This window comes from Paenarthrobacter sp. TE4293 (assembly GCF_050435325.1).
GTDB lineage: Bacteria > Actinomycetota > Actinomycetes > Actinomycetales > Micrococcaceae > Arthrobacter > Arthrobacter nitroguajacolicus_C.
Window position 1 is genome coordinate 112167 of the sequence record NZ_JBNJRY010000008.1, and the last position, 56885, is coordinate 169051.

At 63.4% G+C, this 56885-nt stretch carries 52 protein-coding genes and 1 riboswitch (1 of these 53 only partly in view); of the genes, 26 read left to right on the forward strand and 26 right to left on the reverse strand.

Features of this window, described 5'->3' with window-relative positions; all coding sequences use genetic code 11:
* Positions 1-53 precede the first annotated feature (53 nt).
* Positions 54-881, reverse strand: a complete 828-nt coding sequence (locus QF015_RS16730) for a GerMN domain-containing protein (RefSeq protein ID WP_429390215.1) — start codon at positions 879-881, stop codon at positions 54-56.
* 191 nt (positions 882-1072) lie between these two features.
* Complete coding sequence (locus QF015_RS16735) at positions 1073-1639, reverse strand: NAD(P)H-dependent oxidoreductase (RefSeq protein WP_310207434.1); 567 nt, start codon at positions 1637-1639, stop codon at positions 1073-1075.
* Between the two features lie 126 nt (positions 1640-1765).
* On the opposite strand from QF015_RS16735, the gene QF015_RS16740 reads away from it, so the two are divergent.
* From QF015_RS16740 to QF015_RS16765, 6 genes are all read left to right on the forward strand, one after another.
* On the forward strand, positions 1766-2371 hold the full coding sequence (locus QF015_RS16740) for a TetR/AcrR family transcriptional regulator (protein WP_310207432.1): 606 nt from the start codon (positions 1766-1768) through the stop codon (positions 2369-2371).
* 328 nt (positions 2372-2699) lie between these two features.
* A complete protein-coding gene (locus QF015_RS16745) occupies positions 2700-3683 on the forward strand; it encodes an ABC transporter permease (protein ID WP_310207430.1) in 984 nt (327 codons plus the stop codon).
* Positions 3683-4642 (forward strand): ABC transporter permease, encoded by a 960-nt coding sequence (locus QF015_RS16750; RefSeq protein WP_310207427.1) that lies wholly within the window; start codon positions 3683-3685, stop codon positions 4640-4642. Before QF015_RS16745 ends, QF015_RS16750 begins: the two co-directional genes overlap by 1 nt.
* Complete coding sequence (locus QF015_RS16755; RefSeq protein WP_429390216.1) at positions 4639-6798, forward strand: dipeptide ABC transporter ATP-binding protein; 2160 nt, start codon at positions 4639-4641, stop codon at positions 6796-6798. The genes QF015_RS16750 and QF015_RS16755 overlap by 4 nt, the downstream gene beginning before the upstream one ends.
* A gap of 77 nt (positions 6799-6875) precedes the next feature.
* Positions 6876-8603 (forward strand): ABC transporter family substrate-binding protein, encoded by a 1728-nt coding sequence (locus tag QF015_RS16760; RefSeq protein WP_310207421.1) that lies wholly within the window; start codon positions 6876-6878, stop codon positions 8601-8603.
* A 95-nt stretch (positions 8604-8698) separates the two neighbouring features.
* Positions 8699-9745, forward strand: coding sequence for a Gfo/Idh/MocA family protein (locus QF015_RS16765; RefSeq protein ID WP_429390217.1), 1047 nt, complete (start codon positions 8699-8701; stop codon positions 9743-9745).
* Here QF015_RS16765 and QF015_RS16770 read toward each other — a convergent pair.
* Positions 9711-10208: a hypothetical protein gene (locus tag QF015_RS16770; protein ID WP_310207414.1), complete on the reverse strand. Its 498-nt coding sequence runs from the start codon at positions 10206-10208 to the stop codon at positions 9711-9713. The two genes, QF015_RS16765 and QF015_RS16770, sit on opposite strands and share 35 nt — an antisense overlap.
* 36 nt (positions 10209-10244) lie before the next feature.
* Positions 10245-11438 carry a WXG100 family type VII secretion target gene (locus QF015_RS16775; RefSeq protein ID WP_310207411.1) on the reverse strand — a complete coding sequence of 398 codons (1194 nt, stop codon included), beginning with the start codon at positions 11436-11438 and terminating at the stop codon, positions 10245-10247.
* A gap of 282 nt (positions 11439-11720) precedes the next feature.
* Between QF015_RS16775 and QF015_RS16780 the strand changes: the two genes are divergently transcribed.
* The 3 genes from QF015_RS16780 to QF015_RS16790 all read left to right on the forward strand — a co-directional run bounded on the left by QF015_RS16780 (position 11721) and on the right by QF015_RS16790 (position 13971).
* Entirely contained in the window at positions 11721-12449 is a 729-nt protein-coding gene (locus tag QF015_RS16780) for a hypothetical protein (protein ID WP_429390218.1), read from the forward strand.
* Between the two features lie 137 nt (positions 12450-12586).
* Positions 12587-13138: an RNA polymerase sigma factor gene (locus QF015_RS16785; protein ID WP_310207406.1), complete on the forward strand. Its 552-nt coding sequence runs from the start codon at positions 12587-12589 to the stop codon at positions 13136-13138.
* Positions 13135-13971: a hypothetical protein gene (locus tag QF015_RS16790; protein WP_429390219.1), complete on the forward strand. Its 837-nt coding sequence runs from the start codon at positions 13135-13137 to the stop codon at positions 13969-13971. The genes QF015_RS16785 and QF015_RS16790 overlap by 4 nt, the downstream gene beginning before the upstream one ends.
* 120 nt (positions 13972-14091) lie before the next feature.
* Here QF015_RS16790 and ald read toward each other — a convergent pair whose 3' ends face one another.
* Complete coding sequence (gene ald, locus QF015_RS16795; protein WP_018780201.1) at positions 14092-15210, reverse strand: alanine dehydrogenase; 1119 nt, start codon at positions 15208-15210, stop codon at positions 14092-14094.
* A gap of 205 nt (positions 15211-15415) precedes the next feature.
* On the opposite strand from ald, the gene QF015_RS16800 reads away from it, so the two are divergent.
* Positions 15416-16633 carry a PucR family transcriptional regulator gene (locus QF015_RS16800; protein WP_429390287.1) on the forward strand — a complete coding sequence of 406 codons (1218 nt, stop codon included), beginning with the start codon at positions 15416-15418 and terminating at the stop codon, positions 16631-16633.
* Positions 16634-16833: 200 nt separating this feature from the next.
* On the opposite strand, the gene QF015_RS16805 is transcribed toward QF015_RS16800, so the two are convergent.
* Entirely contained in the window at positions 16834-18114 is a 1281-nt protein-coding gene (locus QF015_RS16805) for a hypothetical protein (protein WP_429390220.1), read from the reverse strand.
* A 2-nt stretch (positions 18115-18116) separates the two neighbouring features.
* Positions 18117-18263: riboswitch (cyclic di-AMP (ydaO/yuaA leader) on the reverse strand.
* 250 nt (positions 18264-18513) lie between these two features.
* Here QF015_RS16805 and QF015_RS16810 point away from each other — a divergent pair.
* A complete protein-coding gene (locus QF015_RS16810) occupies positions 18514-19578 on the forward strand; it encodes an ATP-dependent DNA ligase (RefSeq protein WP_429390221.1) in 1065 nt (354 codons plus the stop codon).
* A 9-nt stretch (positions 19579-19587) separates the two neighbouring features.
* Here QF015_RS16810 and QF015_RS16815 read toward each other — a convergent pair whose 3' ends face one another.
* The 7 genes from QF015_RS16815 to ptsP form a co-directional block, all read right to left on the reverse strand.
* On the reverse strand, positions 19588-19860 hold the full coding sequence (locus QF015_RS16815) for a DUF6480 family protein (protein WP_310207394.1): 273 nt from the start codon (positions 19858-19860) through the stop codon (positions 19588-19590).
* 113 nt (positions 19861-19973) lie between these two features.
* A complete protein-coding gene (locus QF015_RS16820) occupies positions 19974-20783 on the reverse strand; it encodes an alpha/beta fold hydrolase (RefSeq protein ID WP_429390222.1) in 810 nt (269 codons plus the stop codon).
* Positions 20783-21442 carry a maleylpyruvate isomerase family mycothiol-dependent enzyme gene (locus QF015_RS16825; protein WP_429390223.1) on the reverse strand — a complete coding sequence of 220 codons (660 nt, stop codon included), beginning with the start codon at positions 21440-21442 and terminating at the stop codon, positions 20783-20785. Before QF015_RS16825 ends, QF015_RS16820 begins: the two co-directional genes overlap by 1 nt.
* Positions 21443-21521: 79 nt before the next feature.
* A complete protein-coding gene (locus QF015_RS16830; RefSeq protein WP_310207386.1) occupies positions 21522-21773 on the reverse strand; it encodes a hypothetical protein in 252 nt (83 codons plus the stop codon).
* 77 nt (positions 21774-21850) lie between these two features.
* Positions 21851-22273 carry a helix-turn-helix domain-containing protein gene (locus QF015_RS16835; RefSeq protein WP_310207384.1) on the reverse strand — a complete coding sequence of 141 codons (423 nt, stop codon included), beginning with the start codon at positions 22271-22273 and terminating at the stop codon, positions 21851-21853.
* Between the two features lie 53 nt (positions 22274-22326).
* A complete protein-coding gene (locus QF015_RS16840; protein WP_011776464.1) occupies positions 22327-22605 on the reverse strand; it encodes an HPr family phosphocarrier protein in 279 nt (92 codons plus the stop codon).
* Between the two features lie 32 nt (positions 22606-22637).
* Positions 22638-24338: a phosphoenolpyruvate--protein phosphotransferase gene (gene ptsP / locus QF015_RS16845; protein WP_429390224.1), complete on the reverse strand. Its 1701-nt coding sequence runs from the start codon at positions 24336-24338 to the stop codon at positions 22638-22640.
* Between the two features lie 129 nt (positions 24339-24467).
* On the opposite strand from ptsP, the gene QF015_RS16850 reads away from it, so the two are divergent.
* The 3 genes from QF015_RS16850 to QF015_RS16860 all read left to right on the forward strand — a co-directional run bounded on the left by QF015_RS16850 (position 24468) and on the right by QF015_RS16860 (position 28474).
* Positions 24468-25190 carry a TetR/AcrR family transcriptional regulator gene (locus QF015_RS16850; RefSeq protein WP_211710727.1) on the forward strand — a complete coding sequence of 241 codons (723 nt, stop codon included), beginning with the start codon at positions 24468-24470 and terminating at the stop codon, positions 25188-25190.
* A 66-nt stretch (positions 25191-25256) separates the two neighbouring features.
* Positions 25257-27326: a PTS mannitol transporter subunit IICBA gene (locus QF015_RS16855; protein WP_429390225.1), complete on the forward strand. Its 2070-nt coding sequence runs from the start codon at positions 25257-25259 to the stop codon at positions 27324-27326.
* A complete protein-coding gene (locus tag QF015_RS16860; RefSeq protein ID WP_429390226.1) occupies positions 27326-28474 on the forward strand; it encodes a mannitol-1-phosphate 5-dehydrogenase in 1149 nt (382 codons plus the stop codon). The genes QF015_RS16855 and QF015_RS16860 overlap by 1 nt, the downstream gene beginning before the upstream one ends.
* A 226-nt stretch (positions 28475-28700) precedes the next feature.
* Here the strand turns inward: QF015_RS16860 and cycA are convergent, their stop codons facing one another.
* The 5 genes from cycA to QF015_RS16885 all read right to left on the reverse strand — a co-directional run bounded on the left by cycA (position 28701) and on the right by QF015_RS16885 (position 32556).
* On the reverse strand, positions 28701-30161 hold the full coding sequence (cycA, locus tag QF015_RS16865) for a D-serine/D-alanine/glycine transporter (protein ID WP_189020861.1): 1461 nt from the start codon (positions 30159-30161) through the stop codon (positions 28701-28703).
* A gap of 164 nt (positions 30162-30325) precedes the next feature.
* The gene (locus QF015_RS16870; RefSeq protein WP_310207370.1) at positions 30326-31087 is read right to left on the reverse strand and encodes an ABC transporter permease; all 762 of its coding nucleotides are present in this window, start codon (positions 31085-31087) and stop codon (positions 30326-30328) included.
* A complete protein-coding gene (locus QF015_RS16875) occupies positions 31084-31863 on the reverse strand; it encodes an ABC transporter ATP-binding protein (RefSeq protein ID WP_429390227.1) in 780 nt (259 codons plus the stop codon). Before QF015_RS16875 ends, QF015_RS16870 begins: the two co-directional genes overlap by 4 nt.
* Complete coding sequence (locus QF015_RS16880) at positions 31860-32225, reverse strand: DUF1048 domain-containing protein (protein ID WP_310207364.1); 366 nt, start codon at positions 32223-32225, stop codon at positions 31860-31862. The genes QF015_RS16875 and QF015_RS16880 overlap by 4 nt, the downstream gene beginning before the upstream one ends.
* Position 32226: 1 nt before the next feature.
* Positions 32227-32556, reverse strand: a complete 330-nt coding sequence (locus QF015_RS16885; RefSeq protein WP_310207362.1) for a PadR family transcriptional regulator — start codon at positions 32554-32556, stop codon at positions 32227-32229.
* Positions 32557-32659: 103 nt separating this feature from the next.
* Here QF015_RS16885 and QF015_RS16890 point away from each other — a divergent pair, with 103 nt between their 5' ends.
* The 4 genes from QF015_RS16890 to QF015_RS16905 all read left to right on the forward strand — a co-directional run bounded on the left by QF015_RS16890 (position 32660) and on the right by QF015_RS16905 (position 36406).
* Positions 32660-33166 (forward strand): N-acetyltransferase family protein, encoded by a 507-nt coding sequence (locus QF015_RS16890; RefSeq protein ID WP_429390228.1) that lies wholly within the window; start codon positions 32660-32662, stop codon positions 33164-33166.
* 102 nt (positions 33167-33268) lie between these two features.
* Positions 33269-34663 (forward strand): HNH endonuclease, encoded by a 1395-nt coding sequence (locus tag QF015_RS16895; RefSeq protein ID WP_429390229.1) that lies wholly within the window; start codon positions 33269-33271, stop codon positions 34661-34663.
* Positions 34664-34697: 34 nt separating this feature from the next.
* Positions 34698-35138, forward strand: a complete 441-nt coding sequence (locus tag QF015_RS16900) for a MarR family winged helix-turn-helix transcriptional regulator (protein WP_429390230.1) — start codon at positions 34698-34700, stop codon at positions 35136-35138.
* A gap of 29 nt (positions 35139-35167) precedes the next feature.
* Complete coding sequence (locus tag QF015_RS16905) at positions 35168-36406, forward strand: MFS transporter (protein ID WP_429390231.1); 1239 nt, start codon at positions 35168-35170, stop codon at positions 36404-36406.
* A 58-nt stretch (positions 36407-36464) separates the two neighbouring features.
* Here the strand turns inward: QF015_RS16905 and QF015_RS16910 are convergent, their stop codons facing one another.
* The 3 genes from QF015_RS16910 to QF015_RS16920 all read right to left on the reverse strand — a co-directional run bounded on the left by QF015_RS16910 (position 36465) and on the right by QF015_RS16920 (position 40873).
* Positions 36465-37934, reverse strand: a complete 1470-nt coding sequence (locus tag QF015_RS16910) for a sugar porter family MFS transporter (RefSeq protein ID WP_310207347.1) — start codon at positions 37932-37934, stop codon at positions 36465-36467.
* 345 nt (positions 37935-38279) lie between these two features.
* A complete protein-coding gene (locus tag QF015_RS16915) occupies positions 38280-39677 on the reverse strand; it encodes a formimidoylglutamate deiminase (protein ID WP_429390232.1) in 1398 nt (465 codons plus the stop codon).
* On the reverse strand, positions 39674-40873 hold the full coding sequence (locus QF015_RS16920) for an allantoate amidohydrolase (protein WP_429390233.1): 1200 nt from the start codon (positions 40871-40873) through the stop codon (positions 39674-39676). Before QF015_RS16920 ends, QF015_RS16915 begins: the two co-directional genes overlap by 4 nt.
* 188 nt (positions 40874-41061) lie before the next feature.
* Here QF015_RS16920 and QF015_RS16925 point away from each other — a divergent pair, with 188 nt between their 5' ends.
* The 7 genes from QF015_RS16925 (at position 41062) to QF015_RS16955 (ending at position 49036) form a co-directional block, all read left to right on the forward strand.
* Positions 41062-41793, forward strand: a complete 732-nt coding sequence (locus tag QF015_RS16925; RefSeq protein WP_429390234.1) for an IclR family transcriptional regulator — start codon at positions 41062-41064, stop codon at positions 41791-41793.
* Positions 41790-42896 (forward strand): ATP-binding cassette domain-containing protein, encoded by a 1107-nt coding sequence (locus QF015_RS16930; RefSeq protein WP_429390235.1) that lies wholly within the window; start codon positions 41790-41792, stop codon positions 42894-42896. The genes QF015_RS16925 and QF015_RS16930 overlap by 4 nt, the downstream gene beginning before the upstream one ends.
* Positions 42893-43543 (forward strand): ABC transporter permease, encoded by a 651-nt coding sequence (locus tag QF015_RS16935; RefSeq protein WP_014923069.1) that lies wholly within the window; start codon positions 42893-42895, stop codon positions 43541-43543. Before QF015_RS16930 ends, QF015_RS16935 begins: the two co-directional genes overlap by 4 nt.
* Positions 43504-44256, forward strand: coding sequence for an ABC transporter permease (locus QF015_RS16940; RefSeq protein WP_429390236.1), 753 nt, complete (start codon positions 43504-43506; stop codon positions 44254-44256). The genes QF015_RS16935 and QF015_RS16940 overlap by 40 nt, the downstream gene beginning before the upstream one ends.
* Before the next feature lie 100 nt (positions 44257-44356).
* A complete protein-coding gene (locus QF015_RS16945) occupies positions 44357-45271 on the forward strand; it encodes an ABC transporter substrate-binding protein (RefSeq protein ID WP_429390237.1) in 915 nt (304 codons plus the stop codon).
* Between the two features lie 40 nt (positions 45272-45311).
* Positions 45312-47060: a urocanate hydratase gene (locus tag QF015_RS16950; RefSeq protein ID WP_429390238.1), complete on the forward strand. Its 1749-nt coding sequence runs from the start codon at positions 45312-45314 to the stop codon at positions 47058-47060.
* 530 nt (positions 47061-47590) lie between these two features.
* Positions 47591-49036, forward strand: a complete 1446-nt coding sequence (locus QF015_RS16955) for an aromatic amino acid lyase (protein WP_310207322.1) — start codon at positions 47591-47593, stop codon at positions 49034-49036.
* Positions 49037-49185: 149 nt separating this feature from the next.
* On the opposite strand, the gene QF015_RS16960 is transcribed toward QF015_RS16955, so the two are convergent.
* Both QF015_RS16960 and rraA read right to left on the reverse strand, forming a co-directional pair.
* Complete coding sequence (locus tag QF015_RS16960; RefSeq protein WP_429390239.1) at positions 49186-50838, reverse strand: MDR family MFS transporter; 1653 nt, start codon at positions 50836-50838, stop codon at positions 49186-49188.
* A 132-nt stretch (positions 50839-50970) separates the two neighbouring features.
* Positions 50971-51444 carry a ribonuclease E activity regulator RraA gene (rraA, locus tag QF015_RS16965; protein ID WP_310207315.1) on the reverse strand — a complete coding sequence of 158 codons (474 nt, stop codon included), beginning with the start codon at positions 51442-51444 and terminating at the stop codon, positions 50971-50973.
* A 155-nt stretch (positions 51445-51599) separates the two neighbouring features.
* Between rraA and QF015_RS16970 the strand changes: the two genes are divergently transcribed.
* On the forward strand, positions 51600-52904 hold the full coding sequence (locus QF015_RS16970; protein WP_429390240.1) for an MFS transporter: 1305 nt from the start codon (positions 51600-51602) through the stop codon (positions 52902-52904).
* Between the two features lie 2 nt (positions 52905-52906).
* Here QF015_RS16970 and QF015_RS16975 read toward each other — a convergent pair whose 3' ends face one another.
* The 3 genes from QF015_RS16975 to QF015_RS16985 all read right to left on the reverse strand — a co-directional run.
* Complete coding sequence (locus QF015_RS16975) at positions 52907-53791, reverse strand: FG-GAP repeat domain-containing protein (RefSeq protein ID WP_429390241.1); 885 nt, start codon at positions 53789-53791, stop codon at positions 52907-52909.
* A 455-nt stretch (positions 53792-54246) separates the two neighbouring features.
* Entirely contained in the window at positions 54247-55500 is a 1254-nt protein-coding gene (locus tag QF015_RS16980; RefSeq protein ID WP_429390242.1) for an FG-GAP-like repeat-containing protein, read from the reverse strand.
* 35 nt (positions 55501-55535) lie between these two features.
* Positions 55536-56885, reverse strand: partial view of an FG-GAP-like repeat-containing protein gene (locus tag QF015_RS16985; RefSeq protein ID WP_429390243.1) — the 3' portion only. It continues 426 nt past the right edge of the window; only the last 1350 of its 1776 coding nucleotides appear in the window; its start codon lies off the right edge, out of view; it ends in the stop codon at positions 55536-55538.

Below are 56885 nucleotides of genomic sequence, written 5' to 3' on the forward strand. Positions count from 1 at the left end.
CTCCGCTCATCCGTTGGCAGACAACCACGGACCAGCGGTGCAGCGCCCAGGCATCAACGGACGCTGAGCGCCTCCGTCAACGTCCTGCCGTTGACATAGATTTCGGCCCTTGAGGCCCCGCTGGCCGACACGATGGTGTGTGTCAGTTGAGCTTGGATGCGTGGAATGTCGCACACACCACCGGGCCTCAGGGATCCGCTGAGGTTCACCACTACGGTGGCTCCGCTCATGTAGCCGGACAGATAGCGCAGCGATGAACCAGCCAGTGCGTCGTAGAGGGCGGCGTCGCTGTCCAGCGGCATTCCGGCATCCAGCAACCGTCCCAGGGCGATGGTCAAGGGATCGCCCGGCACCGCCACGCCGCGGACCGGCACCAGGCTGTCGTTGCAGCCGAACCGCACGCCGCGGGCGCCGCCGTCGTTGATTGCCACGTAGTAGACCGCCGGACCGGAGGCATCGACGGGAACCGCCGTGCCTGGCGTGGAAGGTTCCGGAGCGCTGGTGCCTGGTTCAGGCGACGGCTCGACGGCGGGACCTTGCTGGGTAGGGGCGGCGGAGGGAACGGGCGCGCTGGAGGCAGAAGCACTGGGAAGGGGCGAGGCCTGTCCACGCGGCGGGACGGAAGTCGCCGAGGCGGGCGGAGGCGACGCAGCGGGTACAGCAACCGAGGGAGTTCCTGCAGCGGAAGCAACAGAAGCCCCGGGCGCGGCACTGCGCGAAGCAACAGGCGAACTCATGGAGACCGTTGGCACAGGATCGTTGCCCTCATCGGTACCTGCAGGACCGGCGGGGACAGCAGTGCAGCCAACCACCCACAGGCTGAAGACAAGGCAGGCAGCCGCGATCGCCGTCGTACTTTTTGGTCCCCGTCCGGCATGCATGACAGCCCGCGCTCCTGTCCGTCCACCTGTACCTCCAACGTTAGGACGGGACGGCGGAACACAACATGCCGCTACGGTGACGGTTCGGACAAGAGTTGATCACGCTGGAGCCGCCGGCAGTCCAGCAAGCCGGCGGGAACGCGAATGCCCCGCTCCGCAGGGAGCGGAACGGGGCATTGACGGCGAAAAGACTAGGCTGCTGCTTCGTCGTCCTGGACGGCCGTCAGGGGCTCGAAGATGCCCTTGATCTGCTCGACTACCTCGGCGTCGTCCTTCGGGTGCAGTTCAGCGAAGCGGATCATGGAACCCGGAACGGCAAGCTTGACGTCTTCCAAAACCTTGGCGCCGGCGATGCCCGCGGCCTTGCGGGCTTCGTCCTGTGCCCACACGCCACCGAACTGGCCAAAGGCGGTACCGACGACGGCGGTCGGCTTGCCGGCCAGGGCACCGGCGCCGAACGGGCGGGACAGCCAGTCGATGGCGTTCTTCAGGGAGGCGGGCATGGTGCCGTTGTGCTCGGGGGTGACCAGCAGGATGGTGTCGGCGTCGGCGGCGGCGGCGCGGAGGGCGGCTGCTTCGGCGGGAACCTGGCCTTCGACGTCGATGTCCTCGTTGTAGAACGGGATGGTGCCCAGCGAGCCGTGGATCTGCACATCAACGTTCTCGGGTGCGTTCAGCTGGATGGCTTCTGCAAGCTTCTTGTTGTGGGAATCGGCGCGCAGGCTGCCGACGAGGGTAAGAACGGTGCTCTTGGACATGGTGTCTCCTTAAGTCTGGCCAGGTGCCTTGCGGAACCCGGCCTGCGGTATCTGGGCCTATGGGGCCTTCACCGATACTAAACGGACTGCGGTCCGCTTTCTATTCCCGGGGTCTAGAATATTTCTGTGAGCTCGATCCCCATTCGGCCGGACGTGCCCCCAGGTGCGCCCCACGAGCGCAGTGACGCAGCGAGAAATCGCGAGCGGTTGCTCAATGCTGCCCGCGATCTGGTGGCTGAGTCCGGTGCCGAGGCGCTGACCATGGATGCGCTCGCCTGCAAGGCCCACGTGGGGAAGGGCACGGTCTTCCGTCGCTTTGGCAGCAGGGCGGGGCTCATGATGACGCTGCTCAGTGATTCCGAGTCTGAGTTCCAGCACGGTTTCATGTTCGGGCCGCCGCCGCTGGGCCCCGGCGCGCCGCCCCTCGACCGGCTGATTGCGTTCGGAGAAGGCCGGATCTTCTTCGTCCTGGAAAACGGTGAACTCCTCAAGGCGGCAGGTGCTGCCACCCGTAACAGGTTCGACGTCCCGGCGACGAAGCTCTCGCATCGCCATATGGAGATCCTGCTTCGGGAGGCAGGAATCGTGGATCCGTGGGTCATGGCGATGTCCCTGACCTACGCACTGGACCCCGAACGGATCGTCGACGACGTCCGCGTCCGCGGCATTTCACCCACCCGCCTCACCGACTCGTGGCGCGAACTGATCACCCGCCTGCTCCGTTCAGCCTGAGCTGCGGGGCTTGGCGTCCGCCTTGTTAGCGCCCCCATTGCCGACACTCCAAGTGCTCTAGTGTCGCCAGCGTCGGTAACGTGACGCAGTCTGCACATAACAATCTGGCTGCAGGCGTGAAACAGGACGCGAGGAAGCAAAACGTGAAGCAGTTATTGTGGTAGTTTCCTCTTGAATGTGACGCATGCCATACAGGGCTGGTGATCACTGAAGGGGCGCGGGGGAGCCAACAACCCGCTGCGCCAATTCGTAGCTGACGCCGGCCACAGCCGGGAACCGCGGAAGGACGAGCATTGAGTTTTGCCACGATTCGGGGCAGCCACCCGACATGCTGAAATATCTGATGAAGCGGTCGGGCATTTACCTGATCATGATCTTCCTGACCACCAGCGCCGGGTACTTCCTGGCAGTCTCATCGCTCAAGCCCGCGGTCCTGGAGCAGGAGAAAATCCCTCGGCCAACCCCGGAACAGGTAGCAGCATCATTCCGTGGACTCGGACTTGACCCGGAGTTGAACCCCTGGGAACGGTACATTCAGTGGCTGGGCGGCATCGTCACCCGTTGGGACTGGGGCCGCAGCCCCAACGGCGCCTTCGTGAACGCCGAGTTTGCGGACCGCGTCCTGGTTTCCACCCGCTTGTTCATCGCCTCGATCATCCTCACGCTGGTGATCGGCGTCGCCCTCGGTGTCTACTCCGCCGCACGCCAGTACAAGTTCCAGGACCGGGTCATCACGTCCTACAGCTACCTGGTCCACATCCTCCCCGCCCCCATTGCCTACTTCCTGGTGCAACTCGGCGCCATCAGCATCAACGAGTCCGTTGGGGAACGCATCTTCTTCGTCACGGGAATATCGACGCCGGGAATCGACCCTGGCTGGCCGGCTTTCGTTGACATGGTGGCCCACTACGCTGTGCCCACCTTCGCGATGACCATCTTCGGATGGGCCGGTTACCAGATTGCCCAGCGGCAGTACTTGCTGGACAACGTCAATGCCGACTTTGTCCGCACCGCCCGGGCCAAGGGATTGACCCGCAACCAGGCCATCAGGAAACACGCACTCCGCGTCTCCTTCATCCCGGTGGCACAGAGCATCGCGTTCACCATCCCGGCGATCTTCACCGGCGGCTTCTTTGCCGAGGCCATCTTCGCCTGGCCCGGCATCGGCCTCTGGAGCATCCAGGCCATCAGCCTGCAGGACGTCAACGTTGCCACCGCGACGCTGGCCTACGGCTCGGTAATCTTCGCGATCGGCGCCATCCTCGCCGACTTCGCCACCACGCTGGTCGATCCACGAGTGAGGGTCCAGTAATGACCAACATCATCGATCCCATCGCGGAAATCGACGAGTCCCGGGTAGCCGACCAAGACGTTGTCATTGGCAAGTCCCGCATCATCTTCCGTCGCTTCATGCGCAACCGGACCGCCGTCGCCGGTCTGTTCATCTTCCTTGCGTTGTTCCTCTTTTCCGTCTTTGGCGGGTTCCTGACCTCATGGGACAAGGACACCATCGATCCGTTGAACATCGGCATGCCGCCGTCACCGGACCACCTGCTGGGTACAACGCAGGCCGGCATCGACCTCATGGCACTCATCGTCGATGGCACCCGGACGTCCATCCTCATCGGCCTGATTGTGGGCGGCGTCTCCGTGCTGATCTCCGCCGTGTACGGCTGCACCATGGCATTCTTCGGCGGCAAGGTGGACGCCACCATGCTGTTCATCCTGGAGGCGCTCATCATGATGCCCGCCATCCTGGTGGTGGCCGTGGCAACCAGCGGCAGCGGCGGCCTCAAGGACCTTCCCAGCTGGCTCCTGCTGGTCGTCGTGCTGCTGTTCTTCAGCTGGATGGGAACCGCCCGCCTGGTGCGCTCGCTGTCCATGTCGCTTATGCAGCGCGATTACGTCAAGGCCGCTAAATACATGGGTGTCCCGTCCCGCCGCATCGTCTGGCGCCACTTGGTCCCCAACATTGGTTCGTTGCTGGTGCTCGACTTCACCCGCGGCATCACCGGCGCCATCTTGGCTGAAGTTGCGTTCTCCTTCATCGGTATCGGCATCAAACTCCCCGACGTCAGCCTCGGTGTCCTGATCGGCCAGGCAACGGGCCAGGTGTCCTCCTTCCCATGGATGTTCTGGGTCCCGCTGACCGTCATGTTCCTGCTGACCGGCTCGCTGGCCATGATGAACGACGGCCTCCGTGACGCCTTCGACCCCAGCTCCAGTTCCATCGGACGGGCCAAGACCAAGACCGCAAAGGCTGGCAAATGAGCACCAATATCACTCCCGCTGAGCGTCTCCGGGATGCTGGACTCTACGCACCCGGCGATGCCGTCCTCAGCGTCCGCGACCTGAACGTCCGCTTCAACTCCGAGAACGGCGTGGTCCATGCGGTCCGTGGCGTCGACTTCGACCTCCTGCCCGGGAAGACACTGGGCATTGTGGGCGAGTCCGGCTCCGGCAAGTCCGTCACGTCCATGGCCATCATGGGTCTCCTGCCCGAAACCGCTGACATCACAGGCTCCGTCCGGTACAAAGGCAAGGAACTCCTGGGCCTCAGCGACAAAGCCATGTGCAAGCACCGCGGCAATGACATCGCCATGGTGTTCCAGGACCCGCTGTCCTCACTGACCCCCGTCTACACGGTGGGCAACCAGATCATCGAGGCGCTGACAGTCCACAACCCGACCATGAGCAAGCAGGCTAAAGAAGCCCGCGCCGTCGACCTTTTGCGGATGGTGGGCATCCCGAGCCCGAAGGACCGGCTGAAGGCCTTCCCGCACGAATTTTCCGGAGGCATGCGCCAGCGCGTCATGATCGCCATTGCGATCGCCAACGATCCGCGGGTACTCATCGCCGACGAACCCACGACGGCGCTCGACGTCACCATCCAGGCGCAGGTGCTGGAAGTCCTGCACACCGCTCAGGAGGAGACCGGCGCCGCCGTTGTCATGATCACGCACGACCTCGGCGTCGTCGCGGGCATGGCCGACGACATCATGGTCATGTACGCGGGCAAACCGGTGGAGACCGGCACCGTGGAGGACATCTACTACAACCCGCGGATGCCCTACACCTTGGGCCTGCTGGGCGCTGTGCCCCGCGTTGATACTGCCACCAGGCAGTCGCTGGTTCCCATTGAAGGGACGCCGCCCAACCTTGCGCTGCCGGTGACAGGGTGCTCCTTCGCGGCCCGTTGCCCCCTGGTCAGCGACGCCTGCCTGCACGGCGAGCCGGAGCTGTTCCCCGTGCCCGGTGTTGAGGGCCAGACGCTGGGACACAAGGCCGCCTGCATCAAGTCGAACGAGCTGTCCAACGACGCCGACGCGCACAAGATTTACCACGCGCCGCCCAAGCCCGTATCAAAGTTCGACGGCGTCGCCCGCGTCGAGCGCGAAAAGGTCCTGGAACTCAAGGACGTGAAGAAGCACTTCCCGCTGCTCAAGGGTGCCCTGATCAAGCGCCGTATCGGCACGGTCAAGGCCGTGGACGGGCTGAGCTTCGATATCCGCGAGGGCGAGTGCGTCTCGATCGTGGGGGAGTCCGGCTGCGGCAAGACCACCACGCTGTTGGAAATCATGGAGTTCCACCCGGACCAGGTGGGCGAGGTGGTCATCGGCGGCGTCAGCAACAAGGTAGCCACCGACCACAAGACCAAGATGGCCATGCGCAAGGAAATGCAGATGGTCTTCCAGGACCCCACGGGTGCCCTGGACCCGCGCTTCACGGTGTACGAAGTCCTGGCCGAGCCGCTCGAGAACCTGGGAATGCCCAAGGCTGCCATCAGGAAACGCATCATGGAACTCATGAAGCTGGTGGGCCTGCAACCTGACCACGTCAACCGCTTCCCCAACCAGTTCTCCGGCGGCCAGCGGCAACGCATCGGCATAGCCCGGGCGCTCGCCGTCAATCCGAAGCTCGTAGTACTGGATGAGCCCGTTTCTGCACTGGACGTGTCCGTCCAGGCCGGCGTGATCAACCTGCTGGACAAGCTGCGGGCCGAATTGGGTTTGAGCTACCTGATGGTGGCCCACGACCTCTCGGTGGTCCGACACATCTCGGACCGTGTGGCCGTGATGTATCTGGGCAAGATCGTGGAGACCGGCGACGTGGACGATGTCTTCGACAACCCGCGCCACCCCTACACGCGGGCCCTGTTGTCCGCCATCCCGGTGCCGGACCCCAACCTGGAACGCACCCGCGAACGCATCATCCTGCAGGGGGACCTCCCCAGCCCGCTTGATGCACCCAAGGGATGCAATTTCGCCACCCGTTGTCCTGTGTTCGCCGCCCTCCCTGCCGCAAAGCAGGAGAAGTGTCTTACTCTGGAGCCGCCACTGGCTTCCGAGAAGGAAAGCGCGCAGGACTTCGCCTGCTTCTTCCCGGACGGAGAGATAGATGCCGACATGCTGGTGGTGCATGCCTGACAACACATGACGCATTTGAATACATCCCTGGTCTCAACTCGCAAAGATATTTCAGTCGTAAACATGAAGGGCAAACCATGAAGAAGTACACGACGATCGGCGGCGTAGCGCTAGCAGCAACGCTCATGCTGACCGCTTGCGGCGGGGGAACGCCGTCGGGTCCGGCCTCCCAGAAGGCAGAAGAAAGTGGCGGCGACATCAGCAAGCTGATCAGCGTCAATGCCAAGGAAGCAAAGGATCTGGAGCAGGGCGGAACGGTCACCCTGGCTGTTGGCAGCATTGGTCCGGACTTCAACGGCTTCTCCAATGTGGGCAACAGCGCAGATACTTCCGCCCTTCTGACGCCGGTCAACCCGGCCGCCATCAGCAGCGGTGGCATCGGAGGCTGCTGGAAGTTGGACTTCAGCGGCAAGGCCGAGCCCAACAAGGACTTCTGCGAAGAGGTCAAGAGCGAAGTCAAGGATGGCAAGCAGACCATCACCATCAAGGTCAACGAGAAGGCCACATGGAACGACGGCACTCCCATTGATGTGAAGACCTTCGAAAACACCTGGAACATGCTGAAGGGTGAAGACAAAGCCATCGACATTGTCACTGCTGGCAACTACGCCTTTGTTGACTCCGTCAAGGCCGGCGCCAATGACAAAGAAGTCATCGTCACCACAACCCAGCCCGTCTACCCGCTGGATTCACTCTTCTTCGGGTTGATCCACCCCGCCAACAACTCCGCTGAAACCTTCAACACCGGCTTCACAGGCAACATGCACCCCGAGTGGATGGCCGGACCGTTCAAGGTGGAAAACTACGACACGACGGCCAAGACCGTCACCATGGTTCCCAACGAGAAATGGTGGGGCCAGAAGCCGGTCCTCGACAAGGTCATCTGGCGTCAGATGGAGCCCAGCGCGACCATCGCAGCCTTCAAGAACGGTGAAATCGACGCAGCCAACGGCCGTACGCTTGGCCGCTACAAGCAGCTCGAAGGCACCAACAACTCCGAAATCCGGCGTGGTCAGCGCCTGTTCGCCGGCGGCTTGAACCTGAACGCCAAGCGCCCGGCACTGACCGACGTTGCCGTACGTAAGGCGATCTTCACCGCCGTCGACCGCAAGGCCATCCGCGATGTCCGCTTCAACGGCCTGAACTGGTCCGAGGAGAGCTCGGGCTCCATGATGCTCATGCCGTTCTCCGAGTACTACCAGGACAACTACCCCGTGAAGGACACCGGCGCCGAGGCTGCCAAGAAGGTCCTGACGGACGCTGGCTACACGGCCAACGACAAGGGCATCATGGCGAAGGACGGCGTGCCCGTCTCGTTCAAGATCACCAACTTCGGTGACGACCCCACCGCAGCTGCGACCTCGCAGACCCTGCAGAAGCAGTTGCAGGCTGCCGGCATGGATGTTTCGATCGATCAGCGCGGCGACGCCGACTTCGGCAAGGTTGTTGGTTCCCGGGAGTTCGATGTGACCATCTCCGGCTACACCGTGGGGCCGGATGCGACCGATGCCGTGAAGCAGTACTACGACTCCGAGACCAACGAAAACGGACTCGGTGACGCGGAACTCGATGCGGAAATCAAGCGTCTGTCTTCGATCGCCGATAACGCAGAGCGCAACAAGGCGGCCATGGAGGTCGAAAAGAAGCACATGGAGAAGTACTTCTCCATGGGCGTCGTGATGAACGGCCCGGAGATCCAGTTCGTGCGCACGGGCCTGGCCAACTACGGCCCGTCCCTGTTCCAGAGCCTGTCCAACGTTCCGGATTGGACCACCCTCGGCTGGGAAAAGGGCGCCAAGAAGTAGCCTCCCCGCTGTCAGTTCCTGAAGGCCGGGAATCTCTCTGAACCTGTTGATCGGTTCGGGAGGCTCCCGGCCTTCGCCGTCGGTAGCCTAGGTTCATGACTTCCCAGCCGATCCGTACCGCAGTCGCAGGTTTTGGGCTTTCGGGCAGCGTGTTCCACGCGCCTTTCATCGCCTCCAACCCAGCCTTTGAACTCGCTGTCATCGCAACCTCAGACGCAGCACGCCAAGCCAAGGCCAAAGAGCGATACCCGCAGGCAAAGATCGTCAACACCCCCGAGGACATCCTTGCCCTCGCTGGCGAATTGGATCTCATCGTCCTCGGCACACCGCCCGCAACCCATTACCCGCTGACCAAAGCGGCGCTGGAAGCCGGGCTCGACGTCGTCGTTGATAAACCGTTCGTGGTTCACAGCGCCCAAGGCGAGGAACTGATCCGTCTCGCGGCACAGCTGGGCCGCGTCCTCACCGTGTACCAAAACCGGCGTTGGGATGCCGACTCACTGACCGTGCGGAAGATGCTCGACGCCGGGACGCTGGGTACGGTGACCAGGTTTGAGGTGGGCATGGAGCGCTGGGCGCCGGAGATCGCCAAGGCGTGGAAGGCCAGTGCCACGGCGGACGACGGCGGCGGTGTCCTCTTTGACCTCGGCACCCATGTCCTGGACCTGTGCCTGCAGTTCTTCGGCCCAGCCACCGTCACCTACGCGGAAATCCAGGCCCGCCGTCCCCAGGAATCAGCCGATGATGATGTCTTCCTGGCACTCAGGCACCACTCCGGTGTGGTCAGCCACGTGACCATCAACCTCAACAGCCACCTTCCCGGCCCGCGCTTCCGCATCCTTGGAACGGAGGGTGGTTTCGTGAAGTTCGGTGCCGACCCGCAGGAACCCCACCTGTCAGGTGGCGGGCTGCCCACGGACGCCGAGTACGGCGTCGAGCCTGCCGGGAACCATGGCACGCTGGAGCTGAACGGGCAGCGCACCACCATCCCCACGGAACGCGGCGCCTACCAGGAGTTCTACCGCCTCCTCGCGGAAAAGATCGACGACGGCGGCACCGGCTCCGCGCTTCCGTTGCCGGTGGATCCGGCGGACTCGGTGGCGGTCCTTATGCTGATTGAGCAGGCGCGGTCCCGGGGGTAACGTCGGCACTCGCGACCACCGAGTAGATGGCTTTGAGGTCGTCGCTTCCCTCAAGCGGCTGGCAACTTCCTGTCAGCTGGACCACGTCCGAGGCGGCGTCCTGCTGGACCACGGTGACAGCCGTGAATTGTGCCAGGGAACCTGCCTGCGGGTGAGTGTAGCGGGCTTCTCGCACATGCCATTCGCGGCCGTTGATGACCACGGGTTCTGTGCCCAGCAGGACGGCGTCCGGCAGGGAGTCCAGGAATGAGTCCACGGATGCGGCGATGTCCCGCAGCTGGTAGCCAGGCAAACGGCGGGACACGGAGATCACCACATTTGCTGTGTAACGGCCTTCCGCGGCCGGGGCCATCAGTGCTCCCACAGCATCCGGGACCACCTGTGGTGTCCAGCCGGCCGGCGGATTGAGTTTGATGGCGGGGTAGGCGGGGAAAGCCGTGGACGGGAATACCTGCTGCGACATGGGAGCCTTTCCGGCGGTGGAGGGTGGTGGCGGACGTTAGTTGTTGAGGAAGTCGACGAATCCGGTGACCGAATCCACGAACCCCTTCGGGCTGAGGGTGATTTGTCCGCCTGCGCCCAGTCCCAGTTCCGCGGTGAGCTTGGCGCCTGCGCCCAGGGTGAGTCCGTCTTCGTCCATCGAAGCCGTAAAGAAGTGTCCTTCACCCGCACCGGCGGCCACTGTTGCGTTCAGTGTGACTGTCTGGCCAAGGACTTCGACATACCGGCTCCCTGTCAGCTCCGCTCCCGCTCCTGCGCTGAAGGCGGTGCCTGTGACATCGCGGCCCTTGACGCTGACCTCGCCTTCACCGGCGCTGGCCCAGGCTCCGGCGCGCAATTCTCCACCCTGGCCCAAAGCGAACAACCCGCCAGCGAACTCGGTCTTGTCATCCACAGTGACCTTCTGACCGGCAAAGCCCTCACCACCGGCCGAAAAGAGGAAGGGGCTGCTCGCTTCAGCGTGTGCGCTAGCCTCAACTCCGGTCATGAAACGCGTGGTGGAGGTGTTGCTGACCCAGCCGTCAAAGAAGTCGGATCGTGTGGTGGTCACATTCTCCGCGCCGGCGAACGCTTCACCGTTGGCGTGGGCGTTGGGAAGTCCCAGTCCGAAGGGCACGCTGGCTTCGAACTCGCCATTGGCGCGGGCTCCGACGAACGTCTCGTTGGTGATAGTTGTCTTGACGGGCCCGTACTCCGTCTCTGCTTTCCATGTCATTCCGCCTCCGGACGAAGCTTCGCCGGAGCCCCCTACGGCGATCCCGTCCGGTCCCATCGAGCCGTGCGTTTCACCCGTTGCATCACTGTCAAACGAGCCGCTCCCTTCGACGGTGACAGGACCGTAGGTGGTGGGATCAAACGTGAACTCCAACGGCCCTGAGGGGCTCCTGCCCTTTCCGTCACCAAGACCACGTCCCGGACCGCCCAGGGAAGCCTGTTCCTGCTGGTCCGCATTGCGCTTAAGGGCCCGCGCGTTGTCCCTGAGGCAAACCGCCGCTGCGCCAAGCCGTCCATAAAGATGGCTGTGCCAAGTGCTTCGAAACTGGTCGGCGTCGTTTCCCCGCCAGTAGTTGCCATTCTGAATCAGCACATTGAGTTGCTGTTGAAGTGTGGTGATCTTCTCCGCTTCGGAGTCCATCACTGCCGAAAGCCGCCGGAGATCTCCGACGTCGGCGCCTACCAATCCCTGTCCCATTAAGTACCCAGTCCCATCACGCATCCCCTGAACGTAGCGACGTACACCTGGGGACCAGTCGTGGCACCAGGTGTCTCCCGAGCATAGTTGCCCCGGAGGAGCGCTGCCATGGGGAGAACTATCGGGGTGGATAAGTCCTTTCGGAAAAATTCGACCACCTGCGTAACCTCGCCGCGGCCGCGAACGATGTAGGGGGTGTGCGGGCCACGTCCGCACTCTGATCATCCGGCAGCGGCCCAACAGCTGCCGGGGCAATCCCAAAATAGTTTGTCGGAGGGTTTCATGTCCTTGTTCACTGTCCTTGCCACCAGCAAAGTCGCCACAGGCGTCCTGGCCGCCGGAGCCGTAGCGGCCGGCGGAACCGGCATCGCTGCCTTCAATGGCGCACTGCCCACCGAAATCCAGCAAAGCGCCCATCAGCTCGTTGGTGCTCCCGCTCCCGTGGCCGAACAGGCCGGCGAAGCAGCCGGGGCGAAAGCGGCTGATGCCAAGAGCCAGGCGACTGCCGCCCTTGGGGCCGCGAAGGCAAAGGCCGCCGAAGCCGCCGGAGCAGGCCAGGCCAAGGCTTCCGCGGCTGTGTCTGACGCCAAGTCCGCGGTGGACGCGACGTCTCCCGAGGCTTTCGGCCTCTGCACCGCCTTCCTGAAGGGTGGACTGTCGTCTGGCACCAAGGTCCCGGGCTTTGAATCCCTGGTTGTCGAGGCCGGTGGCGAAGCCAAGGTGGAGGCGCACTGCGACGCTGTGGTTGCCGCCGGCAAGGCTGCCGGACTGACGGCGGACGGTTCGGCGAAGGCAGATATCGACGCCGGTGCTTCCGTAACGTCCGAGCGCCCGGCCACGCCCGCAGTCCCGGCTACGCCCGCAGTCCCGGCGGCGCCGGCAGTCCCGGCTACGCCCGCAGTCCCGGCGGCGCCGGCAGTCCCCGCGACGCCTGCAGCCCCGGCCCTCCCGTCGCAGGTTCCCACGGAGGTTCCTTCGGCACCCGGCGCAGCCCTCGATTCTGTCCGCTAAACCAGCAGCGGCTACGGTTTAACGGCGGGGCTCCTTGGCAGATGGCAGGGAGCCCCGCCACGTAATGGACGGCAGCAGCAGCGTTCCACAACCCCGTAGGGACGGTACTGCTCTGCTCTGGATGGAGGCATCCACGGGTGCTTGACCCTTTAGCTGACGAATATGTGCAGGCGGATTCCGACGATCCCGCGCTGCTCTTCACGGCTGCCTACAACAGCTTCGCCGGGCCGGTCTTCGGCTACCTCCGGGCCCGCGGTGTGGACGATCCGGAAGCCGTCACCCAGGACGTTTTCCTGGCGTTGTATCCCAAACTGGACACCCTTCGAGGCGGATTGCACGGCGCCAAAACGTTGCTGTTCACCATCGCCCACGCCCGGATGGTGGATCACTACCGCAAACGGGAGCGGACCCCGGACACAGCCGCTTTCGACGTGGACCTGGACCCGCGCCGGGCGCCGTCGGCGGAGGACCAGGCTTTCGGCCGCGCTTCCGGTTTGGGCGTCACGGGACTTTTGGACGACCTCGCCGACGACTACCGGGAGGTCCTGGCCTTACGCGTCGTCGCCGACCTTTCACTGGAAGAAACCGCGGCCATCATGGGTAAATCGCAAGGCGCCGTGAAGCAGCTGCAGCGCAGGGCCTTGGGCGCACTGAAGAAACGTGCACAACGAACGAACGGCACATCATGAGCGAACACTTTCCGCCCCGCGGACGCCACCACGAGCAAGCAGTCGACCGCCTGCTGGCAGACTCCGGACTGGACGGCGACGACGATCTCCGCACGGAGCTGCTCGAACTCCGCGCACTGGCCGGCACCACACCCTTGCCGTCCGACGCAGTCCGTGCGCTCATGGTCAGCGGCCCGGCCGCAGTCACCCAGCAGATCACGACGGCGGACGGCCCGGCTGCGTCGTCCGGCGCTCCGACGGCGGTACTCACCACGGTTGGCCCGGCATCCCGGGTTCCCGCTGATGACCACGTCCCTGGGGGTGACCGCCCTGCCGACGAACTGGCCGTCCGGCGGCGGACAAAGCGCCGCACGGCCATTGCCGGCCTCGCAGTGGTGGTGTCACTGGCCGGGGGCGCTACTGCTGCGGCCGCCTCTGAGGGCGGCATTCCCGGGGCTTTCCAGCACCTGGGTGCAGCCATCGGCTCAGTTGTCTCGCAGCTTACGCCCGGTTCCGGAAACGTCCCGCAGCCGGACGGGCCCGCTGGCCCAGCTCCCGCGCCGACTGGCGGGGACATGCCCGCGGCCCCTCGTCAGAACGAGCCCGTGCCTGCTGCCCCGAATCACACAGGCAGCCCAGCACCTGGGCCGCGGCCGGAGCCCGGCGGCGTCGCACCGTCCCAGGCACCGAAAACCCCGTCACGCCCCGAACCCGGCAACGGTTCGATTCCCACGCCGCCCGTGATTCCCGTGGCACCGCCCGGGATCGACCCCTCGAAGGCAGACCCGACAAAGCTCCGCCCGAGCGACCTCCCCGTCCCAAACGTCCCGGTCCCCGGCATCCCCGCGAAGTGACAGTTAATGCCAATGTTTGACGGAAACACTGGCATTAAGTGTCACTTCGGCGCGGGTTAAACCCCGACGGCGGGGTGCAGCTTCGCGTGGAAGCTGCACCCCGCCGTCGGGCGTTGTTTCCTAGGCGGAAACCAGGCTGTGCCAGTCGTTCACGAGGGGCAGGTTGTGAGCCTCGGAAACGGAGTGGTGTGCCACGTGGCCGGCGGCGATGTTGAGGCCGGCAGCCAGGGCGGGGTCGCGATCGAAAGCGGCCTTGACGCCCAGGTTGGCCAGTGCCACGGCGTAGCGCAGGGTGACGTTGGTCAGTGCGTACGTGGAGGTGTTCGGAACGGCGCCAGGCATGTTGGCAACGCAGTAGAAGATCGAGTTGTGGACCTTGTACGTCGGTTCCTGGTGGGTGGTGGGGTGCGTGTCCTCGAAGCAGCCGCCCTGGTCCACGGCGATGTCCACCAGGACCGATCCCGGCTTCATGCGGGAGACGAGTTCGTTGGTGACCAGCTTGGGAGCCTTGGCACCCGGGATCAGGACGGAGCCGATCACGAGATCTGCGTCGATAACTGACTTCTCGATCTCGTAGGCGTTGGAGGCAACGGTCTTCAGGCGGCCCTGGTAAAGGGCATCGAGTTCGCGCAACCGGTTGATGTTGATGTCCATGATGGTGACATCAGCACCGAGGCCCAGCGCCATGGCGGCGGCGTTGGTTCCGGCAACGCCTGCGCCGAGCACAACAACCTTGGCCGGGCGCACGCCCGGTACGCCGCCCAGGAGGACGCCCTTGCCGCCGGCCGGGGCCATCAGCGAGGATGCGCCGACCACGACCGACAGGCGGCCCGCGACCTCGGACATCGGGGCGAGCAGCGGAAGCGTGCGGCCTTCCTGCACGGTTTCGTAGGCGATGGCCGTGACGCCGGAGTTGATGAGCTCGGCGGTGAGCTCGGGTTCTGCGGCGAGGTGCAGGTAGGTGAAGAGGATCAGGCCCTTGCGGAAGCGGTGGTACTCGGCCGCGATGGGTTCCTTGACCTTCATGACCATGTCCGCGCGGCCCCACACGTCGTCAGCTTCGTTGACGATTTCGGCGCCCGCGATCGAGTATTCCTCGTCGGTGATGCCCGAGCCGAGGCCTGCGCCGCGCTCAACCAGAACGGTGTGTCCGTGGGTGCGGAACTCGTGGACACCGGCGGCCGTGATGGCTACGCGGAATTCGTTGTTCTTGATTTCTTTGGGGACGCCGATGATCATCTGTGGGCTCCATCGTTAGCGGCCTCTTCGGCCGAAAATGTGTTGCGGGCTGTGATTCCAGAATAAATCCGGCTGTGAGGCAGGCGACATAGGTTGCGGATCCCACCGCAGGGAGAACCCCGGAAAATCAGGGATTCCGCGTAGTGCTGCTCGACATTTGTCGAGCCATGGAACGTCAGGTGTCGCCTGCTGTTGGTACGCTTTCCTGATGCAGCAGGACGTCGAACAGATCGTGGAACGCGTCGCACTGAAGCTTGGCCGCGGCCTGTCACTGGAAGACCTCGACGGTGTCCTCCTCGCCTACAGCTCCAACCAATCCCACGCCGACCGCGTGCGCGTGAACTTCCTCCTCAGCAAGCGCGTGCCCAGCGACGTCAGTGTGTGGCAGCTGTCCCACGGCATCGCCACGGCGGTGCGACCCGTCGTCGTTCCCGCCAATGAGGACCTTGGCATGCTGGGCCGCGTGTGCGTGCCGCTGCTGGTGCGTGGTTTCCGCGTGGGCTACTTATGGGTGCAGCTGGACCTTGAAGAACAAAGCGCGACGGCGATACTCGCCGAGCTGCCCGGCGTCCGTGACGAGCTGGACCTGTTGGCCGGGTTGCTCCTTGATTCCAACACCGCGGAGTCGGAGTTCCGGCGGCGGCGGGAGCAGGAGTTCCTCTCAGCCTGCGGAGGCGAATCGAACGCTGTGGCAGCGGTCGCCGGGTGGAAGGAAATCCAGGGGCGCGGTCCGTGGCAACTGGTGACCATCCTGGACCCTGAAGGTGCCAGGTCCGACGTCGATCCCATTGCGGCGACCCTGACGCACCGTTCCGCAGCGCTGCAGTCCACGATCGGCGTCAATGCTGCCCTCTTCAGCGCAGGAACGGAGACGCATTCGGTGGTCCTGTTCCGCGAATCGGGTGGCCGGGCGGACCACGCCCAGGTGCTGGTCCACTATCAGCTGGAACTCGCCAAACGCGCGGGGCGCAAGGTGGACCGGGTGATCCTGGGGATCAGCGAACCATTCCAGGTGATCCGGCAGCTTGCAGGCGCGTACCGGCAATCCAAGGTTGCGGCGCAAGCTGCGGCCGTCGACCAGCCCCTCGGAGAACTCGTGGACAGCAGGTCCGTGGGGGTCTACCAGCTCTTCGACCGCTTACTGGCACCCGGCGGCTGGGATGACACCGGTTCCGTCCACTTCCGTACCTTGGAGGACCAGGACAAGAACGGCGAACTCCTGCCCGTCCTGGAGCTCCTTTACGACAATGACGGCTCAGTTCAGGACGTCGCCGCCAAACTTCATCTCCACAGGAGCAGCATCTACAACCGCCTCGGCCGGATCCGCCAACTCATCGGTGCTGATCCGTTGAGTGGCGCGATCCGGCTTGAACTGCATGCTGCCCTGAAGGCGCGGCGCTGGGCCGGCCGGCCGCGGATCTGAACTTGTGTGCAAAAGGAGGCAGGCACCCACGGTGCCTGCCTCCTTTTAATGTGTTGCGCTAGTTAGCGTGGTGCCCTAGGACCGCTTCAAGCGCTGGCAGCTCCACCGGCCCAACCGGCGGCGGAACATGGCCGTTCGGCTGCTGCTGCAGTACCGGCCGTGCCAGCCCGCATGCGTGGTGATACGCGGCAATCGGGTGCTCATTTGAGGGCGTCCTTTGCGGCGTCGAGAATCTCGTCAAGCGCCGATTGGTTGGGCTGCGGCGTCGTGGACGCTGCGGGCTTGCCCGTGGGTCGCGGCTTGGCAGTCTGCGTTGGCGTCTGCGTAGGCGTGGGAGTGGGAGCCGGGGTGGGGGTGGCCGTCGGCGTCGGTGTGGGCGTCGTTGTTGGGGTTGGGGCCGGCGGAGTGGTGATGGTGTCCGACGGCACCTCACTCGGCGCGGGCACCGGCTGGGCGGGGACCGGGCTGGTGGTCCCCGGCGCCGCAGCGATGGTTGCCGGCACCGCGGATGGGACCCACACGGGGTCTGCCAACGAAATCCTAGGGGTGGGGACCGACGACGGCGATACTGCTGCGGGTGCTTCCGGAACCGTGGCCGGTTGGCCGGCTTCCGACGTCGCAGCGGAGGACGCGGACGGCGACGAGGCTGTCGAGTAGGAGGCGGACGGCGCGGGTGATGCGGCGCCTGAGTTCCGCCCGGCGTTGCTTCCGCTGGCCTCATGCGCGGGGGTTTCCTGGCCGAAGAACGGCAACTCGAGGGCCTGCCCCAGGGTTCCGGCCGTCAGGACGAGGCCGAGCGCGCCTGCCACCACTGCCATGCGTTGGCTCATGTGCTTGACGGACGCAGCCTTCCGCAGGACGGTGTGGGGTTCCCGGGCGAACGACGATCCTCCAAAGCCTGACTTGGCGGTGGTCGGTGGGACGGTCCGGGTCCGGGCGTCCTTGCGACTGGCCAATGATGCGGATGCCGTTGCGGCTGCGGCAACCTGCGCCGCGGACTTGCCTCGGGGGGACTCAGCGCGGGCAGGCTCGGCCACCACCGGAATGGCGGCGGTGGCCGGTTCGGGGGAGACAGGCGCCTGAGCCGCCGGGGGCACGATCGGAATGGCGGCGGTCGGCGGACCGGGTGTGGTGGACGCAGGAGCTGCAGCCTGCGCAGCCTCTACCCTCGGAATGGCGGCGGTTGCCGGCTCATCGGTTGCCGGGTCATGTGCTTCTGCGTCGACCGTGGCGGGCTCGATCACGGCTCGTGCCGCACGCTCCCGCTCGGCCGCGCGAACGGCCGCCCGCGTGGTGGGTGCCGCAACAGTGGGGATGGCCGCAGTGGCCGGGGCCGGCGTCGTGCTTGTTTCAGGCGCGCGGGCAGGGTCTGCCGGGGCGGCAATGGGGGATCCGCTGGGTTGGGCCCGACGGCGTCCGGTTGGCTTGGTGCGCTCGCGTTCAGTCTGGGTGCGGCGCGGCTGATCCATGGTTGGGGACATGGTGGTTGCCTCTCAACGCCTTCGAGGTTAGCTGTCGGGTTCGGACGAGGCCGTCCGGCCGCCGTGGCGGCTTCACCCCAAGGACTTGGAAACAAGCCCGGGAACTTTTGGGTCCCCCGCCTCTGCCGCGGGTCTGGCGGATACAGGATTGCGGCAGAGCTCGGCGTCAATCCGGTAGCGGCCCAGCGGAGATACGGGTCGCCCTACGACGGTACATGAGCCGGAAAGTAAAGTCACATTAATGTAACGGGCGGTCGGCCTCCCCGCTTGAGGGAGTCTCATCGCTTAGGCTTCGGGGCCGGCTCTGGCGCCTGGAGCTCCGAGTACTGCGGCCAACACGGCCAAGATATCCCTCGCCTAAGACTAGCTTCGGCGTGCACCGGCAGGTAGACATTGACTATGGACCTGCCTGTGATGCCGCCCGTCTCGCCCATGCTCGCCAAATCCGTCCCGGCCATCCCCGATGTTGGGCACTATGAGCCCAAGTGGGACGGCTTCAGGACCATCGTCTTCAAGGACGGGGACGAGGTCATCCTGGGCAGCCGCAACGAGAAGCCCATGACCCGCTACTTTCCCGAGTTGGTGGAAGCCCTGCGGAAGAACCTCCCGGAAAAATGCGTGATCGACGGCGAGATTGTCCTGATCGAGGGTAACCGCCTGGAGTTTGAGGTGCTGCAGCAGCGGATCCACCCGGCGGACAGCCGGGTCAAGATGCTCGCGGAGAAGACCCCGGCGTCCATGATCGCGTTCGACATCCTTGCCCTTGGTGACGAGGACCTGATGGGCCGCCCGTTCTCCGAGCGCCGCGCCCTCCTGGAACGTGCGCTCGCCAAGGCTGAGCCCCCCGTCTACGTAACCCCGGCGGTGACTGACCTTGAGCGCGCCCAGGAATGGTTCGTGCAGTTGGAGGGTGCGGGCCTGGACGGTGTGCTGTCCAAACCGTTGGACGGAACCTATCAACCCAACAAGCGGCTGATGTTCAAGACCAAGCACGAGCGCACCGCAGACTGCGTGGTGGCTGGCTTCCGCTGGCACAAGACCGCGACAGTTGTGGGGTCCATGCTGTTGGGTCTTTATAACGACGCCGGAAAACTCCAGCACGTAGGGGTTGTTGCTTCCTTCCCCATGGCCCGGAGGGAAGCCCTGGTGGCCGAGCTCGAGCCCTACCAGGTTGACCTCAGCGAGCACCCGTGGGGCGAGTGGGCCAGCCAGGGCGAAGGGGTGGCGGGTTCCAGAATGCCCGGCGCCCAAAGCCGGTGGAGCGGCGGCAAGGATTTCTCCTTTGTTCCGCTGCGCCCGGAGTTGGTGATCGAAGTCGCCTACGACTACATGGAAGGCGACCGGTTCCGCCACACCACGCAGTTCCGGCGGTGGCGCCCGGACCGGACGCCGGAGAGCTGCACGTACTCGCAGTTGGAGGAACCGGCCGACTATGACCTCGGGGAGATCCTGAGGCTGCCGTAGGGCGGAGTCCTACTCCTCGTGTCCCTGGTCGCTGCTCATGCTGCCCTCGGCCGGCGGGGTCTCCCCAGGGGGCACTCCGCCGCCGGGTTCAAGTCCTGTGACATTTCCGTCCAGGGGATCCGGGTTGGCGGAGGAGGCGGGATCGTCGTCTTCGTCCTGACGCAATTCAGGATCTGCGTTGACGTTGCCTTTGTCGTCGGCGGGGGTGGCTGCGGCGCCGTATGGTCCGGTAGCGCCGGTCACGCCGAAGCCCTGTTCGTCCTGCGGGTCTTGAGTGGTCACGATCAGCCCTTTCATAAGCAAACTTACTATTGTGCTTGCTCCGCCAGCCTAGCCCGGACGCGCGGACGCAACAAGTGGCACCCAACCCGCACGCCGACGTCGTGCCTGCCTCCTCAAAGGCGCTGCGTTGTCGCGGTGACGAAGCTCCGGATGGCATCCGCTACAGCCTGGGGGCGCATGTGTTGCGCTACATGTCCGACGCCGGGAATTTCCACCAAGCGGCCCTGTGCAACTGCCCGCGACAACCGGAGCGACCACTCGGGACCCGCTACATTGTCGCGGCTTCCCCGGAGGACCAGCACCGGAACCTTGATGCCGGCAAGCCGCTTCTCGGTGGGATACCCCATCATCACTGGCAGCTCCGTCAGGTACCAGCGCGGACCGCAACGGAAGTAATCCGACATGACGATCCAGTTGGACCCGGCACTTTCGCGGAGCAGTCCGTCAAGCGTCAGGGCGAGCGATTGGCGCCCCACGTTCTTGTGCCGTGAATCCACGACGGGCCCCATCAGAACCACCTGCCGGGCCCGTTCCGGCGCCTGCAAAGCTGCTTCGATAACGAACTGCGCACCCATGGAATGACCCACCAGGACGTAGGAATCGATCCCGTGGGAGGTCAGGGCTTCCGCAATAAACGCGCCGTAGTCCTCTACAGAAAGTTGGCGCCCGGGTTTCGTAGTCCCGGCAAAACCTGGGAGATCCAGGGAATACGTGGGTGCGCTCGCAGCGAGCACGGCATGCAGCCGCGCCAAGTACCGGTGCGAAACCCCGATGCCGTGAACCAGGATGTACGTGGGCTCCGCGCCCGTTTGTTCCCCTGAGCCAGGCGGAGGCGTGCCCTCCGCCCAGACGATCCGTCCTTTCAGGCCCAGAACTTCGACGTCGGCAGACTGCAGCGCTGCCGACTTCCCGCGCGGCGCCATCAGGACAGCCTCTGCCGGAAGACCGTGGCGCCGGGACCGCTCAATTCCTTCTCCGCTACCGGCCGGCCGGACACCGCCAGCAGCAGCGCGATGGCGGGACCCTCAACGGCGGGACCGTCGCCGTGCTCGAAGTGGGTGTCAGTTGCAACCAGGCGCCAGCCGGCGGCGATCTCCTTGCCGCCGCCCATCCTGGTGGTGGTCCGAAGTTGGTAGTCCAGGGCGGTAGCCACGTGGACGGCGGGGTAATGACGGCGGATCCCCAACGGGCGGCGGATGTCCTCGCCGTGGACAAACGCCTCAACCAGCCGGCTCGCCAGTCCGGCCGGCGGACCGGATGTCCGGGAGAATACGGCTTTCAACTGATTCAGGGTGCTCCCCGGGTCGATTGTCTTTTCGCGCTCAACACCCACGGCGTTGTCACGGTCAAAATCCATCCGGGAGGCAATCATCCGGCGGACGAAGTTAAGGCGCGTGGTTTTGGCGCTATCGATCACGTGGGCCAGGACGTCGTGGACGTCCCAGGCAGGGCACAGCGACGGCGTTGTCCATTGGGCCGGATGGAGTGGTTCCAGATCCTGAATCAGGGCACGGCGTTCCTCATGCACCACGGGCCAGACAATGGAGTGGGAAGTCGAAGCCATACCGCTATTGAACCCCATTCCGAGGCCTCGGGCGCGTTAATGCCCGGCGGTTCCACGGCCAATCCGAGTACGTGCCGTGTACTCCTGAAGGCGGGGCCTAGTCCCTGGTCGCGTCATCCGATTCGGTGGGGTCGCCTGCGGGACGTGAAGGCTCAGGCGCGGCGGCTGCCTCAGCCGCGTCCCGGCGTCGTGCGATTTTTGCTTCCGTCCACATGGCAACCGCCACGAACACTGTGCACGCGAACATGAAGGTTGCCACAAAGTTCAATCCCATGGCAGAGCCCAAGGGTGCGGCAAGGGCCATGGCGGCCAACCCGGCCACGATATGCCACCCTTTGAAATTGCCCACCGATCAAGCGTAACCCCGGCTTTAAGGGGTGCTGGCCTGTTGGATGGGATCGTTGCTTGATCCTTATCACTCCGACCCTATGAGTCGGCGTCGGCGTCACTTTCGCCGGCTTGGTCCTCCGCCGCGGCAGCCTGTTTCTTCTTCTGGGATTCCAGCCACGCCATGATGGCGGCTTGCCGGATCCGGCGATGCGTTCCGCGGTACTCCACGGGGATTTCGCCACGATCGGTCATGTTGCGCAGATAGGTGTGGGAAATGCCCGCAAGCTCCGCGGCCTGCGACGTGGTGAGCATTTCCTCCACGCTGCTGACCGTCACCGTTTCGCCCCGGCCCAGCCGCGCGAGGAGATCGACGACGGCGTCCCTCGCCTCGGCCGGCAGGCGGTGGACGGTGCCGTCGACGAACACGGTGATGTCGTTGCTGTCCTCGAGGGAACGCGCCAGGTTCCGGGCGTCATCGGCGGGGAGGCCTGCCGTGACGCGGGGAGCTATCAATGCCATGGCAGAAGCCTAGCCCAGCCGCAGAAACAAGCCAGGGACAGCCCAGCGAGAGACTACTCCGCGTCCAGGTCCGTCTCCAGCAGCTTCACCAGTGCGTCCAGCGCGGCGTCGGCACCGTCCCCCTCGGCCCGCAGCACCACGACGTCGCCCTTGGCGGCACCGAGCGTCATGAGCGAAAGGATGCTGGCGGCGTCGAGCGCGTCATCGGCAGGGTCACCCTGCATGGCGATGGTGACCTCAACCGGCTGCTCGCCCGCGGCTTCGGCAAACAAGGCGGCGGGGCGGGCATGCAGGCCGGAGCGGCTGGCGATGGTGGCTGTGCGTTCGGGCATGGGTTTCTCCTAAAGGTGTAGAGCTAAGGAAGTTAGAGGCCGAGTTCCTCGAGCACGGGCAGCTTGGCACGTACCCAGTCGCGGGCTTCGATGGCACTCGGTGCGGAAAGGGCCAGGCGCGCGAGTTCCTGCGCCTGCTCCAGGGTGACGGTTTTCAGCACAGTACCGACCGCGGCCAAGGAGCGCGCGGTCATGGACAGTGTGGTGACGCCCAACCCGGTCAGTACGACGGCGAGGGCCGGGTCCGCGGCTGCCTCACCACAGACGCCAACGGGCTTCGCGTTGCCCTCCCGGCCGGAGCCTTCCTGGGCCGCGCCTTCCACGGTGAGCTGCACGAGGCGGAGAACGGCGGGCTGCCATGGGGTGTTGAGTTCGGCGAGGGGTCCGAGTTGGCGGTCGGCGGCCATGGCGTACTGGGTGAGGTCGTTGGTGCCAAGGGAGGCGAATCCGACTTCCCGCAGGACGGTGGCAGCGGTCAGTGCGGCGGAGGGAACTTCCACCATCACGCCCGGTGTCTGGATTCCGGCGGCGGCGCAGAGGGAGGCGAAGCGGCCGGCTTCGGCGGCGGTGGAGATCATGGGTGCCATGACCCACACGTCGGCCTCGGACTCTGAAGCTGCCCGGGCGATGGCCTCCAGCTGGCGCTCCAAAACACCCGGGGTGGTGAAGTCGGTGCGGTAGCCGCGGACACCCAGTGCAGGGTTGGGTTCGGTGGCATCCGTGAGGAAGGGCAGGGGCTTGTCGGCGCCGGCATCCAGGGTGCGGAGGACCACTTTCTTGCCCGGGAACGCGTCAAACACGGCTTTGTACGCTGCTGCTTGCTCGTCCACGGAGGGCTCGGTGTCGCGTTCCAGGAAGCAGAACTCGGTCCGGAACAGTCCAACACCCTGGGCGCCCAAACCGGCAGCTGCCACAGCGTCCTTGGCTCCGCCGACGTTGGCGAGCAGCGGCACCAGGTGACCGTCCGCCGTCGTGCCGTTTCCGTCGAACGAGGCAAGTGTTGCGGAGGTTTCGGCCCAGGCCGTGGCGGCGGAACGCTGTTCATCGGTGGGGGAAACCGCGACGAAGCCGGCAGCGCCATCGACGTAGATTTCCGAGCCGTCAGCAATGTCGTCAACACCGTGTGCAGCCACGACAGCAGGCAATCCGAGGGAGCGCGCAATGATCGCCGTGTGGGACTGCGGGCCGCCGCCTGAGGTCACCAAGGCCAAAACCACCGCGGGATTCAGCGTGGCGGTATCGGCGGGGGCGAGGTCTTCGGCCACCAGGATGAAGGGCGTTTCCGAGGAAGGGATTCCCGGCGCGGGGACGCCACGGAGCTCGGCCACAATGCGGGCGCGCACATCCAGGACGTCGGTGGCGCGCTCGGCCATGTAGCCTCCGAGATTGTGCAGCATTTCGGAGACGGACGCGCCGGCTTCCCAGATAGCGCGCTCCGCCGAAGATCCGGCGTTGATCAGCTTCGCTGCCGACTTCAGGAGCATGGTGTCCTTGGCCATCAAAGCGGTGGCCTCGAGGACTGCTTTGCCGTCGCCTGAGGCTGTGTCCGCGCGGCCCTTGAGTTCATCGTGAACGGACTGGGCGGCAGCCTTCAAGCCTGCAATGGCGTCCTCGGGGGCTACGTCCGCGGCCAAACGCTCTCCCGACGGAGGTTCGCTCACCGGCTTGGGCATCTGGCGGACGGAACCGATGATGCGGCCAGGGCTAACCCCTACTCCTTGGAAATTCTGCACTGAATCCTCTGTTCCTGCTTGTTGGTTCAAGCCCGACGGCGACGGCACCGGGAGCCTCTGGAACTAGCCTACAAATTTCTGTTGTGAGCCACTTCATATAGCAACGCTATAGGTGCTAGGGTAGCGGTTATGAGTTTCGATGACCAGCTTCCGCCCAAAATTCGGTTGCTTCGCGCAGCTGCCGAATTGCTGGCGAATTCGGAGGGGTCAGCGGTCTCTACGCGCCAGATCACCAAGCTTGCCGGGGTCACGGCGCCAACGCTCTACCACCACTTTGGCGACAAAGAAGGCCTGTTCGACGCCGTCGTATCAGCCGGATTTGAAGAGTACGTGGCGGGGGAGCGGGATTTTGCACCGTCCGGGGAGCCCTTGGAAGACGTCCGGCGGATGTGGGACAACCACGTCCAGTTCGGCCTGACCCAACCCCATCTTTATCTGGTCATGTTCGGCAACATTCGCCCGGAAAGCCGCCCGGCAATCGTGGCCGATGCTGAAGCACTTCTGGAAGAAATGCTGAACAAGGCCGCCATCTCCGGTCAAATCAACGTGCCGCCCCGCGAGGCGGCGCGCAGCATCCTGGCGGCCAACGTGGGCGTCACGCTCATGCTGATCGCAGAACCGGTAGAGGAACGGAACCTCGAGCTCTCAACGATGACCCGGGATTCCATGATCTTTGCCGTCTCCACGGACACCGCCCGTGGCGCCGCAGCGGAGGACTCCGGCAAGTCCTCGGTAGTTGTTGCGGCAATCGCCCTGAATGCGGCACTGCAGGCCTCGCATTCGGACCAACTCTCCAGCTCTGAACTGAAGCTCTTCCTTGAATGGCTTCACCGTATTTCCAGCAGCTCCTAAGGCTGCACTCTCTCGATCTATATCGACTGACCCCGCGCCGCCGCGGGACACACGTTAGGAATTCACATGGCAACAGAGACAGTTGCGAAGCCCCGCACCAGCGCGCGCGTTGGTGTCCAGAAGTTCGGAACATTCCTGTCCGGCATGATCATGCCCAATATCGGCGCCTTCATCGCCTGGGGCCTCATCACTGCCCTCTTCATTGAAAAGGGCTGGATTCCCGTGCCCGCCCTCGGTGGCTTCGGCACCAACGCTGACGGTGATCCCAACGGGGGCATCGTGGGGCCCATGGTGACGTACCTGCTTCCCATCCTGATTGCCTACACCGGCGGCAGGATGGTCTACGACGTGCGTGGCGGCGTCGTGGGAGCCATCGCAACCATGGGGGTCATCGCGGGTACGGACTCTCCGATGTTCATCGGTGCCATGATCATGGGCCCCTTGGGCGGCTGGACCATGAAGAAGATCGACTCCATCTGGGACGGCAAGATCCGCCCCGGCTTTGAGATGTTGGTCAACAACTTCTCCGCCGGCATCTGGGGTGCACTGCTGGCTTTGGGTGGCTTCTACGGTCTGTCCTGGGTTGTCCAGCGCTTCACCGATGGTGCGGGCGCAGTGGTCGGTTTCCTGGTCAACAACGGCCTGCTGCCGCTGACCAGCATCTTCATCGAGCCTGCCAAGGTCCTCTTCCTCAACAACGCCATCAACCACGGCGTGCTGACCCCGTTGGGTATCCAGCAGTCCCTGGACCAGGGCAAGTCCATCCTGTTCCTGCTCGAAGCCAACCCCGGCCCGGGCATGGGCATCCTGCTGGCGTACATGTTCTTCGGCCGCGGCGCTGCACGCGCGTCCGCCCCCGGTGCTGCGATCATCCACTTCCTCGGCGGCATCCACGAGATCTACTTCCCGTACGTCCTGATGAAGCCCATCCTCATCCTCGCTGCGATCGGCGGCGGCATGACGGGCATCGCAACCCTGGCCATCACCAACTCCGGCCTCGTTGCTCCGGCCGCGCCAGGCTCCATCATCGCGGTGCTGGCACAGACGGCCCGCGACAGCTACCTTGGCGTGATCCTGTCCGTCATTCTGGCCACCACCGTTTCCTTCCTCATAGCCTCGGTGATCCTCCGCGCCTCCAAGAACACGGGCGAGGATGACCTCTCCGCGGCAACGTCCCGCATGGAAGCCATGAAGGGCAAGAAGAGCTCCGTCTCCTCTGCGCTGACCGGTGACCGTGCTGGTGCCCACGGCGAAGGAACCGTCCTGACCCGCCCGGTCCGGAACATCGTGTTCGCTTGCGACGCCGGCATGGGGTCCAGTGCCATGGGTGCTTCGGTCCTGCGCAACAAGATCAAGGCAGCCGGTTTCCCGGACGTCAAGGTCACCAACTCGGCCATCGCCAACCTCAACGACACGTACGACGTCGTGGTCACGCACCAGGACCTGACTGCACGCGCCCAGCCACGCACCTCCAGCGCGGTGCACTACTCGGTGGACAACTTCATGAACAGCCCCAAGTACGACGACATTGTTGAGTTGGTCCGGAGCAGCAACACTGAAGGCGCGGTTTCAGAGGCTGGCACGACGGCGGCTCCCGCCGAAAGTGCCCAGCCCGCCGCCGCTGCCTCCTCCTCAGCAGCCGCCACCCACGGTGCGCATGCCGCCGTGCCGGCTTCCGGCGTCGACGGTCAAGCCGCGGAAGGTAAAGGCGTCCTGCTCCGCGAAAGCGTGGTCCTGAACGGCGCATCCCGTGACCGTGACGCGGCAATCGACGAGGCCGGAAAGCTCCTGCTGGATCGCGGCGCCGTTGATGTCAGCTACGTCCATGCGATGCATGAGCGCGAGGAATCCGTGTCCACGTACATGGGCAGCTTCCTGGCGATCCCGCACGGCACCAATGACGCCAAAGAGCACATCAACCACTCGGCCGTGTCCATCATCCGCTACCCGGAAGGTATCGACTGGGGCGGCAAGCAAGTGAAGTTCGTGGTCGGCGTGGCCGGCATCAACAATGAGCACCTCCACATCCTGTCCTCGATCGCGAAGATCTTCACCAACAAGGCACTGGTTGCCCAGTTGGAAGAAGCCACCACGGTTGAGGAAGTCCTGGAGCTGTTCGGAAAGGTCAACGCATAGTGAAGGCAGTCCATTTTGGGGCAGGCAACATCGGGCGCGGCTTCGTGGGGCTGCTGCTCCACGAAGCCGGCTATGAGGTGGTGTTCGCTGATGTGGCGGACGCGCTGATCAGCCAGCTCGCCTCGGCAAGCAGCTACGACGTCCACGAGGTAGGCGAGAACCCCGCGGTCAAGACTGTCAGCGGGTTCCGCGCCTTCAATTCCGCGTCGCAGGAAGCCTCTGTCGTGGAGGAAATCTCGACGGCGGATGTAGTCACCACTGCCGTGGGTCCGCACATCCTGAAGTTCGTGGCACCGGTGATTGCCCGCGGTTTGGCTGCCCGATCCACGGAGTTGCCGCCCCTGCAGGTGATGGCGTGCGAGAACGCCATCAACGCCACGGACCTCCTGCACACGGAGATCCGGGCTGCCTGGGACGATTCCGCAGGCGACCTGGACGCCGTCGCGGTGTTCGCCAATACGGCAGTGGACCGAATCGTCCCCAACCAGGCCCCCGGGCAGGGCTTGGATGTCACGGTGGAGACGTTCTACGAGTGGGTCATCGACCGCACGCCGTTCGGTGACCACGTGCCGACCATCCCCGGGGCCACCTTCGTGGATGAGCTGGGCCCGTACATCGAACGCAAGCTGTTCACGGTCAACACCGGCCATGCGTCGGCGGCGTACTTCGGCTACCAGGCCGGCTTGGAGAAGATCTCCGACGCCATGGCCGATCCGTCTGTGGCTTCGAAGGTCCGCGCTGTCTTGGAAGAAACCAAGGAACTGCTGGTGGCCAAGCACGGGTTTGTCGAGGCGGAGCAGGAAGCCTATGTGCAGAAGATCCTGTCCCGTTTCACCAACCCGCACCTGCCGGACACCGTGAACCGCGTGGGCCGTGCGCCGCTGCGGAAGCTCAGCCGGCACGAACGTTTCGTTGGTCCTGCCGCCGAGTTGGCCGAGCGTGGAGTTACTCCGGTGGCGTTGCTGGAGGCAATGTCCGCTGCCTTGCGTTTCGATGACGGCAATGACGACGAAGCCGTGGAGCTCGCAAACCTGCTGTCCGAGCTGGACGCGGCTGCCGCCGTCGAACGCATCACGGAACTGACGCCGGCGCACCCGCTGTTCCCGGCGGTCCAGAAGCTGGTGGAGGACCGACAAGCGGAGGCGTAGCTTTCACGGCCTTTCGGTGATGAAGTCAGCCGCGTGGTGGGGCCGGACGCTCTCTCACCTTTCGCGTGGTGGGGCCGGACGCTCTCTCACCTTTCGCGTGGTGGGGCCGGACGCTCTCTCACCCTTCGCGTGCTGGGGCCGGACGCTCTCTCACCTGCAGACAAGAAAGCCCGACGTCGAAACCCAAGAGCTGGGTGCCGACGTCGGGCTTTTGCTGTTGTGGCCGTTAGCGCGCTGCCGCGGTTTCCGCTTCCGACATTGCCTTCCACTCGGCCACGCGGGCCTGGTGGAGCGGGGATTTGCGGACCACGGCGTAGGCGACGCCGAGGATCGCGAACCAGATGGGCGTGACCAGAAGAGCGGTAAGCGTGTCCGGCTGCGTGGTCAGGGCCCAGACGAGGAACGCGAAGAAGGCAAAGACCACCCAGACCATGGGGATGCCGCCGGGCATCTTGAACGGCGAGGCCGCATGCTGCTCAGGCCGGCGTTTGCGGTACACGAGGTAGCTGGCCAGGATGATGGACCAGACGAACATGAAGCAGACGGCGGACACCGTGGTCACCATGTCGAACGCCACGCCAACGTCCTTGCCTGCGTAGAGAAGTGCGACGCCGGCCAACAACAGCACGCACGAGAGGAACAGGGCGTTCTGGGGTACTTTACGGCTGGAAAGGCGGCCGAAGAGCTTGGGGGCGTCGCCGTCGTTGGCCAGGCCGTAGACCATGCGGGAGGTCGAGTAGATGCCTGAGTTGGCCGAGGACATGGCCGAAGTGAGCACCACCAGGTTGACTACTGTGGCGGCCATTCCGAGGCCGGCCAGGGAAAACATGGCGATGAACGGGCTCTGGCCTGCCTTGAATTCGGTCCACGGGGTGACCGACATGAGGATGATGAGGGCGCCTACGTAGAACAGCATGACGCGCAGGGGAATCGCGTTGATGGCACGGGGGAGGTTGTGTTCCGGGTTCTTGGTTTCGGCTGCGGCGGTACCCACAAGCTCGATGCCCACGAAGGCGAAGACGGCGATCTGGAAGCCGGCTACGAATCCCATGAATTCCTTGGGGAAGAATCCGCCGTGGCTCCAGAGGTTGGTGAAGCTTGCGGTTCCTGCGTTGGACTGGAAGCCGGTGAAGATCATGACCAGGCCAACAACGATCAGCGCCACGATGGCGACGATCTTGATGAGGGCAAACCAGAATTCGGTCTCGCCGAACGCCTTGACGGTGGGCAGGTTGAGCAGGAGCAGGATGATGATGGTGGCCAGGCCCGGGATCCAGAGCTGGATTCCCGGCCAGAGTTCGTTGGCGTAGCCGGCAATCGCGATGACGTCCGCGACGCCTGTGACCACCCAGCAGAACCAGTAGGTCCAGCCGGTGAAGAAGCCTGCCCACGGGCCCAGGAGGTCGCCCGCGAAGTCGCTGAAGGACTTGTAGTTCAGGTTGGACAGCAGCAATTGGCCCATGGCCCTCATGACGAAGAAGAGCATGAAACCGATGATCATGTACACGAAGATCACGGAGGGGCCGGCGACCGAGATGGTCTTGCCTGAGCCCATGAACAGGCCGGTTCCGATGGCTCCGCCGATGGCCAGGAGCTGGATGTGGCGATTGCTGAGCGAGCGTGACAGGTGGGGCTCGCTGTCCCTGCTGGAGGCGCGGAGCTGCCCCTGTGTTGTCTGGTCGGACATGAGATCAAGAACCCTTCGAAGGATCCGCCATAATAGTGACGGCCGTTACAAATCTGTTCGATAAAGTTATAGCTAATGTCTGACAGATGGCGAATCGGTCTGAATGGCGAAAGCTCCCGCCCTGGTAAAGGGGGAGCTTAGGCCTTGTTTTGGGTGTGGAGGCGTTAGGCGATCTGACGCTTGTAAGCCGCCGTCGCGAAGGCGTAGGAGACGACCAGGATCCCCAGGCACCAGGCCAGGGCAACCCAGATGTCGCTGCCCACAGGACGCTGCGCGAACAGATCCTGGATGGTGTTGACGATGGACGTCACCGGTTGGTTCTCGGCGAACCATCGGACCGGGCCGGGCATGGTCTCCGTCGGGACGAAGGCCGAACTGATGAACGGCAGGAAGATCAGCGGATAGGAGAAGCCACCTGCGCCGTCCACGGACTTGGCCGAAAGGCCCGCAATGATGGCAATCCACGTGAGTGCCAGCGTGAACAGCGCCAGGATCCCTGCGATGGCCAGCCAGTCCAGCACATTGGCCGACGTTCGGAATCCCATGAGGAGCGCCACCAGGACGATAATCAGCAGTGAAAGTCCATTGGCCACCAGGGAGGTCAGGACGTGTGCCCACAGAACCGACGATCGGGCGATCGGCATGGACTGGAACCGCTCAAAGATGCCACTCTGCATATCCGTGAACAAACGGACTGCCGTGTAGGCGATGCCAGAAGCGATAGCGATCAGCATGATGCCCGGGAGCAGGTAGTTCACATAGTTCCCGGTGTCGGTCCGGATGGCACCGCCGAAGACGTAGACGAACAAGAGCATGAGGGCGATCGGCGTGATGGCCGTGGTGATGATGGTGTCCACGCTGCGGAAGATGTGCCGCATGGAACGGCCCAGCAGCACGGACGTGTCTGCGAAGAAATGGGTGTTCATGACCTGTCCTTTGCTGCTTCGTTGTTGGTAGTTCCCACCAAGGCCAGGAAGATGTCCTCCAGGCTCGGCTGCTTCTCGACGTACTCGATCTTGGCCGGCGGCAGCAAGTCCTTGAGCTCGGCGAGGGTGCCGTTGGCGATGATGCGGCCTTCGTGGAGGATGGCGATCCGGTCCGCGAGCTGTTCGGCCTCATCGAGGTATTGCGTGGTGAGCAGGACCGTGGTCCCTTGCCTGGCGAGATTCTTGACAATCTGCCACACCTCAAGGCGCGCTTCGGGGTCCAGGCCCGTGGTCGGCTCGTCCAGGAAGATCACCTTCGGGTTGCCGATGAGGCTCATGGCGATGTCCAGCCGGCGTCGCATACCCCCGGAGTACGTCGCCACCTTCCGTGGCCCGGCCTCCGTGAGGCTGAACTGCGCCAGCAGCTCGTCTGCGATCTGCCCGGAGTTCTTCAGGTGACGCAGTTTCGCCACCAGAACCAGATTCTCCTTGCCGGACAGGACGTCGTCCACTGCGGCGAACTGTCCGGTGAGGCTGATGGACTGCCTCACCTGGAGCGACTCCGTCGCAACGTCGAAACCTTCGACGGCGGCCGAACCGCCATCCGCTTTCAGCAGGGTGGACAGAATCTTCACCATGGTGGTCTTGCCGGCTCCATTGGAACCGAGAAGGGCGAAAATGCTGCCCGACGCTACCTCGAAGTCCACGCCGCGGAGCACGTGCAGGTCCTTATAGGACTTCTCGATGCCTTCTACCCGGATTGCTGTTGCGGTCATGATTCAGCCTCCTTTGCTTTGTCGATGGCTTTGTTGAGGCGCTCGCGTTCCTTGTCGATCCAGCGCTTTCCGCCGTATGCCTGTGCGAAGGTCTCGGCGAACTCGATCGGATCCTCGCCCACCATCTCGGTGACCGGCGTGCCGTCGATTGCGGCGCGCTCCCAAAGGTCTGCCAGGTCTGTGAACATCTGCACCATGGTGTCGCCTTCGGTGACGCCGCCGTAGTACATCAGGTACCGGTTGAAGGCGGTTGCGACGCTGAGGTAGGGCTCAGGCAGGGCATCCATGCGGGCTTTGGCTTGCTTGTACTGCTTCTTCTGCTCGAGTGATCCGGTGACCAGTTCGATCCATTTTGCTGCCATGTTATTTTCCTTCCTTGCGGAGCTGTTCGAGCCGTTCGGACAAGAAGCTCCAGGTGTTCCAGAATTCGTTCAGTTCGTTTCGGCCCTGTGCGTTAAGCGTGTAGACCTTGCGGGGCGGGCCCTTTTCGGACGGCCGCTTTTCGACGTCCACCAAACCCTTTTGTTCGATCCTTACCAGCAGTGCGTACACGGTGCCTTCAGCGATCTCGGTGAAGCCCTGCTCCCGGAGCTGCGTGGTGATTTCATATCCATACGCCGCCTTCCCGGTCAGGAGGGCCAGCACGATGCCCTCCAACGTGCCTTTGAGCATCTCCGTCATTTGCTTGCCCATCGGACACCTCCTTCGCTACTCAGTATTACTAGCTACCACTACATAGTAGAACTAAGTACCAGTACTTAGCAATACTTAGTTCTAAACTCAATGGCATGCTGGGATGGTGACTTCGGAAACCCCCGCCTCGACCGCTTTGATGACTGCCGCCGTCGAATCCGGAACCTTCATCCTGCGGCGCGCCCGCAAGGGTGACCTGCCGGGCATCCTCGCTTTGCTCGCGGACGATCAATTGGGTGCCGCCCGCGAGAGCGTCGACGATCCGGCGCCCTATGAGCGGGCTTTTGAGGCGATCGACGCCGACCCTGCCCACCTTTTGGTGGTGGGCGAACTGAACGGTGACGTGGTGGCGACGTTCCAGCTCAGTTTCCTTCCGGGCTTGTCCCGCAAGGGATCCTCGCGGGCCCAGATCGAAGCGGTCCGGGTCTCGGAGGTGCTGCGAGGCCGGGGTGTGGGGGCGCTGATGATCGAATGGGCTATTGAGCAGGCGCGTGGGCGGGGTTGTTCGCTGGTTCAGCTGACGACCGACAAATCGCGTGTGGCCGCGCACCGGTTCTATGAGCGGTTGGGGTTTGTTGCGAGCCACGAAGGCATGAAGTTGAAGCTGTAGACGCGCGGGCCGGTGAAGACGTGCTGGTTCAACGCCGGGGTGTTTTCCACATAGCGAGGTCCCGGCCTTATGCGGCACTATGCTGGCTGGAAGGCTTGAGCCATGGAGCAAACCCGGGAACGGCAAACGATCGATGCGGGCTCACGTGCCCCGGAGATGCGGCCTCGGTCCAATGACTCCGCACCCCGGGTTTCTGACGTCATCGCACTGCTTCGCTGTGTTCAGCCCGGGGCCGGGAGCGGGGAACTGATCGACCAAATCAGTGATCTGGAAGATCTTAAATCGGCCATCTCCGGCCTGCAGGCCCGGGTGGCTGTGGCCTTCGATGTGGCCCAGCGCGCTGCCCAGGCTGCGGCGGGCGTGCCTGCGTCTGAACGGGGTAAGGGTGTGGGTGTCCAAGTGGCGTTGGCCAGGCGCGAGTCCCCGAGCCGCGGATCCCGCCTCCTGGGACTCGCGAAGGCGCTGGTCACGGAGATGCCGCACACCATGGCCGCTTTGGAGTCGGGCCAGTTGAATGAGTGGCGTGCCACGCTGCTCGTGAAGGAAACAGCCTGCCTGTCAGTCGAGGACCGGTGTGCCGTGGACGAGGAACTGGCCGCTGACGCCGGCACCTTCATCGGCGCTGGCGACAATGCCATCACCGCGGCCGCAAAGGCCGCCGCGTACCGGCGCGATCCCCGTACCGTTTCCCAGCGTGCCAGCTACGCCGCCACGGAGCGGACGGTAAGCCTGCGGCCTGCTCCGGATGCCATGACGTACCTGACAGCGCTGCTCCCCGTGGCCCATGGCGTGGCAGTCTATGCCGCACTTTCCCGAAAGGCAGACTCTGCCCGTTCCAGCGGGGATTCACGGATCCGGGGCCAGGTCATGGCCGATACCCTGGTTGAACGCGTCACCGGCAGGCGGGGAGGGATCAGCGGCGTCGACCTTCAACTCGTCATGACGGACCGGGCCCTTTTTCAAGGAGACGCCGAACCCGCCCGGATCCAGGGGTATGGCATCGTTCCGGCGGAGTGGGCCAGGGCCTTGGTTGGTGCAGCGCGGGTCGGGGAACCGGAGCATGAGCCGACGGCAGTCAGGGAACCGCCGCCGGGGCGTGAAGGGGAATTCGACGTGTGGCTTCGGCGGCTCTACACCGCTCCGGCCACGGGAGAACTCATCACGACGGACTCCAAGGCGCGGCTCTTTCCGCCGAGGTTGAGGCGCTTTATTGAGGTTCGGGACGATACCTGCCGCACGCCGTACTGCGACGCACCCATCCGGCATATCGACCACGTTGTTCCGTGGCACGCGGGGGGCCTCACTACTGTGACCAATAGCGCCGGGCTCTGCGAAGCCTGTAATCACACCAAGGAAAATCCCGGGTGGACGGCGAAAACGCTCCCCGGAGATGTCCACACCCTTGAACTCAGCACGCCTGCCGGGCGTACCTACACATCAAGAGCCCCGGCACCACCTGGGCATCGGCGCGGACCAACGTCGTCGGCGGGGGCTTGACTATTAGGTACCCTAACTATTAGGCTACCTAAATATGAACACCTTTGATCCCCGGCTGCTTGACCTCGCACAGGAATTCCGCGAGTCACTGCGGCTCGGCGTGTACATGTTCCGGCGCCTCGACCCTGATGGCGACCTTACCGCCGCACAGCTCAGCCTGCTGTCCATGATTTCCGACGGTGGGCTTCGGGTGGGCGATGTCGCCAAGAACCTGGGTATCAAAGTCCCCAGCGCCACCGAACAGATCATCAAGCTTGAGCGTGCCGGCCTGGTCACCCGCCAACAGGATCCCGATGATTCCCGAGCGGTCCAGGTGGTCATCACCGTGGCCGGGACCGCGGCGGTCGAATCTGCCAATCAGCGGCGCAACGCCATGGTGGCCGAACTGCTGCGGGACCTCACCAGCGAGGAAATTGAGCATCTCGCTGCCGCGCTGCCCGTCATCAGCAAGCTCAACAGCTCGTTCCAGAACTAAGAAAACCAGCACCGACAAGGAGCCATTGAATGTCACGCCAGTTGGCTGACGCTTCAGCAAGCGCCGAAACAACCATCGAAACCACGCTGGAGGCCGAGAAGGCCTCCTTCCTCAAGCAGCCAAAGGCAGTGTGGGCCACAGCACTCGCGGCCGTTTTCGCGTTCATGGGCATCGGCTTGGTGGACCCGATCCTTCCGGCAATTGCCAAGAACCTTGAAGCGTCCACCAGCGAAGTGTCGTTGCTTTTCACCAGCTATTTCCTGGTGACGGCCATTGCGATGCTGATCAGTGGATTCGTCTCCTCAAGGATCGGCGGAAAGAAGACGTTGCTGATCGGTTTGGCGATCATCGTGGTCTTCGCGTCGTTGTCCGGCATCTCCGGCAGCGTTGAACAACTGGTGGGATTCCGCGCCGGCTGGGGGCTTGGTAACGCCCTGTTCGTTGCGACGGCCCTTGCAGTGATCGTTGGCGTAGCCAGCGGAGGAACCGGCACCGCCATCATTCTCTACGAAGCTGCACTTGGCCTCGGCATCTCGCTTGGCCCGTTGCTGGGCGCACTCCTTGGCGGCTGGCAGTGGCGCGCACCGTTCTTCGGAACCGCGGTCCTCATGGCCGCCGCTTTCATCGCACTGCTGGCACTGCTCCCCAAGACCCCGGCCCCAGCCAGGAAATCCCGACTGCGCGACCCCCTCCTGGCCCTGGGCCACAAGGGCCTTCGCACCACCGCAGCGAGTGCGCTCTTCTACAACTACGGTTTCTTTACCATCCTCGCTTTCACCCCCTTCATCCTTGGCATGGATGCCTACGGTATCGGGGGAGTGTTCTTCGGATGGGGCGTCGCGGTGGCCGTCTTCTCGGTGTTTGTTGCTCCCGTTCTTCAGAAGCGCTTCGGTGCAGTCAAGGTCCTGACCGGCACGCTGGCAGTCCTGATGCTCGACCTCATCGGGCTGGCACTGGCAGCGGGGCACTCGGTGACTGCCGTCGTCGTGCTTGTCATCGTCGCGGGCGCCCTCTTGGGCATCAACAACACGGTCTACACGGAACTGGCCATGGGCGTTTCCGATTCGCCGCGCCCCGTCGCTTCCGCCGGCTACAACTTTGTGCGCTGGATGGGCGGTGCACTGGCTCCCTTCGCGGCGGCGCAGCTCGGTGAGCACTTCGGCCCGCAGGTTCCCTTCTTTGCCGGCGCCGTTGCCATGGTGGTCGCGATCCTCATTGCTTTCGGCGGGCGCAGCTACCTGAAGTCACACGAGCCGCACCTCGTCTGATACCACCTCTTAAGCAGCAAAAAGCCCGACGGAATTGATCCGTCGGGCTTTTTCATGCTTACTTGGGTTCGTCCGAGGTGACCGGCAGCGGTGCCACCGGCGCTCCCTTCGGGACGAACAGTGTTTCGGCCTGCTCGAGGGACATGCCGTTCGTTTCCGGAACCTTGAACATCACAAAGAAGAACGACGCCGCAGCGAAGGCCGCGTACATGGCGTATGTCAGAGGCAGCGAACCTGCCGCCATGACGGGGAAGCTGAGCGTGATGGCGAAGTTCGCGATCCACTGTGCGGCGGCGGCCAGGCCGAGCGCGCGGGCCCGGATGCGGGACGGGAAGATCTCGCCCAGCAGGACCCATACGAGCGGTCCCCACGAGGCACCGAAGCTGATGACGAACACGTTGGCGGCGACCAGTGCAACCGGGCCCCATGCACCGGGGAGCGTGATCTCCGAGCCAGTGCCGGTCGCCGAAGAGAAGGCCAGCGCCATGACGCCGAGCGACACTGCCATGCCGATGGATCCGGTCAGAAGGATCGGTCGTCGGCCGATGCGGTCCACCAGGGCGATGGCTACGAGCGTTACCAGGATGTTGGTGACGGACGTGGCAACGGAGATCGTCAGGGAGTCCTTTTCCTGGAAGCCGACAGCCTTCCACAGCGTGGTGGAGTAGTAGAAGATCACGTTGATGCCAACGAACTGCTGCAGCACCGACAGGATGATGCCAATCCACACCACGGGCAGCAGGCCGAATCGGTTGCCGCGCAAGGAGCCCTTCTTGGTGGAGAGCTTCTCCTGCTGAATGGACTCGCGGATCTCGCGGATGTGCCGTTCAATGTCGTCGCCGGGGATGAGCTTGTTGAAGATCGTGCGGGCTTGGTCTTCTTTGCCGTTGAGGACCAGGAAGTGAGGGGACTCCGGCAATCGGAAGGCGATCCAGCCGTACACGGCAGCCGGTACAGCGCAGGCGATGAACATCCAGCGCCAGGCTTCGATGCCCAGCCAAAGGGTACCGTCGGCGCCGCCAGCTGAGTTGGCAAGCACCGCGTCGGAGAGCAGTGCGGCGAAGATGCCGGTGGTGATCGCGAGCTGCTGGAGTGAAGCCAAGCGGCCACGCACATGTCGCGGCGAGATCTCGGAGATGTAGGCAGGGGCAATCACGGAGGCCAGTCCGATGCCCAGACCGCCGACGAGCCGCCAGAAGATGAGGTCCCACACGCTGAATGCCAAGCCGGTTCCGACTGCGCTGACCAGGAAGAGCAGTGCGCCGATCTTCATGGCGGGGATGCGGCCGTAGCGGTCGGCTACTTTACCGGCCAGATAGGCGCCCACGGCACAACCCAGCAAGGCGACGGCGACGGCGAACCCTGTCAGTGCTTCGCTCATGACGAACTCGTCTGCCATCGCGTCCACGGCGCCGTTGACCACGGATGAATCGAAGCCGAAGAGGAAACCGCCCACCGCGCCAGCGACGGCCAGGCCGATCACCTTCCGCGAGACTGGGGGCGCGCCTTCGGTGCTGGAACTGGACATGGGTCTCCCTTGGGAATGGTGGTGTGGGAGCGAAGTGCGGGACGTCGTCGGCTGTTCCGACGGGGACGCCGGTGCACTCGCGCTTCACAGTGTGGCACGTCATATCGGCCAAGTTCCAGTCAAGTGACCGACGTGACATGCATTCAGATTGTTAACGCATCACCTCCTGTTTGACGGCGGGGAGTTCGCTGTATGCCCGTTTGTCCGCGGGAGCGGGTGAGCCCTGATGGTGGTGGAAGGTTGTTGAGTCCACTAATTGAACGCAAAGTACGACGGCGGCAGGCAACTGAAGCGCCCACCTCAATGACCGCCGTCGTCATCTTTGCGGACGATGGAGGCGGTGGATCAGGAGAACTCAGTGAGTGCTTCGGTGAGAAGGCTGCCCGGCGAGCCGAGGCGTGCGTGGACGCCGTGTGCGGCAATCAGTTCTCCGTCGATGACAACGTGCGTGACGTCGCTCGCCGTCGCACTGAATGCCAGCTGCAGGGGCTGGGAACCGGCAGTCCGGGTAGAGGAGGGGTCGATGACCATGAGATCGCAGATTCCTCCGGTGTGCAGGGCTGATGAGGCAATGGGTGTAGCCATGCTGCGGGCCGCTCCTTCCGTGGCGGTGTGCAGCAGTTCCCCGGGGGAGAACCTCCCCCGCTGGCCGGAGCCCAGTCGTTCCCCGTGTTCCAAGGTGCGCATTTCAACCCAGGGATCGATCACTGCGTGTTGGTCCGTACCAAGGGCAATGGTGGCTCCGGCGTCGCAAAGTTCCCGGGCGGGGCCTATGCCGTCTGCGAGGTCGGCTTCCGTGCTGGGGCACATCACCACGGTGGTTGATGCTCCGCCCAGCAAGGAAATGTCGTGCTCCGTCAGGTGAGTGGAATGGACAGCCGAGAGCCGGGATGACAGGAGGCCATGGCGCTCCAAGAGACCCGTGGGAGTGGTGCCGTAGGCCTCCATGCAGGCACTGTTCTCGGCAGGTTGTTCGCTGAGGTGGATGTGAAGGGGAAGGTCCTGGGGCAGATGCTCGGCAACAACCTTCAGGGCCTCCTCCGGTACGGCGCGGACGGAATGCAGGGCAGCCCCCACGCCCACGCTCCCGGAGGGAAACTCCTTTGCGATGGCAGTGCGGAGGGAGAGCAACCGGTCCAGCCATGCCTCCACGCCAGCGTCGCCGAACCTTGCCTGTTCCGGGCTGAGGGGCGTGCCAATTCCGCCGGTCAGGTACAAAGTATCCAGAAGCGTAAGGCGGATCCCGGCGGACATCGCCGCGCGGGCAAGGGCCAACTCCATGGCGTGGGGCTCCGGGTAGGCCTCGCCGTCGGGTTGGTGGTGGACGTAGTGGAATTCGGCCACACTGCTGAAGCCGGTTACCACCATTTCCGCGAACACGGCAGTGGCGAGCTTCTCGTACTTTTCTGGAGTCAGCTCGGACGCGCTGCGGTACATCTGCTCACGCCACACCCAGAAGTCGCCGCGCCCAGCATGTGTTCTTCCGCGAAGGATCCTGTGGAAGGCATGGGAATGTGCGTTGGCAGCTGCCGGGAAGGTGACGCCCATCAGGGTTTTGTCACCGGGCTGGGGCCGGGTGTCGGTCTCGATGGCGGTGATGCGGCCATCGGTCGTTTCCAGACGCACTCCGGTGGCCACCTCCGGGACCGCGGGACGGCCGCCGTCGGGAGCGCCGAAGGTGCCGGCGTCGGGAGCGCTGCTGTTGCCGGCGACTATCGCGGTCTCGCACCAAAACGCGTTCACAGAAGTCCCTCCATGACATCAGCCAGCGCGACGGCACCCGCTGCGGCGTCCTCGTCGGCCACGTATTCCTCCGGCGAATGGGAGATGCCGCTGGGATTTCGGACAAAGAGCATTGCGGAGGGAACGTAGCCGGCCAACACGCCGGCATCATGCCCCGCACCTGTTGCCAGGGCGGGAGCGCCCGGCAAGAGATCGCTGATGCGACGGCTCAGGCCGGTATCGAAGTGGACGGTGTCGCTGTAGGACTCTTCCGTGAGGGTAACGGTGCAGCCTTCTGCCGCGGCTACATCCTGGGCTGCACGGTACAGCGATTCAATGAGGTGAGCGGTCACTGAGTCGTCGGGATGACGGGCGTCCAGCCAGAGGTCAACGCGGGAAGCAATGACGTTGGTTCCGCCCGGAACGGGTGTCAACCGGCCCACTGTCGCTCGGGCGTCCGGCTGCTTGGCAGCCGTGTCCCGGACGGCGAGAATGATCTGCGCGGCCGCGACCATCGGGTCGGCGCGGTCCGCCATGAGGGTAGTGCCGGCGTGGTTGCCTTGGCCGCTGACGCTGATTTTCCAGCGGCCGTGACCCAGGATTGAACTCCCTACAGCGATTGCGGGGCCATCTTGCCCCAGTCCCTTGCCTTGTTCGACGTGCAGTTCCACGAAGTCGCCGATGCGCGCCATGGCTTCGGGATCCGGACCGACATGTCGGGGATCCATGCCGTTGGCGCTGGCGATGTCGGCGAAGGAGTCCCCGTTGACGTCCCGCAGGTTCAGGGCCTTGTTGACATCGATCGCGCCCGTGAGGAGGCGCGAACCCAGGCAGGCGACGCCGAAGCGCGACCCTTCCTCTTCCGGGAAGACGGTGATGGCCAGCGATCGCGGAGGTTGGAATCCGCGGGCCTTGAGGATGTCGACGGCGGCCAATGCGGAAGCAACTCCGAGTGGCCCGTCGAACGCGCCTCCACCTGGTACTGAATCGAGGTGGCTTCCGGTGACGAGGGCGCCATCTTGGGGCTTGCCCCACCACGCCCAGATAATCCCGTTCCGGTCGGTTTGGACATCGAGTCCGCGTTGTTGGGCTTGCTCGACGAACCAGTGCCTGAGGTCGAGTTCGGGCGTTGTATACACGGCCCTTGAGTAGCCTCCGCGCGCCGCATCGCGGCCCACATCCTGGATCGAGGCCAGGAGTTGATTGACGGTTTCCACGTGTTCCTCCGATTGCAGACTGCCACCAAGTAAAAACCAGATGCCACTACATGACAAGGGGTTGGGTGACTGTTTACACGGCGGAAACATGCCCGGGCTGACGGCATGACACAGTCCTTCTCATAACTGGAATGAGAGGCAATCTTCCAAAAAAGTCTTGCCATTTGGTGAAAATTGATTTTTACTAAGTGGCAAGACATGGTGATGTAGACCACTTGAAAGCAGGTCAGGCAGTGGCAGCGGATTCTTCCACCCGAACAGTCGAGAGGGCGTTGGCCCTCCTCAGCGCAGTCTGCACTGACGGCTCCATCAGCCTCAGTGATGCAGCGCGGGTGGTCGATCTGTCCGCCAGCACAGCGCTCCGCCTCCTTCGCACCCTTGAAGGCAGCGGCTTCGTGACGCGGGATCCCGGCGGCAACTTCCGCCCGGGCGCCAGCGTCATCCAGCTGGGAGCGCTGGCATTGGGACAGGAATCATTGGTGTCGCTGTGCACACCGCACATGAAGCGGCTTGTGGCTGACACGGGCGAGTCCTGCTACTTGAGTATCCCCGGTCCTGGGGAAACCGGGATCTACATTGCCATCGTCGAAGGTACCCGCTCTGTCCGGCACACCAGCTGGGTCGGCAGGAGCATCCCGCTGGAAGGCTCCGCCGCCGGCAAGGTTCTCACCTGCGGGCAGAACGGCCGCGGTTACGCCATCGTGCGGAGCGGCGTTGAAGACGACATCACAGCCGTCGCCGCACCCATTGTGATCGGCGGCCGAACCGTGGCAGCCCTCAGCATTGTGGTGCCCAGCTACCGCTTGGACGAGGCGAAGGCCCAGACATTTGGCGAGGAACTGGTGAAGGTAGCCGACAACATCCTCGTGGACCCCGACGGAAACCATGAAGTGCCCCAGGAAAGCATGGAAAAGAAATGATCAAATTTGAAAATGTCACCAAGGCCTACCCTGACGGTACGGTGGCAGTCGACGGCCTCAACCTGGAGGCCCCTACCGGAAAGCTGACCATCCTTGTTGGTCCTTCCGGCTGCGGCAAGACCACCTCCCTGAGGATGATCAACCGCCTCATCGAACCCACCAGCGGCACCATCTACCTGGATGACCAGCCCACCTCCGGCATGGATGCAGCGTTGCTCCGCCGCAGGATCGGTTACGTCATCCAGCACGCAGGGCTCTTCCCGCACAAGACCATCGTGGACAACGTGTCCACCATGCCGATCCTCCTCGGCGAAAGCCGGCAGAAGGCCCGGACCAAGGCACTCGAACTGATGGAGCGCGTCGGGTTGCCCGCGAGCTTCGCCAAGCGTTATCCCTGGCAGCTGTCCGGCGGCCAGCAGCAGCGCGTGGGTGTGGCCCGTGCGCTCGCATCTGACCCTGCGTTCATGCTCATGGACGAGCCTTTCAGCGCTGTGGACCCGGTAGTGCGTGCGCAGCTCCAGGAGGAATTCCTCCGGCTGCAACGGGAAATCGGCAAGACCATCATCATGGTCACCCACGATATCGACGAGGCCCTCAAGCTTGGCGACCAGGTTGCCGTGATGCGCGTGGGCGGCAAGCTTGCGCAGATGGCGTCCCCGTCCGAGCTGCTGACCGCACCCGCAGATGAGTTCGTGGCTGACTTCGTAGGCCGTGACCGCGGCTACCGCTCGCTCGGGTTTACCAAAACGGCCGGCACTGTAGCCATCAGCGAAGAAGCTGTGGTTCAGCTCGGCGCTTCCGCTGACGAGGCCCGCGCCAGGGCGCTTGGTGCTTGGGTGTTGGTGGTCGACGGCGGCAGGAAGCCTCTCGGTTGGGCTCAGCCGGAGCTTCTCAATGGTGAGGTGAAGCGCGAAAATCTCAACCTCAGTGGCATCCCGGCAGCAGCGTCAGGAACCATGCGCCAACTGCTCGATGCTGCCCTCTCCTCTCCCAGCCGTCGTGGCGTTGTGGTCAACGAGCACGGAGAGCTGATTGGTACTGTGTCTGCCACGGACGTGGTCAAGGCCATTGAGGCGGAACCACACCTGGAGACGGTCCGATGAACTTCGAATGGCTGGGCCGTCAGTTCGACAACATCGTTTTCCTGCTCGGCTGGCATGTCCTGCTGGCCGTTACCCCGCTGATCCTGGGGCTGCTCATCGCACTGCCCCTGGGCTGGTGGGCACACCGCAGTCGTCGCATCTACCCACTGCTGGTAGGCGTGGCCGGCCTGCTTTATACCGTTCCGTCCTTGGCGTTGTTCGTGCTGCTGCCGCTGGTCCTTGGCACCAAGATCCTGGACCCGCTCAATATCGTTGCTGCCCTCACCATTTACACCGTGGCGCTGCTGGTCCGTGTGGTGGCCGATGCCCTGGATTCCGTGCCCGAGGACACCGTTCAAGCCGCCAAAGCCATGGGTTACCGCGGCTACCAGAGCCTATTGAAGGTTGAACTTCCCGTAGGTGTCCCGGTCATTTGCGCCGGGCTGCGCGTTGCTGCGGTCTCCAATGTCAGCCTGGTCTCGGTGGCGGCCCTGCTGGGCATTCCACAGCTCGGCTCCCTCTTTACACAGGGTTTCCAGCTCCGTTTCTACACGCCGATCATTGCAGGCATCGTGCTCTGCGTGGTTCTGGCCATGATCCTGGACGGGCTGATCATCCTCATCAACCGGTGGCTGACACCGTGGACCCCCAAGGTGGTGGCATCGTGAACTACTTGTTCGACCCCGCACATTGGAGCGGCGCCGACGGCATCCCTACGCTGATCGCCGAGCATCTCCTCTACTCCCTCATCGCACTGGCCATTGCAGCCGTCATTGCCGTGCCGCTGGGCATCTACATCGGCGTGACAGGCAAGGGCGTGTTCATGATCGCCGGACTTGCCAACGCCCTCCGGGCACTTCCCAGCGTCGGCCTGCTGATCCTGTTGGTCCTGCTCATCTCACCCGCGTTCCCGTCCCGCATGGGCTATGTCCTTCCCAGCCTTATCGTGCTGGTACTGCTGGCAGTTCCGCCTATCCTGACCAACACCTATGCCGGCGTTCGCGCAGTGGATGCTGCCGCCGTCGACGCCGCCAAAGGCATGGGCTTCCGCACCATGAAGATCCTCACGGACGTCCAGCTTCCTTGTTCACTTCCGCTGGTTTTGTCCGGTATCCGCAGCGCCCTGCTGCAAATCATCTCGACGGCGACCATTGCCGCCTACATTTCGCTCGGCGGCCTCGGCCGTCTCCTGATTGATGGCAAGGCCCAGAATGACTACGGCCAGATGGTTGCAGGCGCCGTCCTCGTTGCCTTGTTGGCCCTGTTCTTCGACCAACTCCTCGCCTTCATCACCCGCCGCGTTGTCTCACCAGGACTGACCCGGCGCACCATCAAGTCGGCTCCTGAGGCCGAACCCGTGAAGACCCCCGTCACGGTCTAATCAACACCCGGCGCCGGCAATCCGGCGCGCAGGATTCACCTCCCACCCACCCCCACCTGGCCGCTGCATGCCCTGCAGCGCCCATTCCAGGAGAGTTGACATGAAGAAGTACCTCACCGGATTCACCCTGGCGGCCGTCGCTGCCATCACCCTGAGCGCCTGCGGCGGCGGGGACCCCATGAGCACGTCCAACACAGCCGCAGCAGGAGCCTCGAGCGACAGCATCATCGTCGGTTCCGCGGACTTCCCGGAGAGCCAGCTGATCGCCAAGATCTACGCCGAGGCACTGAAGGCCAAGGGCGTCGAGGTCACCGAGAAGCCGAGCATCGGCAGCCGCGAGGTCACCATTCCCGCACTCAAGGACGGTTCCATCGACCTCATGCCGGAATACGGCGGTGCTCTCCTGCAGTACCTCGACTCCGCCACCAAGGCAGTCTCCTCAGAAGAAGTGGCAAAGGAACTGACCACCAAGATCCCGGCCGGCCTCAGCGTCCTGGAGGCCTCCAATGCCCAGGACAAGGATGTCCTGGCGGTCAAGAAGGACATCGCTGATCAGTACAAGCTGAAGACCATCGAAGATCTCCAGCCCGTCGCCAAGGAGCTGGTGCTCGGCGGTCCGCCGGAGTGGAAGACCCGCCTCAACGGCGTCGCAGGCCTGAAGTCCGTCTACAACCTTGAGTTCAAGGAATTCTCAGCGCTCGACGCCGGTGGGCCGCTCACGTTGAACGCCCTCCTTTCCGGTCAGGTACAGGTAGCGGACCTCTTCAGCACGGATCCGGCGCTGGCAGAGAACAACCTGGTGGCACTTGAGGACAACAAGAACCTCTTCCTGTCGGAGAACATTGTCCCCGTTATCAACCAGAAGAAGTCCACGGACACCGTCAAGGAAACCCTGGACAAGGTTTCTGCAGCGCTTACTACTGAGGACCTGATCAAGATGAACGGCCGTGTGGCCAAGTTCGAGGATATTGGCGAAATCGCCAAGGAATGGCTCAAGACCAAGAACCTGGGCTGATCCCGCTGGTTTGTGGCCGATTGCTTTAGAGGAGTAAAGAATGACTGCCGATTTCACTACAGGTGCCCGTCCGGTTAAGGCCGCGCGGGGTACTGAGCTCACTGCTAAGTCGTGGCAGACCGAAGCGCCGTTGCGTATGTTGATGAACAACCTGGATCCGGAGGTGGCTGAGCGTCCGGGCGATCTGGTTGTTTACGGTGGTACCGGCCGTGCGGCGCGCTCGTGGGCTGCGTTTGATGCGATTACCCGGACGCTGGAAACGATGGAGAAGGACGAGACCTTGCTGGTGCAGTCGGGGAAGCCGGTGGGTGTGTTCCGCACCCACGAGTGGGCGCCGCGGGTGTTGTTGGCGAATTCGAATCTGGTGGGGGATTGGGCGACGTGGCCTGAGTTCCGCCGGCTCGAGGCTGAGGGTTTGATGATGTACGGCCAGATGACGGCCGGTTCCTGGATCTACATTGGTACCCAGGGCATCCTGCAGGGCACGTATGAAACGTTTGCCGCGGTCGGGAACAAGCTCGCTGCCGCCAGGCAGAGCACCGGTCGGCACCCTGCGCCTGCCGTTGAGGGTTCGACTGAGGGGCCGTTGGCCGGGACCCTGACCTTGACTGGTGGGTGTGGTGGTATGGGCGGGGCGCAGCCTTTGGCGGTGACGTTGAATGATGGTGCCTGCTTGATTGTTGATGTGGACGAGTCGCGTCTGCGTCGGCGGGTGGGGAAGCGGTATCTGGATGAGGTCGAAACCGATTTGGATACTGCGATCGCGAAGGTCCAGGCTGCGAAGGATGAGCGTCGTGGCTGGTCGGTGGGGTATGTGGGCAACGCCGCGGAGGTCTTCCCGGAGTTGCTGCGCCGCCACAAGGCCGGCGAGCTGACCATTGATGTGGTCACCGACCAGACCAGTGCCCATGATCCGTTGTCGTACCTGCCCGAGGGCATCACCGTGGCCGAGTGGCATGCTGAAGCCGCGGCGGATCCGGAAGGGTTCACGAAGAAGGCGCAGGCGTCCATGGCCCGGCAGGTCCAGGCGATGGTGGAGTTCCAGGATGCCGGCGCTGAGGTGTTCGATTACGGCAACTCGATCCGTGACGAGGCCCGCAAGGGCGGGTATGACCGGGCGTTTGAGTTCCCCGGGTTCGTCCCGGCGTACATTCGACCTTTGTTCTGCGAGGGGCTGGGCCCGTTCCGTTGGGTTGCCCTGTCGGGTGATCCGGAGGACATCCGGGTCACTGATGAAGCGATCAAGGAGTTGTTCCCGGAGAACAAGCACCTGCATAAGTGGATCGACGCTGCGGCCGAGCGGGTGGAGTTCGAGGGCCTGCCGGCCCGTATTTGCTGGCTCGGGTACGGTGAGCGGGCCAAGGCCGGGTTGTTGTTCAACCAGCTCGTTGCTGAGGGCAAGGTCAAGGCTCCGATCGTGATCGGCCGTGACCACCTGGACTCCGGTTCGGTCGCGTCTCCGTACCGGGAGACCGAGTCGATGAAGGACGGCTCGGACGCGGTCGCTGACTGGCCGTTGCTGAACGCCCTGACCGCGGCATCCTCGGGCGCTACTTGGGTCTCCATCCACCACGGTGGTGGTGTCGGTATTGGCCGGTCCATCCACACTGGCCAGGTCTCCGTCGCTGACGGCACTGAACTGGCAGCCCAAAAACTGGAACGACTCCTGACCAACGACCCCGGCATGGGCGTCATCCGCCACGTCGACGCCGGTTACGACCGCGCCGTCGACGTCGCCAACGAACGCGGCGTCCGCATCCCCATGAACGAGGCAGCCAGCGCGCGCTAGCAGCGCCTCAAAATAGCAGCAATCCCAAAGGAAAACCTTGGACGGCTAGGCAGAGTGGACTCCTGCATAGCCGTCCAGGGGCAACCAGGGCATCAGGACTCAAAACATTCAGCACACCTCTCTGAGAGCGAGGAAACGCACCATGGACAGGGAAAGTCCGGGAATGTGGGCATCAGTCGTCATCGGAGCGCAGGTGACCATGACAAAACGCGGCCACAACCCGTTCAGAGGGACTGTAGATGATAGAACGGCCGATGGAACAATCCTGTGGATCCGCTCCAGGACGGGGATTCGCAAGCTGTTTCACACAGGAGACGGGTTTCAGTTGACCCCTGGTGGACGATGACGAAACAACTCGCACACCGGGCTCTCCAACCTGATACGGCCACTCCTGCTCCTGCTGGGGATGAATATTCATACCGAGCCCCGGCAGGCGTAGGACAGACCCGGTTATCTTGTCCGGAGAACTGCTTCTACTGCACTGCGCCGGAAACTGATTAGTGCCGGAGACTGATGGAAAGGACCGGTTTATGGTTGTGATCGATGGCTTGACGCTGGACTTGGCGGACGTCGTGGCGGTAGCCGACGGCGAAGACGTCTCGTTGGCCCCGGAGGCAATGGCTCGAATGGACGAATCCCGGAAGTCCGCAGTGGCTACAGCCCTGCGTCGTCCGGTCTACGGCCGATCAACGGGCGTCGGCGCAAACCGGACAGTTTCCCTGACGGAAGCCGACGGAGGGGACACCCACGGGCTGAAGCTTTTGCGTAGCCACGCAGTGGATGCGGGCAAGCCGCTGGACCGCAGGACCGTCCGTGCAATGCTGGTCGTCAGGCTCAGCCAACTGGCCGCTGGCGGATCCGGAATCAACCCCGCCATTGCCGTAGCGTTGGCGGACCTCATCAACTCCGAGGTAGTTCCTGAGGTCCGGGAGTTCGGTGGCATAGGAACTGCTGACCTGCAGGCCCTCGCCGGGACGGCGCTGACGATGCTGGGCGAACGTCCGCCGTTGGGCGGCGGTGAGGTACCGGTTCGCCTGACAGAGTGGGCCACTGCCGATGCTCTGCCCTTTATCAGTTCCAGTGCACTCACTATTGGTCAAGCGATCCTGGCTCAACAAAAACTGTCGAGCCTTATCGACAAGGCAACGTCGGTGGCCGCACTGTCCTTCATCGCGATGTCCGGCAACTCCGAGGCCCTGAGCCCTGCCGTTGCGGCCGCTGCCGACACGTCCGCAGTAGCAGACGCAGCCCGCACCCTTCATGCCATGGTCCAAGGCAGCACTCAGCCCGCCCGAATCCAAGACCCGTATTGCTTGAGGACTCTGCCACAGGTCTTCGGCTCCCAAGCAGAGGAACTCGCTGCCTTGGGTGCTCTGCTGAGTCGCCTTGTGACAGCAGGCAATGAGAATCCGCTCGTCCACGGCACCCCGTCCGACGGTACGAACGATGTGGCCCACCATGGGCTCTTCCAGATGACCAACCTCGCCCGCCGTCTGGATACGTTGGAGCTTGCCATCGGCGCGGCGTGTGCAACCCACCTGCGGAGGATCGGCCTCCTGTGCGATACCAAGTACACGGGCCTGCACCCGTTCCTGGCGGAGGACGGTTCAGGTCAGTCGGGGGTGATGATGCTCGAGTATGTGGCGGCTGCCGCCGTCGGACGGATTAGGGCCGGCGCCCAGCCGGTGAGTCTGCAAACCGTGGTGCTGTCGCTCGGGGCCGAGGAGGATGCCAGCTTTGCAAGCGTGGCCACCGCGCAGTTGGAGTCGACGGCGGACGCACTTGCCGCCGTCGCCGCCGTCGAACTCGTCTGTGCTTCCCGGGCCTTGCGCTTGCAGGGGCGGCGTCCAGAGGAGTTCCACAGCCCCAGGCTGTGCGCCATGATGCAGGCAGGCTTTACTCTGCCTTCCGAGGTACACGACCGGGATCTTCGCGGTGATCTGGAGCAGGCCATCGAACTGATGAAGGCTTCGTAATAGGAGACATTGCGGACGAGTTGGCCGGCATCACGGTCCAAAGCAAACGGCAGGCGGTCCGAAGACTGCCTGCCGTTTCTTGAATCAACTGCTATTAACCAGGCCCATTTGAGCCAACTCCTTACGAGCAGGCTCTTTCTGTCCGGCCGTCAGTGGGCCGGCACCGACTCCTTGGCTGCTGCCTTCGGATCGGTGAGCTTCTTGTTCGGCAGTGCGAAGCTGATCAGGAAGGCAAGGATCATGAGTCCGGCCGCAGTGAGCATCACAACGTCGATCGCCTGGGCAAAGCCCTCGGTAATAGGCCGTGTCAGCGTGCTGTTGGCCGAGTGGAGCCAACTGGTGTCATTCAGGGACTCGTTGTTGGCGCCGTTCTTGAAGAAGTCGAAGAGCTTGGCGTTGGCGGGGTCGGATGCCACAGCCGGGTCCTCCATCACGGCCTGGTAGTCCGGGCTGGATGCTGCCGTCTTCATGCCGTCGGCGATCTTGTCAGCTGCGGTGCTGAACAGCATCGAGATGAACACCGCGGTGCCCACTGCGCCACCCATGGAGCGGAAGAACGCAGCCGTGGAGGTGCCGACGCCCATGTCCTTCGGCGGAACCGAAACCTGCATGGCGAGCGTGAGGGGCTGCATGCAGAAGCCCAAACCCACGCCGAAGAAGACAGCGATCAGACCGGGGACCCACAAACCGGTATCGACTCCCAGAACAAGCCCCATGACGGTAGCTGCGCCTGCCAGGATGGCCGTGCCGAGGATGGGGAAGATTCTGTAGACGCCCGACGACGAGATCGTGCGGCCGGCAGAGATGGAACCGAACAGGATGCCCACGGTAAACGTGATCATCATCAGACCTGCCTCAGTGGGTGTCAGGCCCTTGACCAGCTGCAAGTACATAGGCAGCATGGCGATGGCGCCAAACATGCCGATGCCGATGATGAAGTTCAGCAAAGAAGAAAGGCCGAACGTTGTGTTCTTGAAGAGCCGCAAGGGAATCAGGGCGTAATCGCCGGCGCGCTTTTCGGCGAGCAGGAACGCCACGATGCCAATGACGCCCAGTCCGTAGCAAAGCCACGACCCGGCGGATGACCAGCCCCAGGTGCGGCCCTGTTCTGCCACCAACAGCAGCGGCACAATGGCCAGGGTAATCGCCGCAGCACCCCAATAGTCGATCTTTTGCTTTACATGCCTGGCCGGCAGGTGCAGGTACAGGAAGACCACTACAAGGGCAGCCAATCCGATGGGCAGGTTGATGAAGAAGACCCAGCGCCAGCCGTCAAAGCCCAAGATGTTGGACGAACCTGCGAAGGCGCCACCGATCACCGGACCCAGCACGGAAGAAATGCCGAACACCGACATGAAGTAGCCCTGGTACTTGGCCCTGTCCTTCAACGCGACGATGTCGCCGATGATGGTCAGCGCCAGGGCAAGCAGACCACCGGCACCGAGGCCCTGGATGCCGCGGGCAATCGCCAGTTCGGTCATGGAGTGGACCGACCCCGCGTACAGCGAGCCAGCCAGGAAGATCACGATGGCCACAAGGTACAGCGGGCGCCGACCGAAAATGTCGCTGAGCTTGCCGTACAGCGGGGTGCTTACCGTTGAGGTGATGAGGTACGCCGTGGTGGCCCACGCTTGGAGCGAGAGGCCGTCGAGATCGTTCGCGATGGTGTAGATGGACGTAGACACGATGGTCTGGTCCAACGATGACAGGAACATGCCGAGCATGAGTCCCACCATGACGGTAAGGGTCTGACGGTGGGTCAGGACCTCCCCGGCGGCCCGGACGGGCGTGGTTTTGGACATATCTTCTCCAGAGGTGGCAGAAAAGTGGATTAAGCAGGATAGTTGCTTTCAGTAACTATCTTACTGCCCGGTTGATTCCCGAGGGGAGAATATTTCTTCCACTTTCCCTCTAAGTCGGCTCCCGCGGAAGAGTCAGCGCTCTATCAGGATGCCGTCCGGGTCGCAGTAGATCATCACGCCGGGCTGGATCCGGACGCGATCGATCACGAGTTCCACGTCCACCTCACCGACGCCTGTCTTGGCGCTCTTCTTTGGGTTGCTGCCCAGGGCCTTGACGCCAAGGGGCAGGCGCGCAATCGCTTCCCGGTCCCGGATGGCACCGTTGATCACCACGCCGGACCAGCCATTGGCTACAGCGCTCGCTGCAATCAGGTCGCCCATGAGTGCGGTGCGAAGGGACGCCTGTCCATCAATGACCAGAACGGCTCCGTCACCGGGGGTGTTGAGGACGGTCTTCACCAGCGCATTGTCTTCAAAGCACCTAATAGTGCGGACAGGTCCGTGGAAGTGGGTGCGCCCACCCAGGTTGTGAAACTGAACGGCTATGGATTCCAGTTCCTCGCCACGCTCGTCGTAGAGGTCGGCGGTATTGATTTGCTCGCTCACTGAACTTCTCCTATCGCTTTGAGGCCACACTAACGCTGACATGGGGGCGGAGCCGTGCTTGTAGCGGCCTATGTGGATAAAAGGCCCGACGGCGGTTGAGTGCCGTTCCGCCGCGCTAGGCTGAATCCGAACATCCAAATGAGGGGGAACCTGCCATGAGCTTGTCCGACCTGCCGGGTCCGGTGCCGGATCCAGCCGTCGCCCACGGCGCAGCCACCACGGCCCTTGCTGAACCGGTGGTACGAGTGCGTCCGCTGTGGGTCACCGGAGTTGTGCTGGTCAACCTGGGCATCAACGCCGCCTTCTTCGGCCCCCTCCAAGTATTGCTGGGCCAACAGGCAGCCCACTTTGATGAGGGCCAGAAGGAGGCGATCCTGGCATTGGTCACCGGGTGTGGTGCGGCTGTTTCGATGGTGGCGAACCCCTTGTTCGGTGCCTTCAGCGACCGCACTACGTCACGGTTCGGCCGACGTGTGCCGTGGGTTCTGATGGGCGCCATTCTTGGAGCCGTGGCGCTGGTTGCCCTGGCAGGCGCTCCCAACGTAGCCGTCATGACCTTGCTGTGGTGCCTTGTACAGGCAGGAGCCAACGCCATGTACTCGGCGATTACGGCGGCCGTGCCAGACCGTGTACCGGTGCCCCAGCGCGGAACCGTTGGCGGGTTGGCGGCCATGGGCCAGACGGTGGGTATCCTCGTTGGCGCGGTGATCGCAGCTGTAGTGGCCGGTAACTTCGCAGCCGGTTACTGGGTGTGCGCAGCAGCGTTGCTGGCCGGCGTCGTTGTTTATCTTTTCAAGAGCGACGACCAGCCGCTGCCGCGATCGGGTCGTCCCCCTTTCAAACTGAAGGACTTCCTCAAGGGTTTTTGGGTTTCACCGAAACGCTACCCCGACTTTGCCTGGGCCTGGCTGACCCGGCTGCTGGTCAGCACTGGTAATCACATGGTCACGTTGTATTTGCTCTTCTTCCTCAGCGACGCCGTGCACCTTGAGGAAACCGAGGGAATCAAGCCCGAGCTTGGCGTTCTCATTCTCACCGGCCTGTATGCCGTAACGGTGATCATCACCAGCGTCGTGGGCGGGCGGTTGAGCGACAGGATGGGTAAACGGAAGCCGTTGGTGATCGCGTCGTCCGTCATCATCGCTGTAGCGTCACTGATCCTCGCCTTTGCACCCACATGGATCGGAGGACTTGCTGGAGCACTTGTGCTCGGAATCGGATTCGGAGCCTATCTTGCCGTGGACTTCGCGCTGATCACCCAGGTCCTGCCTACAGCACTGGACCGAGGCCGGGACCTGGGCATTATCAACATCGCGAACTCGCTGCCCCAGGTGGTAGCGCCACTGATCGCGTTCCCGTTTGTCGCATACTGGGGCGGCTACATCTCCCTGTACATAGCCGCCGCCGTCATCGGCCTGCTGGGTGCCGTGTTCGTAGTGAAGATCAAGAGCGTCGACTAGGCCTAGAAGACGGCCGTGAATCCTCCCCAGCCCCAGCCGACGACGGAAGATCCTTTCCAACGGTATCCCGCAATTCCCCACGTCTTGTAGCCGGAAGGGTCACCCAGATACATGGTCAGCCGACCTGCGTTGTCGATCCCGTAAACGTCGGAATCCCCATCGCCGTTGAAGTCACCGGCTGCACCTATACGGGCCATTGATTCCCAGCCCCACCCGATGGAGCCGGCAAATCCGCCGGGCATGCCGTATTCTTCGAACCACCCGTTGCGGTGGGTGGTACGAACCTCCAAGTTCCCCCAGAACGGGCGGGTGAGAACAACAAGGTCAGCTGTCCCGATAAAGTGTCCGGCACCCACGGCGTAGTAGCGTTCCCATCCTTGCCCAATCCGCGTCGGTGTAAGCCAACCACCCTGACCGTTGCCTGGATACAACACCAGGTTGCCTGCTGAATCTTTGGCGAGAATGTCGTTGGTGCCGTCTCCGTTGAAGTCGCCGGGAGTGATGAGATCCGTGAATCCCTGCCATCCCTGACCTATTTGCCGTGCCTTCTTCCAGCCTCCCGAACCGTTTCCTTGGTAGAGGAAGAGCCTCCCTTGAGCATCACGGGCCACGACGTCGACGGTGCCATCGCCGTCAAAGTCCCCGGGGGAAATCAGAAGGTTGAAACTGTTCCAACCCCACCCGATGACCTGTGGTGCCTGCCAGTTGCCCCGCCCATCGGTGGGGTAAAGAAGCAGTCGGCCTGATCCGTCCCTGGCGAAGATGTCCAGTGTGCCATCTCCGTTGAAGCCGCGGGCGCGGGCGGCGGCAGCTACCCGGAGTGGATGGGCTGCCTGAATGGTGCTCACGGAATCGGCGTCGTACCTGATGGTTACAGATGCCGCCACAACGCGTCCCAGATCAACTGACGAAGCACGGTAGGTCGGACCACTTTCCCCCGGGATGACCACACCATCGCGGGTCCAGGTGTAGGAAACGGAAGCCGACCCGCCTTCCGGTGAGACGTGGCCAAAGGTATTTGAGACATCTACTTTGAGTAGACCCCCCACTGTCGGGTCCCCGCCCAAAAGGGGGGTGCCACTGATGTACACATCGCGGGTGGGAACGGAGGCCGGACCCGCTGCCTGTGCCGGCATTGCCGGAGCCAGAAGCAGTCCGGCAACAAGGGACGCCGTGAGGGCTGAAAGAAGTGGCCGCCGCTTGGGCCTGGCCTGGTGTGATGAATAGGAGTTCAAGATTTCCTCATGATGAGACCGGCCGATGTGGCCATGCAAAGTGGTTAATGCTGAAACCCGTCAGCTTCCGGCTGGGGTTTGGCGAGAACGTGTTCGTGTGGTGAGGCCTAGAAGACGGCCGTGAATCCTCCCCAGCCCCAGCCGACGACGGATTGCCCGGACCAACGGATGCCGGGTTGTCCACTGGTCATGAAGTCGCTTCCCTTGTTGTAGTACATGGTGAGTCGTCCGGCGGTGTCAACGCTGAAGATATCCACGGTGCCATCGCCGTTGAAATCGCCCGCCGAACCCACGAACGGGAAGCCATCGAACCCCCAGCCGATATCCGAACTGCCGCCATCCAGCCGGCCACTCCGGCTGGCCTCGCGCAGCGTGAGGCGTCCGTAGATGCGGGACACAATTCCAAGGCTGTTCTTGCCGCCGAAGTGACCCACGGTGAAGACAGGATCATTGTTGACCCAATAGGTGTCAACGCCGTAGGGCTGAAGGAATCCGCCCCTGCCGTTGCCGGGGTAGAGGATGGCTTGGTACCACGGGTCCACAACGATCAGGTCATTGCTTCCATCGCCGTTGAAGTCACCAGCCGCAGAGACGGTCCTGAAGTTCTGCCAGCCCTGGCCAATTTGGAAGGCCTTCTTCCAACCTCCGGTCCCGTTGCCCTGGTACAGGAACAACCGCCCTTGTGCGTCACGGCCGATGACGTCCACCGTGCCATCGCCGTCGAAGTCGCCTGGAGAGAACAGGGTATTGAAAACATTCCATCCCGTCCCAAGAACTTGGGGTGAACGCCAGTTACCCCGGCCATCTGTGGGGTAGAGGAGCAGACGCCCGGCAGTGTCACGGGCAAAGATGTCCAGGGTGTCGTCGCCGTTGAACCCCCTGGCGCGGGGCTTGGCGGCAATCCTCAGGGGATAGTCCGCTTGCAACGTGAGTCTGGATTCGGCGTCGTAGGAGACTGTGACAAAAACGGCGATCACGCGGCCGAGGTCCGCGGAGGTGGCCCGATATGTTGAGCCGGTCGCTCCCGGGACAGTTTGGCCGTCCCGGGTCCATTTATAAGAGAAAGACGGCGTGCCACCCTCCGGAATAACAAATGGCGCGTAGCCTCCGAGCTCTGCCTTGAGCAGGCCGCCCACCGTGGGGTCGCCGTTGAGTTGAGGTTGACCCATGTAAACCTGGCGGACCGAAGTCGACAGAGTAGTCGATGGGCGGTCAGCGGCATTCAAGGGGAGCGCCGCCTTGGCAGGGGCAGCGAGCAAAGGAGCAGACATGACCGCTGCCAGCACCGTTGCGGTCACGATGCGCAGGAAGCGCTGCTGGCGGCTGGCCTTGGACAGTGGAAGGGCAAGTGCAAGGTTCAAGATTCCCCCCGGGGATGGATAGTCGGTAAACGGGTTTAGAACACAGCGGTCAAGTAGCCCCAGCCGCTTCCGGGCTCTTGAGTTTGGCGGTAGTAGCTGTATTGTTCAGTGGTCATCTGCTCGGTTTTGAAGACACCTTGGTCGGTGACGCTAAAGAAGTAATTGAAGCGATCAGACGAGTTGAAGCCGCCCAAGCCGCCCATGAAGAGGCTGGAGCCGTAGTTCCCCTGCAATACCTTCGAAGATAGCCAGCCGCCCTTGCCGTCCGGGTAGTAGGCGAGCAGCCTGCCGTCCATTGCGCGCCCAAGAAAGTCCGAGACGCCGTCTCCGTTGAAGTCACCGGGGGTGAACACCTTGTTGAAGCCCTGCCATCCCTGGCCCACCTGTGCCGCAGCCAGCCACCCGCCGCGTCCATTGCCGGGGTAAAGGAAGAGCCGACCCTGGGTGTCGCGAGCCAGGACGTCGCTGGTGCCGTCACCATTGAAGTCACTGGCGGGGATGATTTCACTGAATCCGGCCCACCCGGTTCCGATGACCGAGGAACCAAGCCAGCCCCCGCGCCCGTCTCCACGGTACAGCCATAACTGTCCCGACTTGTCGCGGGCCATAACGTCCATGGCGCCGTCTCCGTCGAAGTCGCCTGGAGACATCAATGAAGTGAAGCTTCCCCATCCCCAGCCCACGTCCTTGCTGCCGTTCTGGAAGGCGCCGTAAGAGCCTCCGGAGAAGAGGGTAAGGGTTCCATTCGGTTTCCTGGTAAAGACATCGGGCTTCGCATCTCCGTCGAAGTCCCTCACCAACGACTGGTACCTTACGGGCAGGGGGTTGCCGCTGCGGAATACTCCCACAATACTTCCGGCGTAACTGATGATCGCCGCGACGCCGAGTTGTTTGCCTGCGTCCGAGGGTTTAGGTGTGTACGTGGCTCCCGTCGCTCCAGGAATAGCTTCGGTATAGTTCAGCAGCCACTGATAGGTCACAGTCGGCTTAGCGCCTGCTGGCAACCCTTGAATGGTGGTCGGGTCAAATACAGCCTTTGAGGTTGCCTTTACAGCGGGAAAACCAACGACGGACGGGCTCGCAGCCGAAGCCAGGAAAAACGGCCTGCTCTCTACGGTTTCGGCACGATGACCTTCAGCCAATGCCGTCAGTTTCAGTGTCAGGCCCGAGCCCGTGCCTGCAAGGCCTCGACTGACGTCGAACCAGCCGTTTATCCCCTCATAGGAAGCAGTGAGGACACCGTCGCGGTACCAGGTGAATACGTAGGAGGTAGGCTGGACCGCCCACGCTCCGTAGCTGATTTCGTAATTCCATCTGTCAAACCCCGAGCCCTTTTGAATCCCAAGGGTTGGAAGCGAGGTGTTGGTGTTCGGTGCCAGCTCCTT

Excerpts from the sequence above, each read along its gene's own strand:
- QF015_RS16835 (WP_310207384.1), bottom strand. The coding sequence starts at position 22,273 with ATGGCATTGATAGCTCCCCGCGTCACGGCAGGCCTCCCCGCCGATGAC.
- QF015_RS16825 (WP_429390223.1), bottom strand. The coding sequence starts at position 21,442 with ATGGGGTTCAATAGCGGTATGGCTTCGACTTCCCACTCCATTGTCTGG.
- QF015_RS16960 (WP_429390239.1), bottom strand. The coding sequence starts at position 50,838 with ATGTCCAAAACCACGCCCGTCCGGGCCGCCGGGGAGGTCCTGACCCAC.
- QF015_RS16855 (WP_429390225.1), top strand. The coding sequence starts at position 25,257 with ATGGCAACAGAGACAGTTGCGAAGCCCCGCACCAGCGCGCGCGTTGGT.
- QF015_RS16895 (WP_429390229.1), top strand. The coding sequence starts at position 33,269 with ATGGAGCAAACCCGGGAACGGCAAACGATCGATGCGGGCTCACGTGCC.
- QF015_RS16840 (WP_011776464.1), bottom strand. The coding sequence starts at position 22,605 with ATGCCCGAACGCACAGCCACCATCGCCAGCCGCTCCGGCCTGCATGCC.
- QF015_RS16955 (WP_310207322.1), top strand. The coding sequence starts at position 47,591 with ATGGTTGTGATCGATGGCTTGACGCTGGACTTGGCGGACGTCGTGGCG.
- QF015_RS16755 (WP_429390216.1), top strand. The coding sequence starts at position 4,639 with ATGAGCACCAATATCACTCCCGCTGAGCGTCTCCGGGATGCTGGACTC.
- QF015_RS16760 (WP_310207421.1), top strand. The coding sequence starts at position 6,876 with ATGAAGAAGTACACGACGATCGGCGGCGTAGCGCTAGCAGCAACGCTC.
- QF015_RS16745 (WP_310207430.1), top strand. The coding sequence starts at position 2,700 with ATGCTGAAATATCTGATGAAGCGGTCGGGCATTTACCTGATCATGATC.
- QF015_RS16935 (WP_014923069.1), top strand. The coding sequence starts at position 42,893 with ATGAACTTCGAATGGCTGGGCCGTCAGTTCGACAACATCGTTTTCCTG.
- QF015_RS16945 (WP_429390237.1), top strand. The coding sequence starts at position 44,357 with ATGAAGAAGTACCTCACCGGATTCACCCTGGCGGCCGTCGCTGCCATC.
- QF015_RS16735 (WP_310207434.1), bottom strand. The coding sequence starts at position 1,639 with ATGTCCAAGAGCACCGTTCTTACCCTCGTCGGCAGCCTGCGCGCCGAT.
- QF015_RS16970 (WP_429390240.1), top strand. The coding sequence starts at position 51,600 with ATGAGCTTGTCCGACCTGCCGGGTCCGGTGCCGGATCCAGCCGTCGCC.
- QF015_RS16885 (WP_310207362.1), bottom strand. The coding sequence starts at position 32,556 with ATGGGCAAGCAAATGACGGAGATGCTCAAAGGCACGTTGGAGGGCATC.
- QF015_RS16810 (WP_429390221.1), top strand. The coding sequence starts at position 18,514 with ATGGACCTGCCTGTGATGCCGCCCGTCTCGCCCATGCTCGCCAAATCC.
- cycA (WP_189020861.1), bottom strand. The coding sequence starts at position 30,161 with ATGTCCGACCAGACAACACAGGGGCAGCTCCGCGCCTCCAGCAGGGAC.
- QF015_RS16905 (WP_429390231.1), top strand. The coding sequence starts at position 35,168 with ATGTCACGCCAGTTGGCTGACGCTTCAGCAAGCGCCGAAACAACCATC.
- QF015_RS16765 (WP_429390217.1), top strand. The coding sequence starts at position 8,699 with ATGACTTCCCAGCCGATCCGTACCGCAGTCGCAGGTTTTGGGCTTTCG.
- QF015_RS16780 (WP_429390218.1), top strand. The coding sequence starts at position 11,721 with ATGTCCTTGTTCACTGTCCTTGCCACCAGCAAAGTCGCCACAGGCGTC.
- QF015_RS16790 (WP_429390219.1), top strand. The coding sequence starts at position 13,135 with ATGAGCGAACACTTTCCGCCCCGCGGACGCCACCACGAGCAAGCAGTC.
- QF015_RS16930 (WP_429390235.1), top strand. The coding sequence starts at position 41,790 with ATGATCAAATTTGAAAATGTCACCAAGGCCTACCCTGACGGTACGGTG.
- QF015_RS16875 (WP_429390227.1), bottom strand. The coding sequence starts at position 31,863 with ATGACCGCAACAGCAATCCGGGTAGAAGGCATCGAGAAGTCCTATAAG.
- QF015_RS16750 (WP_310207427.1), top strand. The coding sequence starts at position 3,683 with ATGACCAACATCATCGATCCCATCGCGGAAATCGACGAGTCCCGGGTA.
- QF015_RS16910 (WP_310207347.1), bottom strand. The coding sequence starts at position 37,934 with ATGTCCAGTTCCAGCACCGAAGGCGCGCCCCCAGTCTCGCGGAAGGTG.
- QF015_RS16880 (WP_310207364.1), bottom strand. The coding sequence starts at position 32,225 with ATGGCAGCAAAATGGATCGAACTGGTCACCGGATCACTCGAGCAGAAG.
- QF015_RS16770 (WP_310207414.1), bottom strand. The coding sequence starts at position 10,208 with ATGTCGCAGCAGGTATTCCCGTCCACGGCTTTCCCCGCCTACCCCGCC.
- QF015_RS16850 (WP_211710727.1), top strand. The coding sequence starts at position 24,468 with ATGAGTTTCGATGACCAGCTTCCGCCCAAAATTCGGTTGCTTCGCGCA.
- ald (WP_018780201.1), bottom strand. The coding sequence starts at position 15,210 with ATGATCATCGGCGTCCCCAAAGAAATCAAGAACAACGAATTCCGCGTA.
- QF015_RS16870 (WP_310207370.1), bottom strand. The coding sequence starts at position 31,087 with ATGAACACCCATTTCTTCGCAGACACGTCCGTGCTGCTGGGCCGTTCC.
- QF015_RS16730 (WP_429390215.1), bottom strand. The coding sequence starts at position 881 with ATGCATGCCGGACGGGGACCAAAAAGTACGACGGCGATCGCGGCTGCC.
- QF015_RS16775 (WP_310207411.1), bottom strand. The coding sequence starts at position 11,438 with ATGGGACAGGGATTGGTAGGCGCCGACGTCGGAGATCTCCGGCGGCTT.
- QF015_RS16805 (WP_429390220.1), bottom strand. The coding sequence starts at position 18,114 with ATGTCCCCAACCATGGATCAGCCGCGCCGCACCCAGACTGAACGCGAG.
- QF015_RS16820 (WP_429390222.1), bottom strand. The coding sequence starts at position 20,783 with ATGGCGCCGCGCGGGAAGTCGGCAGCGCTGCAGTCTGCCGACGTCGAA.
- QF015_RS16900 (WP_429390230.1), top strand. The coding sequence starts at position 34,698 with ATGAACACCTTTGATCCCCGGCTGCTTGACCTCGCACAGGAATTCCGC.
- QF015_RS16890 (WP_429390228.1), top strand. The coding sequence starts at position 32,660 with ATGGTGACTTCGGAAACCCCCGCCTCGACCGCTTTGATGACTGCCGCC.
- QF015_RS16950 (WP_429390238.1), top strand. The coding sequence starts at position 45,312 with ATGACTGCCGATTTCACTACAGGTGCCCGTCCGGTTAAGGCCGCGCGG.